The organism is Serratia fonticola (assembly GCF_001006005.1).
Taxonomy (GTDB): Bacteria; Pseudomonadota; Gammaproteobacteria; order Enterobacterales; family Enterobacteriaceae; genus Chania; species Chania fonticola.
The window spans coordinates 4,492,680-4,550,350 of record NZ_CP011254.1 but is presented as its reverse complement, the minus strand read 5'-3'; the positions used below and the strand labels follow the sequence as shown (position 1 = coordinate 4,550,350).

The window sequence follows — 57,671 nt, the reverse complement described above, 5'->3', positions numbered from 1 at the left end:
GGTATCGAGCATTTTTTTGATAACAACCCGCGCCTCCTTAACAAATAGCGCCCCCGCTGGCGTCAGTTCCACATCGCGGTGACGGCGTTCAAACAGCGGTACCGCCAGCCATTGCTCCAGTTGGCGTACCGTATAGCTCACCGCAGAAGGAACTCGGTGCAACTCCTGTGCCGCCGCGCTGAAACTGCCGGTCCGCGCTACCGCATCTACCACATCGAGTGAATATTCAGACCACATATGTTTGCCTTCAAATTTTTTAACAGCATCTTGCAAATATTACCGTTTCACAAGCAGAGATCCAGCCGTATACACTTGCCGGCGCTTCAAAACCTGCGACAACATAATTTTAACGAGAAATAGCAATGCGAAATTTTGGATTTATGTTCTACCTGGCCGGCCTGAGCATGTTGGGCTATCTGGCTACCGATATGTACCTGCCCGCCTTTGGGGCAATGCAGCAGGATCTGCAAATCTCCGCTGGGGCGATCAGCGCCAGCCTGAGTATCTTCCTGGCAGGCTTTGCCTTTGCCCAGTTGCTGTGGGGGCCGCTGTCCGACCGTATTGGCCGTAAGCCCGTGTTATTGATTGGCCTGGCGCTGTTCGCCGTCGGCTGCCTCGGTATGCTTTGGGTCGAGAACGTGGCACAACTGTGGTCACTGCGCTTTATTCAAGCCATTGGCGTGTGTTCCGCCGCCGTCACCTGGCAGGCGATCGTGGTCGATCGCTACCGCGATGGCAAAGCCAACCGCGTTTTTGCCTCCATTATGCCGCTGGTTGCCCTCTCTCCAGCGCTGGCCCCGCTGCTGGGCGCCTGGTTGCTCAACCATATGGGATGGCGGGCCATCTTCGCCGTGCTGCTGGGGATCACTGCCCTGCTGCTGATCCCCACCTTACTGCTGAAAGACCGCAGCAGACTGGTACCTTCCGCCGATAAAAAGCCCAGCCTTGGCTTTATGCAGATCTTGAAATCCCCGGTCTTCAGCGGCAACGTGATGGTTTTTGCCGCCTGTTCTGCCGGTTTCTTTGCCTGGCTGACGGGCTCCCCCTTTATCCTTGGCGATATGGGGTATAGCCCCAATGATATTGGCCTGAGTTATGTGCCACAAACGCTGGCTTTCTTATTAGGAGGTTACAGCTGCCGTAGCGCCTTAAATCGCATTTCTGGCAAAACCTTGCTGCCATGGCTGTTGGTAGCTTATGGCATCAGCATGGTAGCGCTGTATCTGATTGCCACCCTGAGCGAACCGACGCTGACCACTCTGCTGATCCCGTTCTGCTTTATGGCGTTAGTAAACGGTGCCAGCTATCCTATTTTAGTGGCCAATGCGTTGATGCCCTTCCCCAACAACAGTGGCAAAGCTGCTGCGCTGCAAAACACGCTACAATTGGGTTTATGTTTTATCGCCAGCCTGTTGGTTTCGGCATTTATCGCCCAACCGCTGTTAGCCACGGCTACCGTAATGGTTGCTACCGTATTTTTAGCGGCCTTGGGCTATCTGATCCAGCGTGGGAAAGGAACGGATGAAACTCAGGTAACACGGCAGGAGCATGCCGACTCCGTATCATAATTACCTATGTAAATAGTCACTTAATGAAAATTCTTGCCGAGCGCGATTTGCAGTTGAGTCTACGCCTCGGCAAGCCTATACTCAAAAACGACCTTTTAGAATAACAGTTATACTAAGATCTTATTGCAGCAACTGCTGCGTACGTGGATGGCATCACACTTTATTTAAGGTTGCATTTACCCGCGTCCTTTGACGCAGGGAGTCTCTTAAATTTCCTCTGTTCAAGTCGGATTTCAGACACCACGGTGAATTTTTACCGTAGGTATACGTATGTCCCTGTAGAAATTGTCTACGCTAAATTCTGCAGGATCATAAGTCAGAAGAAGGTGATGGAGAAGCTATGAGTTCATCGTGTATAGAAGATCTGAGCATCCAGGATAACCATTGGTATCGTATCGCTCATGAAATGCTTAGCATGGCCGGCATTGAAATCAATGGTTCACGCCCTTTCGATATTCAGATCAATAATCCCAATTTCTTTAAACGCGTACTGCAAGACGGCTCTCTGGGGCTGGGCGAAAGCTATATGGACGGTTGGTGGGAGTGCGAACGGCTGGACATATTTTTTCAGCGGGTTGTCGCAGCTGGCCTGGAAAAGAAACTGCCCCACCACCTGAAGGATATCTTGCGTATTGCCGCCGCCCGCCTGACCAATCTGCAATCCCAAAAACGTGCCTGGATCGTTGGCAAAGAGCATTACGATCTGGGTAACGATTTGTTTACCCAGATGCTGGATCCCTATATGCAATATTCCTGCGGCTATTGGCAACAGGCCACGACGTTGGAAGAAGCGCAAGAGGCCAAGCTACGGCTAATTTGCGAAAAACTGCACCTGCGGCCCGGTATGCGGGTATTGGATATCGGCTGTGGCTGGGGCGGTCTGTCTGCTTATGCGGCCAAGCACTACGGCGTTTCCATGGTGGGGGTCACCATCTCCGCCGAACAGCAGAAAATGGCGCAAGAGCGCTGTGCCGGGCTGGACGTGGAAATTCTGCTGCAGGATTACCGCGATCTCCACCAGCAGTTTGACCGCATCGTCTCGGTCGGCATGTTCGAACACGTTGGGCCGAAGAACTACCGAACCTATTTCGAGGTGGTGGAACGTAATTTAAAACCTGATGGCATTTTCCTGTTGCATACCATAGGGTCCAACGAGACCGATATGAACGTTGATCCGTGGATCAATAAATACATCTTCCCCAACGGCTGCCTGCCGTCGGTGAAACATATTGCCCAGGCCAGCGAAGGCCGTTTCGTCATGGAAGATTGGCATAATATCGGCGCAGATTACGATCGCACCCTGATGGCCTGGTATGAACGTTTCAAACAGAGCTGGCCACAGCTGGCATCGCGCTATTCCGAACGTTTTGAAAGGATGTTCAGTTATTACCTTAATGCCTGCGCAGGAGCGTTCCGCGCTCGCGATATTCAACTTTGGCAGGTGGTATTCAGCCCTAAAGGCGTCGAAGGCGGTCTGCGAGTTCCCCGCTAAAATCCTTTACCCCAACCCACAGGGTTGGGGTAAAGGGTTATTAACCGCAATAAACGCGAATGATTTTGTCTTCACTGTCACCCAGGAAGTTCAAGCGCTTTAGATTGAAGTCCATGGTTACCATCGAGTTATAAGGAATAGTCCGTACCTGCTGGGGAATATTAACCCCGTCCAACGCAGACAGCGGTTTACCCACATAATTCTGATACTGCGATGCACCACAGGTATCATCTTCAGCCTCGGCAGTCTGTGAGTTCGCCTGTTCTGAGGAGCTTGAACAGGCGGTCAGCGCCAACAGCGCCGCTAGCATCATCGTTTTCCCGTAAAACTTCACGTTTGGCTCCTAAGTGTGGTTATTGGTGCAGGGTTATCAGGCTTTGGGTACAGACGGCTTGGTGACAGCTAATGCAGCCTCACGATTAGCTAGCACACGCTCGACGGTATCCACCACCGCTTGAGTTTGCGGATCGATTTCTATATTGACCTTATCCCCCAGGCGCTTTTTACCCAGCGTGGTGCGCTCGAGGGTTTCCGGGATCAAATGCACGCAGAAACGGTTATTGACCACCTCGCCTATGGTCAGGCTAATGCCATCGATGCCGATGAAACCCTTATGCAGCACATATTTCATCAAATCGATATTCGGCATACGCAGCCAGATCTGGCGATTATTTTCCGAGGTATAAATCTTGGTGACTTCCGCAGTACAGATAATATGCCCGGACATCAAGTGTCCGCCGATTTCATCGTTAAACTTGGCGGCTCTTTCCAGATTGACCACATCACCCAGTTTAAGATCGCCAAGATTGGTCAACCGCAGAGTTTCTTTGATCAAATCAAAGCTGACGCGATTGCCTGCAATCTCCGTGACAGTCAGACAGCAGCCGTTGTGGGCCACCGAGGCCCCCAACTCCAGCCCTGGTAACAGCTCATCAGGCATTTCAACAACGTGGGTACGGAAGTTGGGTTTTTCATCAATGGCAACCAGCGGGGCGGTGCCTTGTACGATACCGGTAAACATGTTGGCCTCTTCTTTATGACTATGTTCAACGCGCTGTAAGCAGTTTGCCCCAGTTACGGCAGAAAACCAAACGCACAACGGCAAAAAAACAGTGCTTGCCTAGTTTATGCCCTGAGGGGCTAACAGCACTGTAGTTTCAAGACGACGAGCATAACTATTTCTTTACAACCTTTGCTTAACCCCGGCTAGCAGGTACAATCTTTTCGGCATATTCCGCAGTTTTTAGTTGTTGCTGATGCAGCGACACCCCTTCCCCATAAATAATTAGAAAGGTGTATACGTGCAGAAGTACTTTATTGAGGCGCGTAGTTTATTGGCCCTCGCAATTCCGGTCATCATCGCGCAAATATCCCAAACCGCAATGGGCGTGGTCGATACCATCATGGCTGGCTCTTATAGCGCCACAGATATGGCCGCCGTTGCCGTCGGTACCTCTATCTGGCTGCCGACCATCCTGTTCGGCCACGGTTTACTGCTGGCCTTGACCCCGGTGATCGCCCAGCTCAACGGCGCGGGCCGCCGCGATCGTATCGCGTATCAGGTGCGCCAGGGCTTTTGGTTGGCATCAGGGGTTTCATTACTCATTATCGCCGTGATTTATAACAGCCAACTGGTGATCGACATGATGCACAACATCGATCCGCTGCTGGCTGAAAAGGCCGTTGGTTTCCTGCATGCCATTATGTGGGGAGCTCCCGGCTATTTGTTCTTTCAGGTCGTCCGTGGCCAGTGTGAAGGTTTATCCAAAACCAAGCCCGGCATGGTCATAGGCTTTTTGGGGCTGTTGATCAACATCCCTATCAACTACATATTGATTTTCGGCAAGTTTGGCATGCCGGAAATGGGCGGCGTCGGTTGTGGTGTCGCCACCGCCAGCGTGTATTGGATGATGTTCCTGATGATGCGCTGGTATGCCAAACGTGCGTCCTCGCTGCGGGATATCAAGCTGGAGGAAGGCGCACATCGTGGCCCGGATTGGCAGGCGTTAAAACGCCTGATCGGCATTGGTCTGCCGGTTGCCCTGGCCTTGTTCTTTGAGGTGACGCTGTTTGCCGTGGTGGCATTATTGGTTTCACCGCTGGGCATCGTCGCGGTGGCCGGGCACCAGATTGCCCTGAACTTCAGCTCACTGATGTTTGTACTGCCGCTGTCGCTCGGCGTTGGGGCAACCATTCGCGTTGGACACCGTCTGGGCGAAGGCTCGGTAGAGGGCGCTCGGATTGCCGCCTATGCGGCGATTGCCGTAGGCATAGCAATGGCCAGTTGCTCGGCATTGTTCACCGCCGCGTTCCGCGAGTCTATCGCCCTACTGTATAACGATAACCCTGCGGTCGTGACCATGGCCTCCCATCTGATGCTGTTGGCGGCGATTTATCAGATATCCGACTCCATCCAGGTGATCGGTAGCGGTATTCTGCGGGGCTATAAAGATACCCGGGCGATCTTCTACATCACCTTTGTGGCCTATTGGGTTCTCGGGTTGCCAAGCGGCTATCTGCTGGCGCTGACGGACTACATCGTGCCAGCGATGGGGCCTAGCGGATTCTGGTTCGGCTTTATTATTGGCCTGACCTTCGCCGCCATCATGATGGTATTGCGGATGCGTTGGTTACAGCGCCAACCCCCGGCGTTGATTTTGCAGCGTTCCACCCGTTAATAGCGTTCGCCGGTTTGTCCCAGGCAAACCGGCGAGTTCCTCGCCAGCCATTGCAGAAAAAACCGCCTTACTGCACATAAGCTCAGCAATCGCGTGAAATACCGAATAAAATTGCGTTTTTCCCCTTGCCAGCGGCCAGGTTGCTCGTTAATATTCGTCCCCGCTGTCAGCCATGACAGAGAGGAAAAAGATGCGTCTGTAGCTCAGTTGGTTAGAGCACCACCTTGACATGGTGGGGGTCGATGGTTCGAGTCCATTCAGACGCACCAAATTCCTGAAAGTAGCACAGTGCGTCCGTAGCTCAGTTGGTTAGAGCACCACCTTGACATGGTGGGGGTCGATGGTTCGAGTCCATTCGGACGCACCACTTCTTGTTTCGCTTCCCAGTATTATCTCTCGCCTAACGGCAACCCAATTTAACAGTAATACCGGACAGAGCGTCAGCCCGTCGCGTATCATCAGCGCAGTATCCTGATGGAGGTAATTTTGATGTCGGTTTTTAAATCACAACTGCCGTTCGAACAACTCGACAATGGCCTCGCCCGCCGCCAAGGGTTAATGAGCGATGGGAGCACCGCCTGGGAAGTCAAGTTTGCCGCAGGCACCTTCGACCAACTGCAAAAACGCCCCTACCCCCAACACATCCGCATCCTTTCTGGTATCTTCGAGTTCACCGTCGGCAGTGACGTGCATACTCTGATGGCCCAGGAAACGTTGGCGATCCCTGCCGCTACCGTATTTGGCTGTTTCTGTCTGGATGACGGAGTCCTGTTGGAAATTCAGCAAAATGTTTGAAAGCGTGAAGGCCGTCACTTTATTTTTTTCGAAAACATAATCCGTTACAGTAATGCTATTTGCGCAACAAACCCGCTGGCAGGCGGCCAATTTGCGCCACATTTGCTGACTTTATGTACAAAACTGCCGACAGCTGCGGTTTTTTGTTTTGTTTCCAGCCGCATAGCCTTATAATGCGCAACGTCTTTCAGTTGAATGGTTTCAGCCCTTGATCTGCGAAAACGCAATTACAACAAATTCTCATCCTCGCTTTTTGCGCAGCTTACCCGCACCTGGGCATCGGCCGAATTTTTCCACCCCATTTCGACCAAGGTCACCTATCCTTAACTATGTTTTGCATTGCCAGGCACAGCCCAAATCCCTTACCGATGGCCTAGCCGCCGGTACCGTTAGTTTTATTATCCATCACAACTTGCAGAAAAAATCGTCATGAAAAAGACCAAAATTGTTTGTACTATCGGCCCGAAAACCGAGTCGGAAGAAATGCTGACCAGCCTGCTGAACGCGGGCATGAACGTAATGCGCCTTAACTTCTCCCACGGCGATTATGAAGAACACGGTAACCGCATCAAGAACATGCGTGCGGTAATTGCCAAAACCGGTAAAAACGCCGGTATCCTGCTCGATACCAAAGGCCCGGAAATCCGTACCATGAAGCTGGAAGGCGGCGTTGATGCAGCCCTGGTTGCTGGCCAGACCTTCACCTTCACCACCGACCAGAGCGTTATCGGCAACAAAGAGCGCGTTGCGGTAACTTACCCTGGCTTTGCTGCCGACCTGAAAATTGGCAACACCGTCCTGGTGGACGATGGCCTGATCGGTATGGAAGTGACTGCGGTTACCGAAAGCGAAGTGATCTGTAAAGTACTGAACAGCGGCGATCTGGGCGAAAACAAAGGCGTTAACCTGCCAGGTGTTTCCATTCAGCTGCCAGCGCTGGCCGAAAAAGACAAACGTGACCTGATCTTCGGTTGTGAGCAAGGCGTAGACTTCGTTGCGGCTTCCTTCATCCGTAAGCGTTCCGACGTGCTGGAAATCCGTGAGCACCTGAAAGCCCACGGTGGCGAAAACATTCAGATCATCTCCAAGATCGAAAACCAGGAAGGCCTGAACAACTTCGACGAGATCCTCGAAGCGTCTGACGGCATCATGGTAGCTCGTGGCGATCTGGGTGTTGAAATCCCGGTTGAAGAAGTGATCTTCGCGCAGAAGATGATGATCGAGAAGTGTAACCGCGCACGCAAAGTGGTTATCACCGCGACCCAGATGCTGGATTCAATGATCAAGAACCCGCGCCCTACCCGTGCAGAAGCCGGTGACGTTGCCAACGCCATCCTGGACGGTACCGATGCGGTGATGCTGTCTGGTGAAAGCGCCAAGGGTAAATACCCGCTGGAAGCCGTTACCATCATGGCAACCATCTGCGAACGTACCGATCGCGTGATGCCTAGCCGTATCGACACCCTGAACGACAACCGTAAACTGCGTATCACCGAAGCGGTGTGCCGCGGTGCGGTAGAAACTGCCGAAAAACTGGACGCGCCACTGATCGTGGTTGCCACCAGCGGCGGCAAATCAGCCAAATCCGTGCGTAAGTACTTCCCTAACGCCGTGATCCTGGCGCTGACGACCAACGAAGTCACTGCCCGTCAGCTGATCCTGAGCAAAGGCATCACCACTCAGATGGTCAAAGAAATCGCTTCTACCGACGACTTCTACCGCATTGGTAAAGAAGTTGCTTTGGCGAGCGGCCTGGCACAGAAAGGCGACGTCGTAGTGATGGTTTCTGGTGCTCTGGTACCAAGCGGCACCACCAATACTGCCTCGGTTCACGTGCTGTAATAATAAACGTGACAACAAGTCTATGACCCAAACGCCGCTTAGCGGCGTTTTTTTTATCTGCAATAACGCACTTTCAGAAAAACGCAACCATTAAAGCGGTTTATTTTGCCAATTTCATTTGAGAGTTGTCCCATAGAATCAGGCTGTTTTCCTTCGATTTTTTAACTATTTTGCAAAACCAGATGCAAGTTTGAGCGAACGATCAAAATAAAGGGCCTTAATACAAAAAATTTATTCTCTTTCGAAAAAAGTTTGTGTAATACTTGTAACGCTACATGGAGATTAACTCAATCTAGAGGGTGTTATAATGAATCGTACTAAACTGGTACTGGGCGCGGTAATCCTGGCTTCTACTATGCTGGCTGGTTGCTCAAGCAACGCTAAAATCGATCAACTGTCTTCTGACGTTCAGACTCTGAACGCTAAAGTTGACCAGCTGAGCAACGACGTGAACGCAATCCGTTCTGACGTTCAAGCAGCTAAAGACGACGCAGCGCGCGCTAACCAGCGTCTGGACAACCAAGCACACGCTTACAAAAAGTAAGTTTGCTTCGGTTATTGAAAACGGTGCACATTGTGCACCGTTTTTTTTTGCCTATAAATAAATAGCCCTGCACATCATCCCATCCCACCCCATACCTTAGGCACAAAAAAAAGGGCCAGGCTAAATGCCGGACCCCACTACGTTCGCACCATCAAGGTTTAGTTCACCGAGCTAATCGGTGCGCCAGTCTCGCCAGAGGTGTCAGCTCCCTCACCAGGAAGCGCTGTAGGCGGCGTAGTGACCTCAGAAGGGTCTTGCCCTACACTGACCAGCACCGGCATGCCAGAACGCCGTACGATGGCGCTGTCGAGCATTGCCTTATCGGTCTGTGGATCGGTAGCAAAGGCTTTCTGATTTTTAGAAAGCGCGATCGGCATGGTCTGCGGGTCGTCACTGGCCACTCTCGACAATGGCTGATGCACTTCTACATAGCGTTTGCCGTCTGGTTCAACGGAGACCTTCACCGGTTCATTGACGATTTGCACTCTGGTGCCTTGTGGCACCTGGTTGAACAGGGCTTCGATATCGTCCGGGCGCAGGCGGATACAACCTGAGCTCACGCGCATCCCGATACCAAAGTTGGCATTGGTGCCGTGGATCAGGTATTCACCGTGCCCCATGGCCAGACGCATGGCAAACAGCCCCATCGGATTCTCTGGCCCAGCCGGTATTACCGCAGGCAGAGTCACGCCCTGTGACTGGTAGCGCTTGCGGATGTTGGCAGTTGGCGTCCAGGTTGGATTCGGGATCTTCTGGCTGACCGAGGTCACCTTCAGTGGCGTATTCATACCGGTCTGGCCGATACCGATCGGATAGACGATCACCTTATCTTCCCCTTTCGGGTAATAGTACAAACGCAGTTCCGCCAGGTTAACCACGACCCCTTCGCGTGGGGTATCCGGCAGTAGCATCTGTGTTGGGATCGTCAGCGCCGTCCCCGGTTTAGGCAGATAGGGATCGGTACCCGGGTTGGCTTCCAGCATGCCCAATAGCCCAATCTTGTAGTCAGCCGCAATGGCTTCCAGCGAACGGCCATCATTTGGCACGTTGTAAATCGTATTCTCACCAATCAGACGGCTGCCTGGCGGCGGCAATGGGTATTCGTTCGCACTGGCGACCTGGGTGCCGGTCAGTACGGTGGCGAATAGCACGCCCATTAGAGTCAACGCACGTTTCATTCTGATCCCTATTGTTATTACGGTTCATTGCAAGGCTAGCGGTCGCTGGCCAGCAGGTAAATAAGATAAATGCTCGTTCGATATTAGCAAGATCCGATTTAAAGGCAATAAATTGCAAAAAATCAACATGTTATAACGTAATCAAACGCAGGAATTGTCAATGACTCGTAAACAGGTAAGCGGCTGAAACACTTATGATTTATAGAAAAAAGACGGGATTTGGCAGGAATTGTAAAGGCTCATTGACATAACGTGCCATCAATAAGCCTTGGGATATCCGGTCAGGCAAGCTGGGCCGCTTTACTGCGAATAGCGCGGATCATCGCCTCCAAACCTTGAGAACGAGAAGGCGTCAGATGTTGGCTCAAGGCCAGTTCACTGAAGAATGGGCGTATATCCAGATCGAGAATTTGCTGCGGCGTAAGCTGGTGATAAACAATAAACACCACCGCCAGCAGCCCCTTGACGATAGCGGCATCGCTATCACCATGAAACTCTACCTGCCCTTGCGCGTTGTTGCTCATCACGATCCAGACCTGGCTTTGACAGCCAGAAATCAGGTTAGCCGCCTGCCGCTCGCTTTCATCCAACGGTGGCAACTGGCTACCCAGTTCGATCACATACAGGTACTTCTCTTCCCAGTTCAGGCAGCGGGAAAAGTTACGCACCAATTTATCTTTGTCCGGCAAATGCGCCATGGGGCTCCCTTTAATGATTAGCCTAACAAGCTGTGGATGCGCTGCAAACCGGCGACCAGCCGATCCACTTCCTGGCGGGTATTGTACAACGCCAGCGAGGCACGGCACATACTTGGTACCTGGTAGAACTCCATCAGCGGCATGGCGCAGTGGTGCCCAGTGCGGATCGCAATGCCGTATTGATCCAGGAAACTGCCCACGTCGTAGGCATGATGTTCACCCAGGTTAAAGGCAATCACACCGGCACGCTGTGCAGGGCCATAAATCTTCAGTGTTGGCACCTGCTGCAATCCATCCAATGCGTAGCGCATTAAAGATTGCTCGTAATCGTGGATATTTTCCAGCCCCAAAGCCTCGACATAGTCGATGGCCGCCCCTAGCCCCATCATCCCCGCCGTATTAGGTGAACCGGCCTCAAAACGCCATGGTGGCGCTGCAAAGGTCGTGCCTTGCGTCAGGCTGACCCGTTGGATCATCGCGCCGCCGCCTTCCCACGGTGGCATCTGTTCCAGTAACGCCTGCTTGCCATACAGAATGCCGATACCGCTTGGCCCATACAGCTTGTGGCCGGAGAACACATAGAAATCACAGTCGAGCGCCTGAACATCGATACGCTGATGCATTACCGCTTGAGCGCCGTCCACCAGCACCTTCAGCCCAGCCGCTTTGGCCACGGGAACGATCTCACTCAGTGGGTTGACGGTTCCCAGCACGTTCGATACCTGGGTGATCGCCAACAGCTTGGTGGAGGCATCGATCAGGCCCGGCAGTTGCGCCAGATCCAAGGTGCCGTCTGGCTGCAATGGCCAGACACGCAGCGTGATGCCTCGCTCCTGCGCCAGCATTTGCCACGGCACAATGTTGGCGTGGTGCTCCATCTCGGTGATGATGATGCTATCACCCGCCGTCAGCAAATGGCGGCCAAAGCTGTTAGCCACCAGATTGATGCCTTCAGTAGTGCTTTTCACGAACACGATTTCTTCTGCAGAACCCGCATTGATAAAACGCGCCACTTGCTCACGCACGGCCTCCATCTGCTGGGTAGCTTCTGCGCTCAACGTATGGATACCGCGGTGCACTGCGGCATAACCGTGACGGTAGAAATCCAGTTCGCGGTCAATCACGCTCTGTGGCTTCTGCGCGCTCGCAGCACTATCCAGATAAGCCAACGGTTGCCCATTGACCTCCCGGCCCAGCAAGGGAAAATCGCTACGTACTCGTTCCAGGGGATAACTCATGCCGCCTCCTGGGGTAAACGATCGGCGATACGCGCCAGCACCAACTCCCGTATGATCGGATCGGCAATGCCCTCCGTCAGTTCAGCGGCAAAGGCAAAGATGATCATCTGCTGCGCCGCGTGCTTATCAATACCGCGCGATTGCAGATAGAACAGCTGCTCTTCATCGATGCGGCCCACGGTGGCACCGTGGCTGCATTTGACATCATCGGCGTAGATTTCCAACTGCGGTTTGGTATCGACCTCCGCCACCTTGCCCAACAACAGGTTGTGGTTGTTCATTTGGCCGTCGGTTTTGATCGCGTGCTGCGCGACCTTGATCATGCCGTTAAACACCGCTTTGGCCCGATCGCTGACCACCGTTTTGTGCAGTTGGCGGCTTTCGCAGTAGCCTTTGTTGTGTTCCAGATAGGTACGGGTATCGCACACCTCTTTACCCACCGGCAACACCAAACTATTGATTACCACATTGCTCCCCTCACCGTTTAGCTGCGCACTGGTGTGGTGGCGAGTCAGCCCAGCTCCCAGCAGGAAGCTATCGCTTTTAACTCGAGCGTCGCGGCCTATCATCAGGTCGTTATGGGCAAAGTGGTAACTGGCCTGGCTCTCAAACGCCAGTTTGCAATGATGCAGCTCGGCATTATCGCCCACCGTCACGGTCAGGCGCGCACCGGTGAAATGAGCCGCAGCACTGACGCTGGCATAGTGTTCGATGACCGAAGCTCGTGCACCACTCGCAATCTCCAGATGGTGCCGGTGATGCAGCGTATTCACTTCTCCGGGCTGCTCGCGACCGGTGCTGATATGCAACAGATAGAGCGGTTTAACCGGAGTTTTGCCCGCCGCCAGGCTAATCACGCTGGTTTCCTGCGCCAGGCTTTCGGTCAAATGCAGAAAGATTTCAGGTTGGATCGGTTCCGGCAACGTTAGTGCCGCATCATAGGCCACCCTGGTCAACCGGTAGTCGCCAAGATCCTCATCGCTCAGTTGTGGACATAAGCGCCCATCGACAAACACCAGGCAATACGCATCGATCTTCAACGCCAGTTTGTCGCGCTGCTCCGCGCTGAACACGTTCTCCGCAGGCTCCAGAAACTGCTGCTCCAGCAAGCCTTCCAGCGGAGTATATTTCCAGTTTTCCTGCTTGCGAGTCGGCCAGCCTTGGCGCAAAACCTGCTGCCAATGGGCTAACGCATGCGCAGAACGCTCGCCGCCGCGCGCTTCGAACAGGCTGTACAACTGCTGTAATGCCCGTGAATTACTGTTGGTCGGAAAGCCAGCCATAGCCCTGCTCCTCCAACTGTTTCACCAATGAGAAATCACCGGACTTCACGATGCGCCCCTGGGAAAGCACGTGAACGTAATCCGGTTTGATGTAATCGAGAATGCGCTGATAGTGGGTGACAATAATAAAGGCGCGCTTGCCGTCACGCAGCGAATTGACGCCGTTGGCGACGATCTTCAGGGCATCGATATCCAGCCCAGAATCCGTTTCATCCAGAATGCACAGCTCTGGCTCCAGCGCGGCCATTTGCAGGATGTCGTTGCGTTTCTTCTCGCCGCCGGAAAAACCGACGTTGACCGAACGGGTCAACAAATCCGCTGGCATATTCAGCAACTCAATCTTCTGTTCGATAAAGTCAGCGAAGTCGAAGCGATCCAGCGCCTCTTGGCCACGGTAATTACGCACCGCATTCACCGAGGTCTGCAGGAAGAAATGGTTGCTGACGCCGGGGATCTCTACCGGGTACTGGAACGCCAGGAATACGCCCTCACCGGCCCGATCCTCAGGAGCCAGTTCCAACAGATCTTTGCCTTTAAACGTCACTTCACCTGCGGTGACCTCATACTCTTCCCGGCCAGCCAACGTGGCGGAAAGCGTGCTTTTGCCGGAACCGTTGGGCCCCATAATGGCGTGCACTTCGCCCGGTTTGATGTCCAGGCTCAGCCCTTTGAGGATTTCATTTCCTTCGGCGCTGACGTGCAAATTCTTGATACTTAACATGCTGTGTCCTCTGATCGCGCTGCTGCGCTATAAATACGGGTGCTTAACCGACGCTGTGTTCCAGGCTGATAGCCAGTAACTTCTGTGCCTCTACGGCAAACTCCAGCGGCAGCTCGGAGAACACGTCTTTACAGAAACCATTGACGATCATCGAGATGGCGTTATCTTCGCTGATGCCCCGTTGCAGGCAGTAGAACAGTTGGTCGTCACCAATCTTCGAGGTGGTAGCCTCATGCTCAAGCTGGGCGCTGTTATTGCGCGTTTCCACATAGGGGAAGGTATGCGCCCCGCTATTGGGCCCGATCAGCATCGAGTCGCACTGGGTAAAGTTACGGGCGTTTTCCGCCCCGGGCAGGATCTTCACCAGCCCACGATAGGTATTTTGGCTATGCCCAGCGGAGATCCCTTTGGCAATAATGGTCGACTTGGTGTTTTTACCAATGTGGATCATCTTGGTGCCGGTATCCGCCTGTTGGTAGCCGCTGGTCAGCGCCACCGAGAAAAACTCACCGATCGAGTTGTCGCCCTGCAAGATCACGCTTGGGTATTTCCAGGTGATAGCCGAGCCGGTTTCAGACTGTGTCCAGGACATTTTGGACCCTGAGCCCTCACACAGCGCACGCTTGGTGACGAAGTTAAGAATGCCGCCCTTGCTTTCGCCGCCGCCGGAGAACCAGTTTTGCACCGTGGAATACTTCACTTCGGCGTCTTTATGCAGGATCACTTCTACTACCGCCGCATGCAGTTGATAGCTGTCGCGTACCGGCGCTGAGCAGCCTTCAATGTAGCTGACATAGCTGCCTTCATCGGCAATCAGAATGGTGCGTTCAAACTGACCGGTTTTCGCGGCGTTAATGCGGAAATAGGTGGAAAGCTCCATTGGGCAGCGTACGCCCTTCGGCACGTAGACGAAGGTGCCGTCGGAAGCCACCGCAGCGTTGAGTGCGGCAAAGAAGTTGTCGTTATGCGGCACCACTCGGCCCAGATACTTACGGACTAAGTCTGGATGGTCGTGAATGGCCTCACCGAACGAGCAGAAGATCACCCCGCTCTCCGCCAGCTTTTCACGGTAAGTGGTCGCGACAGAAACCGAGTCGAAAATGGCATCTACCGCCACTTCACTACCTTCACGCACCGGTACACCCAGTTGATTAAACGCCAGTTCAACTTCGCTGGTCAGGTAGCCGTTTTCCGTACTGGCGCCAGGCTGCTGCTCCGCCCCAGGCTGAGAACCGCAGGCGTCATCACAGCTGCCGCAGGACGGCGCTGAATAGTAGCTGTAATCCTGATAGTTCAGCTTGTCATAGTTAGCTTTCAGCCAGTGTGGCTCTTCCATTTGCAGCCAGGCACGGTAAGCCTCCAGGCGGAATTCCAGCATCCACTCGGGTTCGTTACGCTTGGCCGAGATGGCGCGTACCACCTCTTCGTTGATACCTTTGGCCAACTCATCGGTGGCCAGTTGGGTAAAGAATCCTTCCTTGTAGCGACCTTCGCTGACCCAAGCCGGTACATCTTTCGCTGTTTCTACGTTGCTTCGTGTCATGTTGATTGCATCGCTTAAACGCCAAAGCTCTCACCGCATCCGCAGGCGTTCTGAGCTTTAGGGTTATTAAATTTGAACATCTGATTCAGCCCTTCCCGAACAAAATCTACCGTGGTGCCATCGATAAACGGCATCGCTTTGAGCGGCACGAATAGCTTGGCCCCGTCACGTTCGAACAACAGATCGTCGCTGGCTGGTTCGCGGGTCAAATCCAGTACGTAGGCAAAGCCCGCACAGCCAGATTGTTTGACGCCGAGTTGCAACCCTTTCACCTGGGCATCCTGCTGCATGAGTCTGATTATCTGCTTCACCGCGCTGTCGCTCAGCGAAATGCCTTGCCAGACGTTGTCTGCCAAGGAAAAAGTACCAACATCTTCCGTATGCATATGGCCTACCTCACATTCGTGTTTTACTACAGCCGATCTGGCTTACCGCCCATGTTAGTGATAATGATTATCACTTCAACCGTTTGTTTTGCGGGGGTATTTACCAAACGCCCGGATTTACGCTCGGCAACACGATAAACTGATGGCGTATCCAGGCAAAATAGACTCGGGGATAATTTTTATCCCTCTGAATTCATAGCAATTCATCATATCTCGTACGGCTTATCCCGCTGCCCCGACAAGGTTATAGCATCGGATAAGTCGTCTGTTTTAAACATTCATAGAAAATACCTATTTCTGCATTTTGTCTGTCTGAAAAATGCCTTTCCCTGCTTTAAGTCTAGTCGCTCGCGTGTTTTTAGCCCGTGAGGGTCAAAAGACCCACAACAGAAAAAAATCTGCGGGGAGCATTGATCATCGCCACAGCTGCAAATATGATAATGATTATCATTAAGCTTTAATTGGGCGTGGACCTATGGCTATCTCGATGAATGCGTGGCTGCTGAGCAAAATTGATGAATACAAGTTCAACATCCGTGATGCCACGGTGGATTTCTATATGGCGGAAGCGGCGCTACAGCGGCCGGAATGCAACATCAATCATCTGAAGCGTTACAACGGTGTCAGCTTGGGCATGGCGAATTTATGCCTAGAAAATGGCGATGACGAGAGTTATCTGCATGCGCTGAGCAAACTGCATAACCGGCTGATCGTCGAGATCAACAACCCACAGCGTTGTCAGCTGTTCCGCGTGCAGTGCTATCATTTTGCCCGGCATACGCTAACGCTGATTTGCCAGAAATATTCGATGGAAGGCGGCTGGGACAAGGCTACCGCTTTTCAGAAGGATTTTGTGAAACGGGTACCGTTCCAGCTGTAACGTTTGCCCCGCAGGCGAAAACCTGCGGGGTAGGAGTTACTCCAATACAGCCGTGGTCAGCCGCGAGGTACAGCACAGGCGATCGCGATCGTCGAAGATCTCGATCTGCCAGACCTGATTGCGGCGGCCAGCGTGTAACGCACGACAAACCCCGCGCACCTGCCCTTTAAATACCGCGCGCAGGTGGTTGGCGTTAATCTCCAGCCCCACCACCTTTTGTTCCCCTTCGGTGCACAGATAACCCGCCATTGAACCCATCGACTCGGCCAGTACCACCGAAGCCCCGCCGTGTAACAGGCCAAACGGCTGGGTAGTGCGGTGATCGACGGGCATCACCGCCTCTAAATAGTCATCTTCCAAGCGGGTAAACTGAATGCCCACATGGGCCACCATACATCCTTCGCCGCTTTGGTTGAGTTGTTCCAGCGTTGTTTCACGTTTCCACAGCTTCACGCAATCATCTCCAGAAGTGCCTGTAATGGATGCCGCACGCCATTGCCTTCAATGCGTTTAACCTGGCTGCGGCAAGAATAACCGGTCGCCAGACAGCGTTGCCTTGGCAAACGTTGTAGCGCCTGATGCCATGATAGCTCATAAATCCCCAGCGAATTTTGCAGATTCTTGGCTTCGTGACCGTAAGTGCCCGCCATGCCACAGCAACCCACGCTGACGTTTTCCAACTTGGCGCCAAAACGGGCAAAGATGTCAGCCCACTGCTGGGTACTCGCCGGTAATGCGGTGGTTTCGGTACAGTGGCCAAACAGATACCAGGCTTCCCCGGTGGCAGGCTGTTCCGCACGTTCTGCCAGCAACTTTTGCAACCATTCATGGACCAGTTGCACCTGGAAACTCCCCCGTTCGGCCCCGAGAATTTCTTGATACTCGTCGCGGTAACATAGCACCAGCGCCGGATCGACACCCACCATCGGCATCCCCAGTTTGGCTACCCGGTTAAGGAAGTCCGCAGTCTTGCGCGCCGTTTTGGCAAAGCGCGTCAGGAAGCCTTTGATATGCTGTGCCTTGCCGTTCGGTGAGAACGGCAACAGCACCGGCTTGTAGCCCAGCTTTTCCACCAGCCGTACAAAGTCTGCCACGACCTGGGCATCGTAATAGCTGGTAAACGGATCCTGCACCACCAGCACATGCTGTTCCCGCTGGCTTTCGCTCAATGCTTCCAACTGTTCAAGCGTCATGCTGAACGCGCTATGGCCCGACAGTTGTTGGCGTAACGTTGGGCTGGAAAGCAGCGGTAAATCCACCATGCCGATGCTGTTGCGGCTCAGTTCGCGCACCCATGGCTGCTTGAAGAAGAAGTTGAACACCTTCGGCGCTTTGGCCATCAACGGGGTATAGCTCTCGACGCCAGCAACCATGTAGTCACGCATCGGGCGCAGATAGCGGGTGTGGTAAAGCTGCAGGAAGCGCGAACGGAAGCCCGGCACGTCGATCTTGATCGGGCACTGGGTCGAACAGGCTTTACAGGCCAGGCAGCCAGACATCGCTTCTTTGACCTCATGGGAGAAGTCATATTCACCCTTGCCTGCATGCCAGCTATTACGGGTTTTCTCGACCAGGGTGCGGAAGCTGAGGCGCTGCTGCGGCAACTGCTTTTCCAGCGCGACGGGGTCGACGCCCTGCTCTGCCAATAACCGTAACCATGCGCGCACCAGAGCCGCACGGCCTTTCGGCGAGTGGATCCGATTAGCGGTGATCTTCATCGACGGACACATCGGGCTGTGCACGTCAAAGTTGAAACAGAGTCCGTTGCCGTTACACTCCATCGCACCACGGAATGAGGTGCGGACATCAATCGGAATGCGACGATCCAGTGTGCCGCGTTTCACCGCATCCACTTTCATCATGACGGCATCAACGCCCAGCGGCGGGCAGATTTTGCCCGGGTTGAGGCGATTGAGCGGATCAAATGCGGCCTTGATGCGGCGCAGTTCTTCATAAAGCTCCTCGCCGAAGAACTCCGGGCTATACTCCGCTCGGAAGCCCTTCCCGTGTTCCCCCCACAGCAAGCCACCATACTTCGCGGTTAACGCCACCACCTGGTCAGAGATTTGCTTCATCAGCACTTCTTGCTGGGGATCGCACATATCCAACGCCGGGCGCACGTGCAGCACCCCTGCATCAACGTGGCCGAACATACCGTAGCTCAGGTTATGGCTATCCAACAGTTGGCGGAACTCGGTAATGTAATCGGCCAGGTGCTGCGGCGGCACGCAGGTATCTTCGGCAAACGGGATGGGCTTGGCCTGCCCTTTGGCGTTACCCAACAGCCCAACCGCCTTTTTGCGCATATTGTAGATGCGTTCAATGCCGGTCAAATCGCCGCAAATCTGATAACCGATCACGCCAGCCTGCTGCTCGGAGATCAGATCGTCCAGACGCTCGCACAGCGCTTCCATCTGGCCGTCGATCAGTTCCTTATCATCACCGGCAAACTCAACGATGTTCAACCCGAGCATCTCTTTATCCGGCACATTGGTGATCAGTTCACTGACCGAGTGCCAGACGATATCTTCGCGGGCCAGATTCAGCACCTTGGAGTCGATGGTTTCCACCGACAGCGCCTTGGCTTCCACCATAAAGGGCGCATTGCGCAGGGCCGAATCGAAAGAGTCATATTTGACGTTTACCAGGCGTCGCACCTTCGGCAGCGGTGTGATATCCAGCCGCGCTTCGGTGATAAAGGCCAAGGTCCCTTCGGCACCGGTCAGAATGCGGGTCAGATCGAAGGTTTGCAGATCGTCGCTCAACACGTGGCGCAGATCGTAGCCGGTGAGGAAGCGGTTAAGCTTGGGGAATTTCTCCAGGATTAGCGCCCGTTGCTCGCGGCAACGGTTCAGCACGGTGTGGTAGATCCGCCCCTCTGGCGTATCTTCCTGGGCAATCGTTTCCGCCAGCGGCGTCGGCATGACGCGGGTGTCGATCATTTCGCCCCCCAGCAACACCGCCCGCAGCCCCAGCACATGGTCTGAAGTTTTGCCGTACACCAGCGAACCCTGGCCAGACGCGTCGGTATTGATCATACCGCCAAGGGTAGCTCGGTTGCTGGTGGAAAGCTCCGGCGCGAAGAAATAGCCGAACGGTCGTAAATACTGGTTGAGCTGGTCTTTAATCACCCCAGCTTCTACCCGCACCCAACCCTGCTCGACGTTGATGTCCAGAATGCGGTTCATGTAACGCGACATATCAACCACTATGCCGGTGTTAAGTGCCTGTCCATTGGTGCCGGTGCCGCCACCGCGCGGGCTGAAGGTCAGTGCCTTGAAGCGCTCTTCGTCGGCCAGCCGGGCGATTAACGCCACATCGGCGGTTGAGCGAGGAAACACCACCGCATCGGGCAACAATTGGTAAATGCTGTTGTCCGTCGCCATCGTCAGCCGATCGGCATAGCTAGTGGCGGTATCGCCGTTGAATCCGCTCTGTTTTAACGCGGCCAAAAAGTCCAGCACCCGTTGAACGAGGCCGGGTGCCTGAGAAATTTGTGGGATCATTCGCTTGTTTGACTCTGTCTGCTCTTAATTGCTTAATCGGGCCCGGAACTGGCCCTCCCCTGTCTTTTATTATCACGATAACCGCAAGGGCCGTTACCCGCCCCTGCATCATCGCTATCTACCTCATAATGGCGGGTGTTTTGCCGCTTGTACATCCTGAATTTGGCATTATTTGGCCGGGGAAAATGATAGCGCAGCCGATGGCTGCGCTTTAGGAAGAGGGAAGTCTGGCGGTTATTCCGCTGCGTTTAATAATGAAAGGCTGTATCCCAAACCAAAATTCGCGGCAAAATGTGCGCCTGGCTGTGAAAGTTGCCAAAAATGCTCCATGATAAAAGGGTACCAAGGAATTAACTCATTAGGATGAAAACGCATTCATGACACAACCGCAACGCCGCTACGATTTACCGACGATAATTTTTGGTGTGCTGTTTATCGCCATTATGATCGTCGCCAGTTTTTGGGTCATTCAACCCTTTATTCTGGGATTTGCCTGGGCATCGATGGTGGTGATCGCCACCTGGCCGGTACTGATTAAGCTACAAAACCTGCTGTGGGGCCGCCGGTCGCTGGCCGTGGTGGCGATGACTATCCTGCTGCTCTTGCTGTTTGTGCTGCCTATTGCCCTGCTGATCAGCAGTTTGGTGGATAACAGCGCGCCAGTCGTGGCTTGGGTGAACTCACCGGGGCAGCTCCATGTTCCACAGTTGGAGTGGCTGCGCTCCATTCCGGTGATCGGGCACAAAGTCTATAACAGCTATCATCTGTTGGTGAACACCGGTGGTAACGCCCTGGTGGCCAAAATTCAACCTTACTTTGGCCAGACGGCCACCTGGTTTGTCACCCAGGCGGCGCATATTGGCCGTTTCCTGATCCATTGTTCGCTGATGTTATTGTTCAGTGCCCTGCTGTACGCCCGCGGTGAACAGGTTGGCATGGCGATCCGCCATTTTGCCGTGCGCCTTGCTTCCACTCGGGGCGATGCGGCCGTGTTACTGGCCGGGCAAGCGATCCGTGCCGTTGCATTGGGCGTGGTGGTGACAGCATTGGTGCAGTCGATCCTGGGCGGTATTGGGTTGGCCATTTCTGGCATTCCAGCGGCCACCTTGCTGACCGTAGTGATGTTCATCTTTTGCCTCGCCCAACTGGGGCCATTGTTGGTCTTGATCCCGGCCATCATCTGGCTGTACTGGACCGGTGACACCACCTGGGGCACCGTGCTATTGGTGTGGAGCTGCGTGGTCGGAACGCTGGATAACTTCCTGCGCCCGGCGCTAATCCGCATGGGTGCCGACTTGCCGTTGATTCTGATCTTGTCAGGCGTTATCGGTGGCCTGCTGGCCTTCGGGATGATTGGCCTGTTTATCGGCCCAGTCGTGCTGGCGGTCTCTTATCGGTTGGTTAGCGCCTGGGTGAACGAAGCTCCAGAGCCCACCGCCGATCTGGAAGAAGTCGCCAAAGATTTAGAACAGTTGTGATCCCTACATCGCCTGCTCATTCATTGGGCAGGCGATTAACCCGATTATTCCCTTTCCCCGCCGCATCGCTGCCGATAATTATTCTGCTGACTCACTTGTTGCAATATTTGATGCCATTCAAATACCTGTTCTCGCAATGAACCCGTACAATCCAGGCTATTTTATTGGGACGATTCTTAATGACACGCGCCAGATAACTGCCTAGTATAAAACTCTATCTTGCTGAAAATCATTGCTTTCCATGCATTGTCTTTCAGTCAGGTCAGCTAACAAGGTAACCCCGAATCACTGAATTGCTGTGTGTAGTCTTTGCCCGTCTTTTGATGGGCTTTTTTTTGTGCAAAATAACCCGCCGATATAAAAAAACCGCCAGGTTTAACCGGCGGTTGGCAATTAATGAAAAAATGGCAATGTTATTTAACTTGACGGGCGCAGCATGCAGCGCCCCTACAACTATCGTTGTGACAAATTAACCCAGGTCTGCACCACGGTATCAGGGTTAAGTGACAGGCTATCAATCCCCTGATCCATCAGCCACTCGGCAAAGTCCGCATGGTCTGACGGGCCTTGCCCACAGATGCCGACATATTTGCCGTGACGCTTGGCCGCCTGGATCGCCATGGAAAGCAGCGCCTTGACCGCCTCATTGCGCTCGTCAAACAGCTCAGAGACCACTCCGGAATCGCGATCCAGCCCCAGCGTGAGCTGCGTCATATCGTTGGAACCGATAGAGAAGCCATCGAAGTGCTCAAGGAACTGATCGGCCAGCAAAGCGTTGGATGGGATCTCACACATCATGATCACTTTCAGCCCGTTCTCGCCGCGCTTGAGCCCTTGGCGCCCCAACTCTGCCACCACGGCCTCCGCCTGAGCCACGGTACGCACAAACGGCACCATCACCTCAACGTTGGTCAGGCCCATCTCATTACGTACCCGCTTCATCGCGGCACATTCCATGGCGAAGCAGTCGCGGAAACTGTCTGCCACGTAACGACCCGCGCCACGGAAACCTAACATCGGGTTTTCTTCGTGCGGCTCATATTTCTCGCCGCCGACCAGGTTGGCGTATTCGTTAGATTTGAAATCGGAAAGGCGTACGATGACGCGCTTCGGCCAGAATGCAGCGCCAAGCGTAGCGATCCCTTCGGTCAAACGACCGACATAGAACTCGACCGGATCGTCATAACCCAGCATCAGCGTCTTGATTTCTGCCTGCAGCTCCGGGGTTTGCTGGTCGAACTCCAACAGGGCACGCGGGTGTACGCCGATCATGCGGTTGATAATAAACTCCAACCGGGCCAGCCCCACACCTTCATTTGGCAAGCGAGCGAAGTCGAACGCACGGTCAGGGTTTCCGACGTTCATCATAATCTTCAACGGGAGTTCGGGCAGTTCAGTGACTTCCGAGCTTTGTACGCTGAATTCCAGCATGTCGCTGTAGACAAAACCGGTGTCGCCTTCGGCGCAGGAGACGGTGACTTTCTGCCCTTCTTTCAGCAGGTCCGTTGCGTGGCCACAGCCTACAACAGCAGGGATCCCCAGTTCGCGGGCAATGATCGCCGCATGGCAGGTACGCCCGCCACGGTTGGTAACGATCGCTGCTGCCTTCTTCATGATCGGTTCCCAATCCGGGTCGGTCATGTCGGTGACCAATACGTCGCCCGGTTCGATGCGATCCATTTCGCTGATATTGTGGATGACCTTCACCGGGCCTGCCCCAATGCGATGGCCAATAGCTCGCCCTTCCACCAGCACGGTGCTGTTACCGTTCAGTTGGTAGCGTTCCATCACCTGCTCATTGGAGCGCACGGTTTCTGGCCGCGCCTGGACTATCAGCAGCTTGCCGGTGTGGCCGTCTTTGGCCCACTCGATATCCATCGGGCGGCCGTAGTGTTTTTCAATCAGCAACGCCTGATGCGCCAGTGCCTGAACTTCATCATCGGTCAAAGAGAAACGATTGCGTTGCTCTTCTGGCACATCCTCGATACGGACCTGCTTGCCATGATCCTGTGAAGGTGCGTACACCATGCGGATTTTTTTCGAGCCAAGGTTCCGGCGCACAATGGCTGGTTTGCCCTTGAGCAGCGTCGGTTTATGGACATAGAACTCATCCGGATTGACCGCACCTTGCACCACCATTTCCCCCAGGCCGAACGCCGAGGTAATAAATACCACCTGATCAAAACCGGACTCGGTATCGATGGTAAACATCACCCCAGAGGAAGCCAGGTCGGAGCGCACCATGCGCTGTACACCGGCGGAAAGCGCCACGCCACGGTGATCGTAACCCTGATGCACACGGTAGGAGATGGCCCGGTCGTTAAACAAAGAGGCGAAGACGTGTTTGATCGCCACCATCACCGCATCAATGCCCTGCACGTTGAGGAAGGTTTCCTGCTGGCCGGCAAACGAGGCGTCTGGCATATCTTCGGCGGTGGCGGAAGAACGCACGGCAAAGGAGGCTTCGCTTTCGCCCTCGGAGAGTTGTTGGTACGCCAGGGTAATTTCACGTTCAAATTCCGCGTGGAAAGGCGTATCGATCACCCATTGGCGAATTTGCGCACCGGCCTTGGACAGTTGAGCAATATCGTCAACGTCAGTCTGATCCAGCAGCTGATAAATGCGCTGGTTAACCCCACTTTGCTCAAGAAAATCGTTAAATGCCTGGGCGGTGGTGGCAAAACCGTTGGGTACGGCCACGCCCAAATCGGAGAGATTGGTGATCATTTCACCGAGGGAGGCATTTTTGCCACCGACACGGTCAACGTCGTGCATGCCAAGCTGGTTGTACCAAAGCACATTACGCAAGTCTGGGCCATTGTTAGACATCGAGACAATCCTTATTGCTATCAGTAGGGTATTGACGGATTTTTGACTCGTACCGCAAAAAACGGCACCCACCCACACTAGCACAATGATCCATAGACAATGGACAGGTGAATCGATCAAGCCAATGAAGAAAATAGCAATTAAGAGAATTCCAGCGGGCACAATTTTATTAGGGATCGTTCCCTCACTGGCTAAAAGCTTACAATTCAACAAATTATGTATTATTTAAACTTTTGCTTAAATACCCATATTTTTAGTGATTGATTTGACGAAAATAGCGCCAATTTGCGTCTGAGCAGGTAGCTAAAATAGCACTCTTCATTTTATTAAAAATGAAATTAGGTTTTATTAAATATATTTAATTGCCGCGAATGATTCCCAGCGTCACAAAATTTCTGTCCCCCTCTTTACCGTATGTGGGTATGCAGACCATGATGTTGCTATCAGTCGTTTCAGGCATTAAGGAGTTATGGGTGGAAAGAAGCGTTTTTTATATCTCGGATGGCACGGCCATTACCGCCGAAGTTTTGGGGCATGCGGTGCTGTCACAGTTTCCCGTCAAGGCCACCACTTTCACTCTGCCCTTTGTGGAAACCGAAGCGCGTGCGCGGGGCGTATGCCAGCAGATCAATGATATTTACCAGCAGACTGGCGTGCGCCCACTGGTGTTCTATTCGATTATCTCGCCGGAAGTGCGCCAGGTGATCACCCAAAGTGAAGGGTTCTGTCAGGATATCGTGCAGGCCCTGGTTGGCCCGCTACAGGGGGAATTAGCGGTGGATCCAACGCCGGTACCTAATCGCACCCACGGACTGACCGAAAACAACCTGGGCAAATATGACGCCCGGATCGCGGCTATTGAATACACCCTGGCCCATGATGACGGCATATCGCTGCGCAATCTTGATCAGGCGCAGGTGATCCTGCTCGGCGTATCCCGCTGCGGTAAAACCCCCACCAGCCTGTATCTGGCGATGCAATTTGGTATCCGCGCGGCCAACTATCCGTTTACCGCCGATGATATGGATAATTTGCAGCTACCCGCCGCGCTAAAACCGTTTCAACATAAATTATTTGGGTTGACAATTAACCCAGAGCGGTTAACGGCGATCCGCGAAGAACGCCGCGAAAACAGCCGTTACTCTTCGCCACGCCAATGCAGGATGGAAGTTGCCGAAGTGGAAGCGCTGTTTCGCAAAAACCAGATCCGCTATCTCAATACCACCAACTATTCGGTGGAGGAGATCTCCACCAAGATCCTCGATATCCTCGGAATGAGCCGGCGGATGTTCTGATAGTAGGGGCTGGCGGACAGTCGTCTATGCCCCTTTTTTGTGCTTTTTTACCGATTTTAATCATCCGATCACAATCTCTACGGTTGAATTCAGCGGTTTTTGCGTTATTGTGATCGCCATCACTTCCCGGTATTCCTGCCGTCGCGAAGAACAGTTTTAGAGATAATCATGCACAAAACAGATGAACTGCGGACCGCGCGCATCGACAGCTTGGTCACGCCTCAGGCGCTGGCAGAGAAGTTGCCGATCTCAGCATCGGTAGCCGATAACGTGACAGCGTCACGTAAACGTATTGAAAAAATCCTCACCGGCGAAGACAAGCGCCTGTTGGTGGTGATTGGCCCCTGCTCCATTCACGATCTTGATGCGGCGATGGACTATGCCACCCGCCTTAACGCACTGCGCGAGCGCTATCAGGACCGCCTGGAAATCGTGATGCGCACCTATTTTGAAAAACCGCGCACCGTGGTCGGCTGGAAAGGCTTGATTTCCGATCCCGATCTGGACGGCAGCTATCAGGTCAACCGTGGCATTGAGATGGCGCGCAAGCTGCTATTGTCAGTGAACCAACTTGGCCTGCCAACGGCGACCGAGTTCCTGGATATGGTGATCGGCCAGTATATTGCCGACCTGATCAGCTGGGGCGCGATTGGCGCTCGCACCACCGAAAGCCAGATCCACCGTGAAATGGCCTCGGCGCTCTCCTGCCCGGTCGGTTTCAAAAACGGTACCGACGGCAACACCCGCATCGCCATTGATGCCATCCGTGCCGCGCGCGCTGGTCATATGTTCCTGTCGCCAGACAAAACCGGCCAGATGACCATTTACCAGACCAGCGGCAATCCTTATGGCCATATCATCATGCGCGGCGGCAAGACGCCAAACTATCACGCGACCGATGTGGTTGCCGCCTGTGATAGCCTGCGCGAGTTCGATTTACCTGAACAACTGGTGATCGACTTCAGCCACGGCAACTGCCAGAAATTGCATCGCCGCCAGTTGGAAGTGGCGGAAAACGTCTGCCAACAGATCCGTGCGGGCTCCGTGGCCGTGGCTGGCGTGATGGCCGAAAGCTTCCTGGTGGAAGGCACGCAGAAGATCGTGGCTGGCCAATCACTAACCTACGGCCAATCCATTACCGACCCTTGCCTGAGCTGGTCGGACAGCGAGCAGTTGCTGGCTATGCTGGCCGATGCGGTAGATACCCGCTTCTGATTATTTTAGCCAGCATGCTTTTGGCCTGCTGGCTCTCATTTATCCGTTCACTCAGTATCACTTTCGTAATGGGATTGAAAACTCAATAATTCATCCACTCAATCATAAAAACCAAAAAAGGTATGAAAGAAAGAGTTACGTACAATATACCTATGTTATCTATTTCTTTTAGACGCTTCTTTCCTTTAACCCACCGTATTGCACAAGCCAATAGCATGAGAATAATGCAAAAATTTGCAGTGGAAATCTTATAGCCACTAGATACCCCTGCAAACAAAAGCATCAAAGAGGCAAGTATCATTGTACTTCTCTTAACATCTGGAAATACTCTCGAACCCACAAGAAAGTGGCAACATACTGATAATATTAGAAATCCCACACTTAACACATTCATACCATCTCCCTATGCAACAACTAACTCATACTTTCCCTATTTACGTAGATACCACAAAAATAATATTACACATTCAAAAACCCAAGCGTCAATGCCTGTAAAATAAAAGCTGAACACCTATTATTACTTAATCAATTAAACATTTTCAATATAACATGGCATTTACATGTGATGCTGACTTTAATTTAATTATTGCTTTTCAACGAGTAAGTGGGGATTTTAAACACTGCATTATCGGATTTTCATCACCTAAATCAGGTTATTGATGCCATATTCTACGAAGTATTCTTACGTCATTCAGCTATACTTGCCAAACATCCGAGCTAAACCGATCTGGAGCCCTCTTCTGTGAACCATTCACTGCTGTCCATTCCCTGTATCACCCTGCAAGGGGAACATAAAACGCTGGCCGACTTTCCGGCGCGAGCTTACCTGGTGGTCAATACCGCCAGCAAGTGTGGCTTTACCCCACAGTATGCAGGCTTGGAAAAACTGTGGCAGTATTATCGCTCACGCGGGTTGATGGTGCTGGGCTTCCCCTGCAATCAGTTTGGCGGGCAAGAGCCGGGCAACCCGCTGGAGATTGCCAACTTCTGCACCCTCAATTATGGCGTCAGCTTTCCGCTGTTCAGCAAGATCGACGTCAACGGCGCGCAGGCGCATCCCCTGTTCAGCGAGTTAAAACGCCGTGCTCCCGGTCTGTTAGGCAGCCAACGTATCAAGTGGAACTTCACCAAATTCCTGCTCACCGCCGATGGCGAGCGCATCACACGCTTTGCCCCCATCACCAAACCTGAGCGCCTGTTCAGCCGTATCGAAACCCTGTTGAAATAGCCGTTTTATCAGCAAATTGATCGCAGTCAATCTAGCTCCGGTAAGCATGACGACAAAAAGGTTCCATCGGTAAGAAAATTTCCCTTGATGTAACCTTTCGTTCACATGATAATGATTATCAATTTGATATTAATTACCATTTATCGGTTGAATTTATGGACAATCTCAATAATTGCCAACAGTCCAACAACGCTTTGGTTACCCCTGACGGCAGTGCTCCTGCCGCTTTACCGCCCTGTTTCGACAGTGCCGAGTTGCTGGGCACTGATGGGCTGGCGGTGATCATCCATCAAGGGCAACGCTATCAACTTCGCCAAACCAAAGCGGGAAAATTGATCTTAACCAAATAACGTCTTAGTTCCTTTTAACGCCAGCCACCCCGATTTTGCGATCCAGGCAGCCAGCAAATCTATTGATATGTTGAGTCATACGGAGAGTTGCCACATGCCTGCCATTTTTGCCTCCCGGCTGCGTTTATCCGCATTAAGCCTGGCCATTGCCTGCGCTTTGCCTACGGTGGTTTTTGCCCAGACCGACACCAGTGTTTCCGCTACCACCAAGGCACAAGAAAAAAACAAAGATGAGACCATGACCGTGGTCGCCACCGGTAATCAGCGCAGCAGTTTTGAAGCGCCGATGATGGTGACGGTGATCAACGGCAACAGCCCTCAGAGCCAAACCGCCACCACCGCCGGCGATATGCTGCGTCATGTGCCTGGGGTTACCGTTAACGGTACAGGTCGTAGTAACGGCCAAGACGTGTCAATGCGTGGCTATGGTAAAAACGGTGTACTAACGTTGGTTGATGGGATCCGCCAAGGTACCGATACTGGCCATATTGGAGCGACCTTCATCGATCCTGGTTTGGTAAAACGTATCGAAATCGTTCGTGGCCCGGCCGCGCTGTTGTATGGCAGCGGTGCTCTCGGCGGGGTTATCGCCTATGAAACTGTCGACGCAGCCGATCTGCTGTTGCCAGGCCACAGCACCGGTTATCGAGTGTTCGGCACAGCGGCTAGCGGCGATCATAGCCTGGGCATGGGCGCCAGCGCTTACGGTAAAACCGATGATCTCGATGGTCTGATCTCTTTCGGCACCCGCGATGTCGGCGATATCCGTCAGAGCAACGGTTTTGATGCCCCAAACAGCGAAACCATCAGCAATGTGCTAGCCAAAGGCACCTGGAACATCGACAACAATCAATCGCTAAGCGGCGATTTGCGCTATTACAACAACAGTGCACAACAACCAAAGAACCCACAAACGCCGGCGGCCTCCACCAGCAATCCGACGACCGACCGCTCTACCATACAACGCGATGCGGCCCTCAGTTATAAACTGAACCCACAGGGTCAAGACTGGGTAAATGCAGTAGCGAAAGTGTATACCTCAGAAGTCAAGATCAATGCCCGCAATGAGGGTAAAACCGATGAATTCCGCAAGCAAACTACCAATGGCGGCAAATTGGAAAACCGTACCAACCTGTTTACTGACAGTTTCGCCGCGCATTTGCTGACTTATGGTTCCGAGGCGTACGAGCAGAAGCAGCGGCCTGGCGGAGCCACCACCAGTTTCCCCGATGCAAAAATCAACTTTGCCTCTGGTTGGTTACAAGACGAGATCACCTTGCGTGACCTGCCGATCTCCATCCTTGCTGGCACCCGTTATGATAACTACCAAGGCAAAAGCCAGGGCCATGACGACGTCAACGCGGACAAATGGTCTTCTCGGGGAGCGATTACGGTATCGCCAACAGATTGGTTAATGCTGTTTGGCTCTTATGCTCAGGCGTTTCGTGCCCCCACCATGGGGGAAATGTATAACGACTCAATGCACTTCCCTGGTAACTATTGGGTACCCAATCCCAACCTGAGGCCTGAAACCAGCGGCACCACAGAGTTCGGCCTGGGCTTGCGATTCGACAACCTGGTGTTGGCAGACGATAACCTGCAGTTCAAAGCCAGCTATTTCGATACCGACGCCCGCGATTACATCAATCTGTACGTGGATATTCGTGGTCGCAAAACTTACTCACAAAATATCTCCCGCGCCAAAATTTGGGGCTGGGATGCATCAATGAGCTATCAGACCCACTGGTTCGACTGGGATCTGGCTTACAACCGCACCCGAGCCAAAGATCGCTCGAGCCAAGGTGAGCTGAATGGTAATAGTGGCCAGTGGTTGTCAACTACCATGCCGGATACCGTGACCAGTACGCTGGACATCCCAATCGCCACCACCGGACTTTCTGCCGGTTGGGTCGCAACGCTGGCGCAAAGCACCAACCATGTTAGCGAGGGAAGTAGTAAGCAAGCCGGTTATGGCGTGAACGATTTCTACCTAAGCTATAAAGGCCGTGAAAACCTGCAGGGCGTCACCACTACCGTGGTACTGGGGAACGCCTTCGATAAAGAATATTACTCACCACAGGGCATTCCGCAGGATGGTCGTAATGCCAAACTGCTGGTCAGCTATCAGTGGTAACCCATTGAACCACAGCGGGCAGACCGTTTTTGCCCGCTCCTCACCCACAATTACAGGAAGCAAAATAATGAGCGAGACTCTATACCAACGTTATGAGCAGGCGAAAATTGATCACCCAGGTAAATATGCCCGCGATCTGGCCGAGCTGTTGGGTATCAGCGAAGCCGAACTGACCCACGCCCGCGTCGGCCACGATGCTCGTCGCCTGCAAGCCGATGCCCGTACGCTGCTGACCGAACTGGAACAGGTTGGCGTCACCAAGTCCATTACTCGTAACAGCTATGCGGTACACGAGCAGGTTGGGCGTTATCAGAATCAGCATCTCAATGGCCATGCCGGGCTGATCCTCAACCCGCGCGAGCTGGATCTGCGCCTGTTCCTCAACCAATGGGCCAGCGTTTTTGCCCTGAGTGAAACCAACAAGCGTGGCGTGCGCCACAGCATTCAGTTCTTTGATCATCAAGGCGACGCGCTGCATAAGGTCTACACCACCGACGAAACCGATCTCGCTGCCTGGTTCGCCCTGGTCGAGCGCCATCAAAGTGCGGAAAACCCGATACTTGAGCTGCAACCGGCCGAGATTAAAGAGAGTAACGGCGCGCCAGATACCGCCAAAATCGATGCCGAGTGGCGGGCCATGACCGATGTCCACCAGTTCTTCCAACTGCTGAGCCGCAATAATCTGACCCGCCAACAGGCCTTCCGCGCCGTGGGCAACGATCTGGCCTACCGCGTGGACAACAGCGCGCTGACGGCGATCCTGGAAGCCGCCAAGTCTGCGCAAAACGAAATCATGATCTTCGTCGGCAATCGGGGCTGTGTGCAGATCTTTACCGGCCAGATTGAGCGCCTGATGCCGCAGGACGGCTGGGTCAACATCTTCAACCGCCACTTTACCCTGCACCTGATTGAAGGGGCGATCGCCGAAAGCTGGATCACCCGCAAACCAACTAAAGATGGCATGGTCACCAGCCTGGAGCTGTTTGCTGCCGATGGCACCCAGATCGCCCAACTTTACGGGCAGCGTACCGAAGGCCAACCGGAGCAGCTCCAGTGGCGTGAGCAGGTTGCTGCACTTGAACCGAAGGAAGTCGCCGCATGATAGCTTCTTTGCCCCGTCGCCTGGCGCTGTGCATCGCCCTGGCGTTTCCATTAGCCGCCGTGGCGGCCGAGAGGATTGTCTCAATAGGCGGTGACGTGACCGAAATTGCCTTCGCGCTGGGCGCGGGCGATGAAGTTGTGGCACGAGACAGTACCAGTTTGCACCCTGCTGCGGTGCAGAAATTGCCCGACGTCGGCTATATGCGCCAACTGAATGCCGAAGGGATCCTGGCGCTGAACCCCACCCTGATCCTGACCACCGAATTGGCAGAGCCCGCGTTGGTGCTTAAGCAATTGGAAGACAGTGGCGTGAAGGTGGTGCGTATCCCAGGGGATACCACCGTGCAGGCGGTGCCTAAAAAAATCAGCGTGATAGCCGATGCCATCCACCGCAGTAGCCAAGGCAAGCAGTTGGCCGAACGCTATCAGCAACAGTTGGCAGCGGTAGCCAATACGCCGCTGCCGGTGAAAGTGCTGTTCGTGATGAGTCACGGAGGTATCACCCCCATGGCCGCGGGCCAACAAACCGCGGCAGATGCCATTATCAGAGCGGCTGGGTTGAAAAACGCGATGCAAGGTTTCAGCCGTTACCGCCCACTATCGCAAGAGGGCGTGATTGCCAGTGAACCAGACTTGCTGCTGGTGACTACCGATGGCGTTCGCTCCATCGGTGGCCAGGAAAACCTGTGGCTGTTGCCCGGCATGGCTCTGACACCGGCGGGGAAAAACCGCCGCGTGCTGATCGTTGATGATATGGCACTGCTTGGTTTTGGTCTGGAAACACCGCAGGCGCTGGGTCTGTTGCGTAAAGCGGCGGAGCAAAAGTAATGCGATGCCGAACCTCACCCCGCCTGGCGATCGGCAGCCTGCTGATCTTGCTGACGGTCCTGGCGCTTGGGGCCGCTAACCTGGGGGCGTTGACACTGTCATTTCGCACCCTGTGGCAGGCTCCTCTCAGCGATGCCTCCTGGCATATCTGGCTGAACATTCGCCTGCCTCGCGTGCTATTGGCCGTGGTGATCGGCTGCGCGTTAGCGGTTTCCGGTGCGGTGATGCAGGGGCTGTTCCGCAACCCCTTGGCCGATCCCAGCCTGTTGGGGATCAGCAGCGGCGGCGCACTGTTCGTCGCCCTGGTGATCGTCATGCCGCTGGCCCTGCCCCCGCTCATCGCTCTGTACAGCCATATGCTGGCGGCATTTCTTGGCAGCCTGCTGGTTTCGATACTGATCTACGGCATCAGCCGCAGCGGACACGGCAGCCTGTCGCGGCTGTTGCTGGCCGGTATCGCCATCAATGCGCTGTGCATGGCGGCGATTGGCGTACTGTCGTACCTCAGTAGCGATCAGCAATTACGTCAGTTTTCACTCTGGATGATGGGCAGCCTTAGCCAGTCACAGTGGCCTACCCTGGTGGTGTCCGCTTCGCTGATCCTGCCAGCCGCATTGCTGACGCTGTTACAGGCTCGTCGTTTGAATCTGCTACAGCTGGGCGATGAAGAGGCACATTACCTTGGGGTTAATGTGCAACGCGCCAAGCTACAGTTGCTACTGTTGAGCGCCTTGCTGATTGGGGCCGCGGTAGCGATGAGCGGCGTCATCGGTTTTATTGGCCTGGTGGTTCCCCACCTGGTGCGTATGCGGCTTGGGGGCGATCACCGCTGGTTGTTGCCAGCCTCTGCCCTCGGCGGTGCCTGCCTGCTGTTGGTGAGCGATACGCTGGCACGTACGCTGGTCGCCCCGGCAGAAATGCCAGTAGGCCTGATGACCAGCCTGATCGGTGGTCCCTATTTTCTGTGGCTGGTGATGCGCCAGCGGGAGCGCACGGGTGGATGATTCATCAACGCTGACAGCACGGCAATTGCGTTACAACCTGGGGGAGCGCCGGCTGATCACCGATGTTTCCCTCAACATCGCCAGCGGTGAGATGGTGGCGATTATCGGCCCCAACGGCGCGGGTAAGTCGACCCTGCTTCGCTTACTTACCGGTTATCTGGCCGCAGACTGTGGCGAGTGCCGCCTGCAAGGTAAACCGCTTGAGCAGTGGCAACCGCAGCAGTTGGCTAAGGTTCGGGCGGTAATGCGTCAACACAGCGAGCTGGCCTTTCCGTTTACCGTAGAAGAAGTGGTTGCCATGGGACGCTCTCCGCATAGCGGGCGCGATGCCAAACGGGCGATCCAACAGGTGATGGAACAGACCGATTGCGCCAGCCTGGCCCAACGCGATTACCGCCAGCTATCCGGCGGGGAACAGCAGCGGGTGCAACTGGCCAGAGTATTGGTGCAGTTGTGGCAGCCGCAACCCGCACCATCCTGGTTATTCCTTGATGAACCTACCTCGGCGCTCGATCTGTATCATCAGCAGCATACCTTACGCCTGCTGCGCTCCCTGACGCGTCAGCAACCGTTGGCGGTCTGTTGCGTATTGCACGATCTTAATCTGGCCGCGCTGTACGCCGATCGTATTCTGTTGTTGCATCAGGGCCGCCTGGTCGCTTCCGGTACCCCGCAGCAGGTATTACAGACGGATATCCTGACACGTTGGTATCAGGCCGATCTCGGTGTCACCGCCCACCCGGAAACCGCACTGCCGCAGGTGTTTTTACGGCAGTAACGGTAAGCCATGGAGGGCTTGCTGCATTCAGCTCGAACAGGAAATTTCCAGGTGCTTGCCCCAATCCGGCGGCAAGGCCGCCAGATCGTCATACTGAGCATCATCGGCAAAAGGTTGCAGCAACGCCTGGTGCAAACGTGCCAGCTTGCTGACATCGTCCTGCTCTGCCGCTTCGATGGCCTGCTGCGCCAGATAATTACGCAAAATCAGTTTAGGATTAGCCAGCTTCATCGCTTGCTGGCGCTCGGCATCACTCACCTGTTCAAACTGTAAGCGCTGGCGATATTTTTGATACCAGCCGTCGAACGCATCGCGATCGATAAATTCGTCGCGCATTGGCGTTTGCGCCTGCTGCTGCTCAACGTCGCTCAATAAACGGAAGGTCCGGGTGTAGTCACGCCCCTCTTGCGCCATCAGGCTCAATAAGCCGGTCAGCAGATCGTTATCCTGTTTCGACTGGGTAAACAAGCCCAGTTTGGCACGCATTTGCTCGCCATAAGCCTGCATCAGCGCCGGTTCATAGGCGGCCAGTGCCTGCTGTAACTGCTCGGCACTCAGTAAACCGGATAGCGTTTGCGCCAATCGATGCAGGTTCCATAACCCCACGGCTGGCTGGTTATCGAACGCATAACGGCCCTGATGATCGGAGTGATTGCAGATATAATCGGGCCGGTAGTCATCAAGGAAACCATAAGGGCCATAATCCATCGTCAGGCCGAGGATCGACATATTGTCGGTATTCATCACGCCGTGGGCAAATCCCACGCACTGCCAATGGGCAATCATACGTGCGGTGCGTTCCACCACGTCGGTAAACCACAGCAGATAGCGATCTTGTTCATCAATCCATTGCGACCAGTGGCGCGCAATAACGAAGTCCGCCAGTTGCCTGACCTGTTCCGACTGTTTGCGGTAATAGAAATGTTCGAAATGGCCAAAGCGGACATGGCTTTCCGCCACCCGCAGCAGCATTGCCCCGCGCTCCGGTTGTTCACGGAAGACAGGATGTTCGCTGGTGACTATCGTCAGGGCCCGCGTCGTCGGGATCCCCAAATGGTATAGCGCCTCGGAGGCCAGGAATTCACGGATCACCGAGCGTAGCACCGCCCGCCCATCACCCATGCGGGAATACGGCGTCAACCCAGCGCCTTTCAGATGCCAGTCCATACTGCGGCCGTCCGCGAGCCGCTGTTCGCCCAGCAGGATCCCCCGGCCATCTCCCAATTGCCCCGCCCAGGAACCAAACTGATGGCCGCTGTAAACCTGCGCCAAAGGCTGCATGCCGGGTAACAGGGTTTCACCTGCCCAAATTGGCGTTTTCTCTGGGGTAAACCAGCTTGCGTCCAGCCCCAGTTCCTGAGCCAGCGGCTGGCTGTAATACAGCAGACGGGCTGCTTTAAGCGGCGTCGGTGGCAGTGCGGTATAAAAACCGGGCAGCTGTTGGTAATAAGCGTTTTCAAATTGCGGCATAGGCCCTCCGTAACGTTTAGTGTAGAGCCTGAAGGTGCGGATTAACACGGAGGATTTACAAGGGATTCGCCCCTGGCTGATAACCTGAAGGGGCGTGGTACACTAAAAAGCGGCGGTGAGCCTTATTAGCTTGGTTATTTAACGCCGGCGGCGTGAGTCTTTTAATGACCTACTACGCGCATGGCTAAAGTGCTTTATCAATGATAGAGCGACAATAATTATCAGTACTGGGATCACGGTAAAAATCATCCAGTCCACTATTTACCCCGGTGTGTAAGAAAAAATCAGCTATTATTATCGAACTCTTCAGCAATCCTGCGTAGAGAACGCAGATTATCCACACTGATGGCAGGCCATAAAAACCCCTGTAGCCCTAAAACACCGGTGTTGGTCAGTTTATTGAAATACTCATGTTTCTCAATGCCGCAAACAATAACTCCCTTACAAAGTTGATTGATATTCTTAAGCAGTGAATCGATAACCAGGTCATATCCCTGTTGGGTAACCAATTGCCAATAAAAGCGTTTGTCGATCTTCACAAAATCAAATAAACCATCGTACAACGCGGTCAACGTCGCTTTGCCAGAACCGAAACCATCGAGCCACAGCGAAAAATAGTCACTTAACGAGCGTATTTTCACATTGTCTTTCCCAGCGGAAAGGTTGGGGAAAATCTCATTGATTTCAAAAGCAATAAACGGCAGCTGCTGCACTCGTTGACGACGTGTTTCACTGCCAAGCAGCCAATCGACAACCGTTTCTTCGATATTAATGGTCAATGTCACCCCGTTGGCAACAAACCATGACGCGTGCTTTTCAGCCAGCGTGAGTTGATCGGTGAATAACTCAATCCTTTGTTCTGGGGTTAATAACCGCAGGCCGATCTCCGTAGGCATCGCCAGGTTGTCGCCCGAGCCAGTAAAACGGGTGAGAAGTTCCACCGCCAGTAATCTTCCCGTCATGGCGTAAATCGGCAGGAAGACGTACTGACTAATAAAATCAACGTCAGATTGAATATTCATTTTAATGCCAGAGGCTTAATGGCGTGCAAACCATCGTATAACAATAAGTTATACCGATCAATCCCTGGGAGATAGTTCAGAAATAGTAATGTGATTAACCCGGCGTTGCCAAGTAATTGATAGTTTTAGCGATGTTTTTTGTACAGGCAGTCAGGTGCGTGAATTTAATTTGCGGCATGTATCGTTACAAATTAAAAGCTTTACGCAATAGGTGAATTATTTTTTATGTTTAACGATCAGGTGATACGGCGACCACCTGATTTTATTAATAAAATTCCCAATTTATTTACCACACAGCACTACTTAATGGTTTCCAACAGCCAACGCCGCAACTCACTAAGCTCGCTCTCCTGCTGCGGATATTGCGCTACCAGCTGTGCACAACAGTCTGCCAACGCCTCGCTGCGATAGGCACAGCCCACCAGCTTTTCGGCCAAAGTCTGTAATGGCGCAGGGTTAAGGCTGTCGGTGAAGATCTGCGCGCGTACAATCGCGCCCTTCTCCACGTCAAAGAAGATATCCACCCCACCCCAGGTAAAGCGCTCATTCAGCAAGTGGCTAAACGCTGGCGCTTTGCCAAAATTCCATTCCCAACTGCTCTGCTTGGCAAATTGCTGGGCAAAATCGGGCAGGTCTGGGAAGACATCCGGGGAGATCACTTCCGGCTGTGCCGTTTCACCATAATGAGCGAAGAAAGCCTGAATGACGGCGTCACAAACCTGCTGATGGTCGATTTCAGGCACAAACTCGGCCAGGTTGGCGACCCTGGAACGCACGGAGGTAATGCCTTTCGCCTGCAATTTTTTCGGATCGGGATTGAGATAATCCGCCAGGCGATTGAGATCGGCATTCAACAGCAGCGTACCGTGATGAAAACCACGATCCTGAGTTTCGCGGTAGGCTGAGCCGGAGATCTTGCGCACTCCGTCGGCCGTTTCGACCACCAAATCGTTACGCCCGGAAGCCGAAGCATCAACACCCAGCTGTTTCAGCGCCGCCAGAATAATGCCGGTAGAAACGGTTTTATCGTAACCAGGTTTACCGGCCATAAAGGTAAAGCAGGTATTGCCCAGGTCGTGAAACACCGCCCCGCCGCCGCTGCTGCGCCGTGCCAGACGAATGCCATCCTGCTCCATCCGCCGGGTATTGCACTCTTTCCACGGGTTCTGCGACTGGCCGATCACTACGGTTTCGGCATTACGCCACAGGAAGAGGATTTTTTGCGAGGTCATTTCGCGGAAGATGCACTCTTCTACCGCCAGATTAAACCAGGGATCGTAGGAATCGGAAATCAATAAACGTAAGGAATTCATGGCAGTCACCTCATCATGCAGTGCTGCCATAATACACCAGATAGGGGGTTTGGGGCGTTAAATCCGGCGCGCCTGCCAGTACACCTTGCGCCAATAGACGTTGTTGAGTGAGGAACGCGTCACACCTTTGCTGGTAGAGGCATGAATAAACTCGTCGTTGGTATCGTAGATCCCCACATGCAGGCCATTCTCTCCGCTGCCGGTTTTAAAGAACACCAGATCGCCCGGCATCAGCTCGTCACGCGAGACTTTGGTCCCCAGCCCGGTTTGCTGCGCCGTGGATCGCGGTAATTGCATATCAAAACGATCGCTGAAGGTGCGATAGACAAAGCCGGAACAGTCGACACCGCCGCGATCCAGCCCGCCATAGCGATACGGGGTGCCATACCATTGACGCAGCTGCTCGTTCAATTGCGCTACCACCACGATGGAATCGGACAAACGGCCACTCGGCGGCGGCGCATGGCTGCTGCAACCGGCGAGAATTAAACTGGCTAATAGAAACCACACACGCATCGCATTTTACCTTTCACTTGAACACCGAAGCAGATCAACCGCCTGCGATATTTCACCACGCCCCCCCAGGTAAGGAGAATGCTGTTTGGCATTAATTTATCGCTCAAGTTAATAAAAAGGCAAGTTTTGTCCATGAGATATTCGAATCGACAACGTTTTTTTCCGCTATTAACGGTTTTTTGCCGCCCGATGGCTGTTAATCAACCACACGCCGAACAGAATAAACAGCGTCCCCAGCGTTTTGAGCAAGGTGGCAGATTCATTAAACCAGGGCAGGATCACCGCCGCCAGGTAAACCAGCGCATAACTGACGCTCAGTAGCGGATAAGCCCGGTTCAGCGGCAGATAATGTAGCGCGAAGAACCAGCATAGCATTGATAATGCATAGCCGAAGATGCCAACGGCCACCGCTATCAAGGCCATTCCGTACTGGTTGAGTAACGGCCAGGTGACATCGGCAAAGGACAACAGCGGGATTTGTCCCATGCCCCATTTCATCAGCAACTGGGCCAACGTCACTAACAGAACGCTGCCCGCCCCCCAAAGATAACCTTTCATGATTGCAGACTCATCAGCAGGATCCCCAGCATGATCGACGCCACGCCGCACCAGTGACGCACCGTAGTCGGCTCGTTAAACAACCAGCGTGCCGCCAGCGTCACCAGGACAAAATTGAGGCTCAGCATCGGATAGGCCAGGCTGAGCGGCAGGCGCTGCAACACATTTAGCCACACCAGCATGCCCAGCCCCATTAGCAGCACCGCCAGCGCCAACCAGCGCAGCGTTAAAGCCCGCCGCCGATCGCCAGCCTGTTGCCAGGTAAGGGCAGCCTGTTTCTGACACAGCTGCCCCGCACAGGTGAACAGGCTAACCAGGATCACCAATAAATACGCCATCATGGTTGCTGCTTATACCATACCAATGCCATGCGATGCATCTCGACCACGCTGTCTGGCGGTGGCAAATCTGTCGGTACGTGCTCACCACGGGAGAGTTGCATTACCAGTGACACATCCCCCTGCTTACGAGCCTGAGCCAACCAGCCAGCAAAATCCTCTTCGCCGATATAGTGACCGCGCACATCAGGATACGCCAAACCATAAGAGAGCTCGCCTTTTTCACCGTACATCAGCACATCGCTGCGTTTCAGTTCCCAGGCCAGGCCAGCGGCGATACCCACGCGATCGGCCAATACAAACTGGCTCTGGCTGAGCGTGGCGATATTGTCACGAATGAAGTTTTGCGGCTGCTTGGAGTCGATCACCTGCTGTGGAATAGCGTAGCCGATCAACAGACAAAGCAGCAGCGGGCAGGCGGCCGCCCAGGTCCAGCGTTTTGCGTTATCGCGAGCGGAAACCACGGCAAACAGCAGCCAACCACCAAAGGCAATCAGGCCGAGCACGATTTTCGGCCACTCATCGGCGTTAAACAGATGCACTTTATGCAACACACCGGAGCCGATCAGCAACAACGCGATAATGCCAATCAGACCAAACAGGCCATTCAGTAGAGCATTCACCTTGAAGACCCGAGTACGTAACTGCCCTGCGCAATCCTCGGCGTAAGCCGCCATCAGCAGTGCCAACGGCGCCATACATGGCAGAATATAGGTAGGCAGCTTGCCTTTGGCGATGCTGAAGAAGATCAACGGCATCACCACCCAGCTCAACAGGAAAAACAGCTCCGGGCGCTGCATACGCTCGCGCCATCCCTTGAGCAGGGAACCTGGCAATAACCCCAACCACGGCAGTACCGCAGCGATCAGGATCGGGATGTAATACCAGAAGGGGGCCTTATGCTGGGCATTATCTTCGGCAAAGCGCTGAATATGCTCCACCCAGAAGAAGTAGTTCCAATAGTCCGGCTCGCGTTGGGCCACCGCCAGCGCCCACGGCAGGCTGAGCAGTACCGCCACCACGATAGCCACTGGCCCGTAGCAGAACAGATCTTTAACTTTACGCTGCTGAATAACAATGGGGATAACGGCAATCACCGGCACCGCCAGCGCCAGAAAGCCTTTGGTCATAAAACCCATGCCACAGGCCAGCCCGAGCAACACATAGCCCCCCAGCTTACCTTTGGCGGTGGTGGCTTTCAGCGTCAGGTAATAGCTGACCATGGCTGCCGTCAGCCACAGCGAGATCATCGGATCGAGCACGCTGTAAGTGCCGATACTGAATACCAGTACCATCGACAGGAAGATCAGCACTGCCAGGCTGGCACGACGCGCATTTTTCCACATCAGCCAGGCCAGGGAAAAGACCAGCAAGGCGGTCATACCGGTGCTGAATATCGAACCAAAGCGCACGGCAAAGTTGCTATCGCCGAACAACCACTGGCTAATGTTGTTAAACCAGTAACCGGCGACCGGCTTTTCAAAATAGCGCAGGCCGAGCAGGTTAGGCACTACCCAATCTCCGCGCGCCAGCATTTCACGGCTGATTTCGGCGTAGCGGGTTTCATCCGGCTGCCACAGCAACCGCCCATTCACCGGCAGCAGATACACCAGGGCAAAAAAAATGGACAATACGATGGCCCAGGATCCTTTCAACGCTTTCATGAAACCTTTTCTCCCCCAACTTCGGTTTGATAACCCAACCAGCCTTCTCGGCCAGGAAATGGTGCGCGTATAATGCGGCCTAGCGGCAGTGATGACACGTCTTGGGGCAGCAACGCGCTCAGCGGGCAGAACTCGATGCCTTGCTGTTTTGCACGCTGTAACAACTGTTCGAACATGGCCGACTGCGACATACCTTCCACCTCGGTATGTATGGTGTACACCGGCACACCACCATCGTTTTCTATCGCTCGCAGAATATAATCATTGAAATCGGCCATGCTGGTTTCACGGCCAATCACCTCATCAAAGGTGGGGAGCGTCACGGGGATTTGCACCGTGCCCGGCTGGCCGTTCTCTAATAGCGGACGGAACGGATGGGTGCCACGGCAATCACTGTTATACTCGAAACCAAAACCTTGCTTCACCTCCACCACGCGCTGATCGGCACGCCACCCCGCCACCGCCGAAAATCGGACCGGTTGTCCGATCGCATTGGCCAGTGCATCAACGCCCAACTGAACCTGACGCGTCAACTCGGGTTTGGACCACTGCCCCACCTTGGCCTGCCACCCTTGATGATCCCAGGCATGCAACCCTACTTCGTGGCCCATTTCCAACGTGCGCTTCATCAACGGCCCCAAAGGTCGGGAAATATTCCGCCCAGGCCACGCGGTCCCTGCCAGCAGGATATCCCAGCCGTACAGAGACGCCGCCTTGGAACGCAGCATTTTCAGCAGGAATTGGGGACGAAGCAGGCGCCACAAGTGGCGCCCCATGTTGTCCGGCCCGACGCTGAAGAAGAAGCTGGCCTGAATATCGTATTTGGCAAACAGTTCCAGCAGGCGCGGCACCCCTTCACGGGTACCGCTAAAGGTGTCTACATCAACTCGCAGGCCGACCTTCTTCATGCACCATCACCTTCCTTTACCGTAGTACGCAGGAAGTAGTCCAGCGTCTCGGCAACGGTTTGCTGCATGGCGATCGTCGGCTGCCAGCCCAGCAGGCGGCGCGCGTTCTTGATGCTTGGTGTACGGTGCTCAACGTCCTGATATCCTTTGCCGTAGTAGCTGCTGCTTTCCACGTCCTTGAAACCGGCAAACGGCGGGAAATTGCCGCGCAGCGGATGCTCATTGAAGCTGGCCAGCAGCATTTCCGCCAGCTCACGAATACTTGCTTCGTTGGTCGGGTTGCCGATGTTGACGATCTGACCATCGCATTGACCGTCGCGGTTTTCAATAATGCGGTACAGCGCTTCAATACCATCGTTGATATCGGTAAAGCAACGTTTCTGCGCCCCACCGTCCACCAGCTTGATCGGTGAGCCTTCAACCAGGTTCAGGATCAACTGGGTGATCGCGCGCGATGAGCCGATACGCGCCGCATCCAGGTTGTCCAGACGTGGCCCCATCCAGTTAAACGGACGGAACAGCGTGAACTTCAGGCCTTCTTTAGCCCCATAAGCCCAGATAACCCGGTCCAACAGCTGTTTGGAGACCGAATAGATCCAGCGCTGTTTGTTGATTGGCCCGACGATCAGACGCGAAGTGTCCTCATCAAACTCTTTATCGTCACACATGCCGTAAACTTCGGAGGTGGACGGGAAGATGATGCGTTTGTTGTATTTCACGCAGTCGCGAACGATTTTCAGGTTTTCTTCGAAATCCAGCTCGAACACGCGCAGCGGATTGCGGGTGTATTCGATCGGTGTGGCGATCGCCACCAGCGGCAATACCACGTCGCACTTCTTGATGTGATATTCGATCCACTCCGAATGAATGCTGATATCCCCTTCCACAAAGTGGAAGCGCGGGTTATCCAGGAAACGGCTGATGGCATCAGAGCCGATATCCAGGCCATAGATATCGTAACGATCTTCGCGCAGCAGGCGTTCGGTGAGATGGTTACCGATAAAGCCGTTAACGCCCAGGATCAACACGCGGGTCCGGCGCTTCATCACCGAGCTTGGCTTGGCAGCCAGACGTACGTCGCTCACCATGCCCATTTCCGCGGCCAGACGGTTACCTTGCACATACAAACCAGACTCGCTTTGGCCAGCTACGATTTCCAGCGCCCCTTCACCACAGGCAATCACCAGTGGAGTGGTGCTCAGCACCGTGCCAGGCTGCTTATCATGTGCGGTATCCAGCACGCGTGCGCGCCAAACGATCACCTTGCGCTGGCCCAGATAGCTGAAGGCGCCCGGATAAGGTTCGGTGACGGCACGCACCAGGTTGTTGATTTCATGAGCAGACTTGTGCCACTGGATCTCACCGTCGGCAGCAGTACGGCGGCCAAAATAGCTGGCATCCGCTTCGTTTTGCTCAGTTAAGCTAGCCGTGCCGTCTTTCAGTTTCGGCAGTTGTTCTTTCAATACCACCTGCGCCGCTTCCAACACCTTTTTGTGCAGCGTCAGTGCGGTGTCCTGCTGGGAAATCGCCACTTTATGCTGACCGACGATATCGCCGGCATCCGGGCGTTTAACCATCTTGTGCAGCGTAGCGCCGGTTTCGGTTTCGCCGTTCACCAGCGCCCAATTGATCGGTGCGCGACCACGGTAGCGTGGCAACAGTGAACCATGCAGGTTAAAACCACCTTTTGGAGCCAGAGACAGGATCTCATCGCTCAACATATTGCGGTAGTAGAAAGAGAAAATAATATCCGGTTGCAGCTCACGGATACGCTCCACCCACAGCGGATGATTGACATCTTCCGGTGCATACACCGGCAGCTCCAGTTCAGCGCCCTGGCGAGCAACGGAAGAGAAGAAGTTGTTTTCACCTGGATCATCGGTATGGGTAAATACGGCCTGTACGTCATAGCCCGCTTCTGTCAGCGCTTTCAAACCCGCGCAGCCGATATCATGGTATGCAAATACAATAGCTTTCATCATTCTTCTTCCTGAGTATTTTGGGTTGGTTTAGCACCGACCACTTTCTGGACAAAATAGCGGGGACGAGCGCGGACGTCGTTATAAATCCGGCCGATGTACTCCCCTAACAATCCCATACCGACAAACTGAGCACCGATAAAGGTGAATAACACCGCAAACAGCGTGAACACTCCGCCTGCCGCCCATTCCGGCCCCAGGACCAAGCGCAGCACGATCAACAACACCGCCAGCACGAAGCCTGACAGTGCAATCACGCTGCCTACCACGCTGAGCAGACGCAGCGGCGTGGTGGTCAGGCAGGTGATCAGGTCATACATCAGGTTGATCAGCTTCATCAGGCTATATTTGGAGTCACCGAACTCGCGCTCAGCGTGACGCACCTCGATCTCCGTGGTACGTCGAGCAAAGGTGTTGGCCAGGATCGGAATAAAGGTACTGCGCTCATGGCAGTGCAGCATCGCCTCAATGATATGGCGGCGGTAGGCACGCAGCATGCATCCATAGTCGCCCATGGATTTACCGGTCGCGCGCTGGATCATCATATTGATCATGCGGGAGGCCGTCTTGCGGAACCAGGAGTCCTGACGGTTGGCACGCACGGTACCCACCACGTCATAACCCTCTTCCGCGACGCTAACCAGACGAGGGATCTCCTCCGGCGGGTTTTGCAGATCGGCATCCAGGGTGATCACCAGATCGCCGCTGACCTGATTGAAACCCGCCATGATGGCGGAATGCTGGCCGTAGTTACGGTTCAGCAGCACGGCAATAATGCAACTGCCTGGTTGTTCCGCCGCAGCGGTCAGCATGGCGGCAGAGTTGTCGCTGCTACCATCGTCAATCAGAATAATTTCATAAGGTTGCAATAGTTGTTTACAGGCGGCGGTGGTGCGCTCCAACAAGGCAGGTAAACTCTCCTGCTCGTTGAACACCGGGATCACCACCGAAACTTTGCTAATAGGTTCAGCGCGAGACACGGGAAGACTCCAATACGGAAGATAAGGCATTGACCACGCGATCGACATCGGCTTCGGTCATATCCGGGAACAGCGGTAAAGTGCACAGGCGTGCCGAATTCCATTCGGTATTAGGCAGTGACAGCTGTGAGTAACGTTCGCGGTAGAATTTTTGTGTATGGGCGGCGCGGAAATGCAGACCGGTACCAACCCCAACTTCTTTCAGCCGTTCCATCAGTTGATCGCGCCCAATGCCGCAACGTTGTTCATCAACACGCACCATAAACAGATGCCAGGCGTGATCGTGCGGATAATCTGGCAACCCCAACGGCTGGAAAGGCGAGTCTTGCAGCGCGGCCAGGTAACGTTCCGCCAGCACCTTGCGCCGGGCGTTCAACTCTGGCAAACGCGCCAGTTGCACCACGGCGATCGCCGCATGAATATCTGACAGGTTGTATTTGTAGCCAGGTTCAACCACCTCTGCCTGCGGCTTACGCCCCTGCAGTTGGCGGTCAAAAGCGTCAACGCCCAGGCCGTGGAACTTCAGGCAGCGGACGCGATCGGCCAGTTGATCGTCATCGGTCGCGATCAGACCACCTTCCGCACAGGTCAGGTTCTTAATGGCATGGAAAGAGAAAATCGCGGTACCCCGTGCACCCACCCATTCACCATTGAAACGGCTGCCCACGGCGTGAGCCGCATCTTCAATCAGGGGAATATTATGGCGTTGAGCCACTGCGCGCAGCTCATCCATCGGTAATGGTGCGCCCGCATAGTGAACGGGAATGATCGCTTTGGTACGTGCGGTGGTGGCCGCCTCAACATCGGCTGCGCTGACCATTAGCGTGTCACGGTCAACATCGATCATCACTGGCGTAGCGCCAAGCAATTCGATCATATTGAGAGTGGAAACCCAGGTTTGAGAGGGGGTAATGACTTCATCCCCTGGCCCAATATCCAGAGCCATCAGCGTGATGTGCATCCCCGCCGTTGCAGAGCAGACGGCAATCGCATGCTTGCAGCCGAAGGTTCGGCAAAACTCGCTTTCCAACTGCTGGTTTTGCGGCCCGGTGGTGATCCAGCCGGATCGCAACACCTTTTCTACCGCAGCAATTTCTTCATCCCCAATGGCCGGGCGTGAAAAAGGCAGAAATTGATCCATAATTAAACCCCAAACGTCTCGATTTTCATTAAGCCACTGTATGACTTTTACATTTAACGAAAAGTAAACGTCACAAAGAATGATCCTTGGTGGATTAATTGCCAATGTACGTGGGCAAGCTTAACTAAACCTTAAGGGATAAATTATTACCAGGAAACTTTCTGTAATACCTTCTCATTAAGAGAAGAATAATTTTATATATAATCAAAGAGTTATATTGTTGTGAATTTTTACTTAATTCTTTTTCAATCCGATGAGCTAGCAGGCCATCGTGGGATTTCCATCTTATTTTGTGAGATTACCGGCAGGATTTGTGCCATTATTGGATAATTATCTCGAGAACGTTTACTTTTCGTTTAGCTACATTTTATCGGTTAAATAACGTGTAAACACCGCTAGGCCGTTTTGGTCATAATCCAGCGCTGTTCTCCCACCGCCTGCAAATGAAAATCCACGTCATAAACCTTGGATAATAACCCCGGCTCCATTACCTCGTGGGTATCCCCCTCGGCGACCAACCGCCCGGCTTGCAGCAACCAGACCCGATCGGCCTGTTGCAAGGTATGATTGAGATCGTGAGCACAGACCAGAGCGCTGCGGCCACTTTGGCAAAATTCGCGCAGCAGGCGATCGAGCGCCACCTTTTGCGCCACATCCAGGCTGTTGGTCGGTTCATCGAGCAGCAGTAATTGGCTTAGCGGGTTAACCGTTGGCCAAACTTGTAACAACACAGCGGCCAGCCGCACCCGTTGCCATTCCCCCCCGGAGAGTTGAGTCAACATGCGGGATAATTTATCCGCCAGCTTTAGGCTACGTGCCAAATACAGGATGGCTTTTTCCAGCTCGCTTTCTTCCGCCCCGGCGGGCTGATGTAAGGCGAGATATTGAAATACCGGCATTAGCGCAACCGGAGGCTGCTGCTGACACAGATAAGCCCGGTGCCTTGCCAGTTCGTTCCCCGTATACGCTTCCAGCAAACGCCCAGACAGACGAACTTCGCCAAGCCCTGGCAACATTCCCGCCAATCTGGCCAACAACGTGCTCTTACCTGCGCCGTTAGGGCCGATCAGGTGCACCTGCAACCCAGCGGCGATCTGCCCAGAAAACGGCACCAATCGCCCTTCTACCCCTACCTCACTGAGTTGCAGCATGGTTCTGTTCGCTCCTTTACTTGGCCAAAGCCTGTTTGATGGCCTCGGACACCTGTGGATCTTCTGGCGTCATATCAGGCGAGAAGCGTTGGATCACCTGACCATCACGGCCAATCAAGAATTTCTCAAAGTTCCACAGGATATCACCGGTGTGCTTCGGCGCACGGCCTTTGCTGCTCATCCGCTCCAGGAAACCACTGCCTTCTGGTGCGACGGCCTGTGGCTGTGCGGCAATCAGTTCCCGATACAGCGGATGACGGCCCTCACCATTGACTTCAATTTTGGCAAACATCGGGAACTGGACGCCAAAGGTGCCACGGCAAAACGCCAGGATCTCTTCATTGCTGCCCGGCTCCTGGCCAAGAAACTCATTGGAGGGGAAACCCAATACCGCAAAACCCTGCTCACGCCAGGTTTCATAAAGCTTTTCCAGACCTTCGTATTGCTTGGTCAGGCCGCATTCCGACGCTACGTTGACCACCAGCAGCACCTTGCCAGCATAGGCGTTCAGCGTGGTAGATTGGTTCTCAATGGTTTGCAGGGGAATGGCATAAATGGGGTTGCTCATCAGATGTTTTCCTTTGGTTTTATTTGCAGGTGAGACAGAAAAACGCCGCCGGACATTACCGGCAGCCGGTTTACCTTACGCTTTTTGTCCGCGCCAGTAACCAGATAAAAAGAGGCGCTCCCAGCGTTGCAGTGACCACGCCGATGGGTAATTCCGCCGAAAACAGCGCAATTCGCGCCACCACGTCCGCCACTAACAATACGCCCGCGCCTGCCAAGGCGCAGCCAGGCAGCAGGTAACGTTGGTTGGTCAAACCACTGAGGCGCAAAATATGCGGGATCACCAGGCCGATAAAACCAATCACGCCCGCCAAGGCCACGCTGGTGCCCACCAGCCAGCCGATGGCCAGCACCAGCAGATTACGCCATACGTGCAGGGAAAGGCCCAACTGCCGGGCCTGCATTTCGCCAAGCGCCATCAAGTTCAGCACCTTGCCTTGCGCGCATAACCACAGCAGCGCCGGCAACAGGGCTAACAACAGCCATTTCTGCCGCCAATCCACCCCGCCGAAACCGCCCATCATCCAGTACATTAGCTGCCGCAGGTCGAGGCTCGAACTGAAATAGACGGCCCAAGTCATAATCGCGCTGCACACAATCCCCAGCGCTACCCCCACCAGCAGCAAGCGTGCGTTGCTCAACCGGCGACGGCGGGCAAAAATCAGCAACAGGAAGGTCATCACCAGGGCGCCTGCGATGGCGTTCATGCTCATCAGCGCCACCGGCAGCAGGCCGTTACCGAACAGCACCGTCAGCACCAGCGCCACTCCGGCACCGTTGGATACGCCAAGCAGTCCAGGCTCCGCCAGCGGGTTCTCAAACAGAGCCTGCATCGCCGCACCGGCCACCGCCAGGCTTGCCCCCACCAGCATCACCGCCAGCGCTCGTGGCAGGCGCAATTGCCAGACAAACAGCTGTGCAGGCTCACTCAACCACTGCGCAGGCCAGATCCACAGATCCCCGGCGCTCAGACTGAAGGCAAATGCCAGCACGACGCCCAGCGTCAGCCAGGTCAAATAGCGTTTATCGCGGCGGTGTTGATGCTGTTGTAACAAAGTGAAGGTCTGACTGCTCGGCATAACTACACAACTTCCCTACTGGCCGATAGCGGCCTGAAAATAACGTCTTGCAGCAAATAGTAGGAGGTTCGGGCGCTTAGGGGAAGGACTGAGTCATCGAATGGTTGGGAAAACAGCGGCTGGCACTGCCGGTCATCGGTGCGATGATGGTAATAGACGGGAACAGCATACAGCGCTGGCCCAGTGAGGTTGGTGCGCGCCCAAAAGAAAAAGGCCGCTTGCGCGGCCTTTTTGGCGTTGTGTAACCTACTCTTTCGGGCTGGCGTTCTCCACCCGGCTTTTCAGTTTCTGTCCCGGACGGAAAGTGACCACGCGGCGCGCCGTAATCGGAATGTCCTCACCGGTTTTCGGGTTGCGTCCCGGACGTTGGTTCTTGTCTCGCAAATCAAAATTGCCAAAACCAGACAGCTTGACCTGTTCTCCATTCTCCAGAGCTCGACGGACCTCTTCAAAGAACAGTTCTACCAGGTCTTTGGCATCCCGTTTGCTAAGCCCTAGCTTCTCAAACAGGTGTTCTGACATTTCAGCTTTAGTAAGCGCCATAGGTTCAATCCCTCAAGGATGCTTGGAATCGCTGTTTTAGAGCCTCTACACATTTTGCAACGGTAGCGGCAATCTCCTCTTCTTCCAGTGTACGGGCGGTATCCTGCAACACCAGACTGATAGCCAGGCTCTTATAACCCTCAGCTACGCCCTTGCCACGGTACACATCAAACAAGTTTACGCCAACTACCTGATTTGCGCCAACTTTCTTACACTCTGCCAAAATATCTTCTGCGGCGACGTTTTCAGCCACTACAACGGCGATATCGCGACGGTTTGCAGGGAAGCGAGAAACCTCACGGGCCTGAGGCACGGCGCGGCTTGCGAGCTTGTTCCACTCCAATTCAAATACCACAGTACGGCCGTTAAGATCCAGTTTACGTTCAAGTTCTGGGTGAACCACACCGATGAAACCGACACGCTCGCCGTGTAAATAAATGGCCGCACTTTGCCCAGGATGCAGGGCGGGATTGGACTCTGCCTTGAACTGAATTTCGGATAATTTACCGGTCAGCTCCAATACCGATTCCAGATCCCCTTTCAAATCATAGAAGTCCACCGGCTTTCTTGCCAGATCCCAATGCTCATCATGGGTATGCCCGGCAATCACGCCAGCCAGCATGACATCCTGGCGGATACCCAGATTTGCCGCAGTATCAGGGACAAAGCGCAGCCCACTCTCAAACAGGCGCACCCGAGTTTGCTGGCGATTCTGGTTGTATACCACCGCCGAGAGCAGGCCGGTCCACAGGGACAGACGCATGGCGGACATCTCTACCGAGATAGGGCTTGGCAGGATCAGGGCCTCTTCACCTGGGTGCAGCAACGCCTGCACTTTCGGGTCAACAAAACTGTAAGTAATTGCTTCCTGATAGCCATGATCGACCAACATGGTCTTCACGCGCTTCAGGGTCAGATCGGACTCACGGTGTTTTGTCATCACCAGATCGGCGCGCACTGGCACATCCGGGATGTTGTTGTAGCCATAGACACGGGCCACTTCTTCTACCAAATCCTCTTCGATTTCCATATCGAAACGCCAGCTTGGCGCCACCGCCAGCCAGTTGTCGCCCTGTTCGGTAACCTGGCAACCCAGGCGACGCAGAATATCGCTCACCTGCTCGCTTGGCACTACGTGGCCAATCAGACGGTCCAGCTTTTCACGACGCAGTGCAATGGTGGCACGCTTCGGTAAGGTGCTCTCATCGCTAACGTCAATGATTGGGCCAGCCTGACCACCGCAGATGTCGATGAGCAAGCGTGTAGCACGTTCCATCGCTTTATGTTGCAGTGCCGGGTCTACGCCACGCTCGTAACGATGTGAAGCATCGGTATGCAGGCCATGACGGCGAGCACGGCCAGTAATCGACAGCGGGCTGAAGAAAGCGCACTCCAGCAGCACATCCTGGGTTTCGTCATTCACGCCAGAGTGTTCACCGCCAAAAATGCCGCCCATGGCCAGCGCTTTTTGCTGATCGGCAATCACCAGGGTGTCTGCCTTGAGTTTAGCTTCGTTACCATCCAGCAGGCGCAGGGTTTCACCTTCGCGGGCCATACGCACCACGATACCGCCCTCAATACGATTGAGGTCGAAGGCATGCATTGGCTGACCCAGTTCCATCAGCACGTAGTTAGTCACATCAACCACGGCATCAATCGAGCGAATACCTGCGCGGCGCAGCTTCTCACGCATCCACAACGGTGAAGGTGCCTTCACGTTGATGCCTTTCACTACGCGGCCAAGGTAACGTGGGCAGGCCTGAGGGGCTTCTACACGGATTGGCAGGGTGTCGGAGATAGTGGCAGCAACCGGGCTCATATCCGGCTCGGTCAGCGGCAGTTGGTTCAGCACGGCAACGTCGCGCGCGACGCCAATGATGCCCAGGCAATCGGCACGGTTCGGCGTGACGCTGATTTCGATCGCGCTATCGTTCAATTGCAGATAGTCACGGATATCGGTGCCGATCGGTGCATCTTGCGGCAACTCAATGATGCCGTCATGATCGTCTGAAATCGCCAGCTCTGAGAACGAACACAGCATGCCTTCAGAAGGCTCGCCACGCAGCTTGGCGGCTTTGATTTTGAAGTCGCCCGGCAGCACGGCACCGACGGTAGCAACGGCTACTTTCAGGCCAGCACGGCAGTTTGGCGCGCCACAAACGATGTCTAACAGGCGTTCACCGCCCACGTCGACTTTGGTTACACGCAGTTTGTCGGCGTTCGGGTGCTGACCGCACTCCACCACGTGGCCCACGACTACTCCGTTGAACACGCCAGCCACCGGCTCAACGCCGTCTACTTCCAGGCCAGCCATGGTGATTTGATCGGATAATGCTTCGCTGCTGATGGCCGGGTTTACCCACTCGCGCAACCAGAGTTCACTGAATTTCATGTGATATTCCCGCCTTACTTAAACTGTTTGAGGAAACGCAGATCGTTTTCGAAGAACGCACGCAGGTCGGTGACGCCGTAACGCAGCATCGTCAGGCGCTCCATACCCATACCGAAGGCAAAGCCAGAATAGATTTCAGGATCAATGCCCACGTTGCGCAGTACGTTCGGGTGCACCATGCCGCAACCCAAGACTTCCAGCCACTTGCCGTTTTTGCCCATTACATCCACTTCGGCAGAAGGTTCGGTGAACGGGAAATAGGAAGGACGGAAACGAACCTGCAGGTCTTCTTCAAAGAAGTTGTTCAGGAAATCGTGCAGCGTCCCTTTCAGGTTGGTGAAGCTGATATCCTTGTCGACGATCAGCCCTTCCATCTGGTGGAACATCGGGGTATGCGTCTGATCGTAGTCGTTACGATACACGCGGCCCGGTGCGATGATGCGGATCGGTGGCTGCTGGTTCTTCATGGTGCGGATCTGCACGCCAGAAGTTTGGGTACGCAGCAGGCGCGTCGCGTCAAACCAGAAGGTATCGTGGTCGGCGCGCGCCGGGTGATGCCCAGGGATATTCAGCGCGTCGAAGTTATGGTAATCGTCTTCGATTTCCGGGCCGGTCTCAACCGAGAAGCCCAGTTCGCCAAAGAAGGTTTCGATACGATCGATGGTGCGAGTGACCGGGTGCAGGCCACCGTTCTCCAGGCGACGCCCCGGCAGCGAGACGTCGATGGTCTCCGCCGCCAGGCGGGCGTTCAGCACCGCAGACTCCAACGCGTTCTTACGCGCGTTCAGCGCATCCTGAACTTCCTGTTTTGCCTGGTTGATCACCGCCCCGGCTGCCGGGCGATCTTCCGCTGGCACTTCACGCAGGGACTGCATCTGTAAGGTAAAATGACCTTTCTTGCCAAAATATTCGACGCGTACCAAATCCAACGCGGCAACATCTTGGGCATCTTCTACGGCTGCCTTGGCGTTGGCAACCAGCTCTGCGAGATGTGACATTGCTTTCCTCTTCCTCTGGCCTTGTGGCCCTAAGTAATTGTTATCTATTATTCCAACACGCCTTTGGTTGATCTTCAAAGAATTTCAAGCCGTAGCCAAGCAAGTGCCGCGGGCCCGAAAGGCGCAGAAGGTGGCCAAAAACAAAAAAGCCTCCACTTGGGAGGCTTGGGCGCTACTTTCCGTTTCTTTTCTTACGCGCAAAGCCTCCTGAAGTCAGGCGCTAAAGTAAAAAAAGAAGCGGAAAATAACAGCGTGCATGTTGGTGATACCTTGTCGATAGAGTGGCAACCAGTGTTAAAGCGCCAGCCAAAAAAGTCAATATCTGTATTGGGAACAAACAGTAAAAGAGGGAGCAAGCTCCCTCTTTTCAACTAGCTTACGCCAGTGCTGCTTTCGCTTTTTCAACCAGTGCGCCAAAGGCCACTTTGTCGAATACTGCGATGTCAGCCAGGATCTTACGGTCAATTTCAATAGAAGCTTTTTTCAAGCCGTTAATGAATTTGCTGTAAGACAAGCCGTTCTGACGAGCAGCTGCGTTGATACGTGCAATCCACAGCTGACGGAACTGACGCTTACGTTGACGACGGTCACGGTAAGCATACTGACCTGCTTTGATTACTGCCTGGAAGGCAACACGATAAACGCGCGAACGGGCACCGTAGTAACCTTTCGCTTGTTTCAGTATTTTCTTGTGACGTGCGCGTGCAATTACACCACGTTTTACGCGAGCCATATGCTCTCTCCTAAAGTCTTATTCTAGATTCAAAAAATGTGGCTTATGCGTACGGCAGGCACGCGATAACCAGGACCAGATCGTTTTTAGACACCATGCCTTTCGGACGCAGATGACGTTTACGCTTGGTTGCTTTTTTGGTCAGAATATGACGCAGGTTAGCATGTTTGCGCTTAAAACCACCGCTGCCGGTCTTTTTGAAGCGCTTGGCTGCACCACGTACAGTTTTAATCTTTGGCATGTTAATTAAATCCACTTCGCATTGTTAAACAACGAATCAGTGAGGCGAATAAAACCCACGCACGCTTGCACGGCGTGGGTTCGATTACTTGGAAGCCTTACTGTTTCTTCTTGGGTGCGAGCACCATAATCATCTGACGGCCTTCGATCCTTGTTGGGAAGGATTCGACCACTGCCAGATCAATATCTTCACACAGGTCTTTACGGACGCGGTTAAGCACTTCCATACCGATCTGCTGGTGCGCCATTTCACGCCCACGGAAACGCAGGGTGATCTTGGCTTTATCGCCGTCTTCCAGAAAGCGAATCAGGTTGCGTAGTTTGACCTGATAGTCGCCATCATCGGTGCCAGGACGGAATTTGATTTCCTTAACCTGGATAACTTTTTGCTTCTTCTTCTGTTCTTTTGTCGACTTGCTCTTCTCGTAGAGGAATTTGCCGTAATCCATGATCCGGCAAACTGGCGGTTCGGCATTTGGGCTGATCTCTACTAAATCAACACCCGCTTCCTCAGCTTTTTCAAGAGCTTCATTCAGACTGACAATACCAATCTGCTCGCCATCGACGCCGGTTAGGCGAACTTCTTGCGCGCGAATTTCTTTGTTAATGCGATTTGGACGCGCCGGTTGAACTCGTTTTCCGCCTTTAATACTTTATTCCTCCAGTTGATGAAGACTTCGGCTGCGTATCTCATGTAGCAGCTTGTCTACGACTTCTTGTACGTCCAGGCTCCCCAGGTCTTTGCCACGGCGGGTACGAACGGCAACTTTGCCTGATTCGACCTCTTTATCACCGCACACCAACATGTATGGAACCCGTCGTAAAGTATGTTCGCGAATTTTAAAGCCAATCTTCTCGTTTCTCAAGTCCGCTTTTGCCCGAATGCCTGCATCTTGCAGTTTTTTGGTCAATTGCTGGACGTAATCAGACTGGCTGTCGGTGATATTCATCACCACTACCTGCACTGGAGCAATCCAGGTTGGGTAGAAACCGGCATATTCTTCGGTAAGGATACCGATGAAGCGCTCCATGGAGCCAAGAATAGCACGGTGTATCATTACCGGGACCACGCGTTCGTTGTTTTCGCCAACATACGACGCGCCTAAACGGCCCGGTAAGAAGAAATCGAGTTGCACGGTACCACATTGCCATGCGCGATCCAAACAATCATGCAAGGTAAATTCAATTTTTGGTCCGTAGAAAGCGCCCTCACCCGGCTGATATTCAAACGGAATCCCGTTTTCAGTCAGCGCAGCGGCCAGATCGTTTTCGGCTCGAGTCCACATTTCGTCAGTCCCAATGCGCTTCTCTGGACGGGTGGACAGTTTCACCACGATCTTTTCGAAGCCAAAGACACCGTACATATCGTAGACCATTTTGATGCAGTCGTTCACTTCGGAACGCACCTGATCTTCGGTACAGAAGATATGGGCATCGTCCTGGGTGAAGCCACGCACACGCATCAGGCCATGCAGCGAACCTGATGGCTCGTTACGGTGGCAGCTACCGAACTCGCCCATACGCAGCGGCAGATCACGGTAAGACTTCAGGCCCTGGTTGAAGATCTGCACGTGGCCCGGGCAGTTCATCGGCTTGATGCAATATTCACGGTTCTCTGAAGAAGTGGTGAACATGGCGTCTTTGTAGTTTTCCCAGTGGCCGGTTTTTTCCCACAGCACACGGTCCATCATGAACGGCCCTTTCACTTCCTGATACTGGTGCTCTTTGAGCTTCATGCGCACAAAGGCTTCCAGTTCGCGGAAGATGGTCCAGCCGTCGTTATGCCAGAACACCATGCCAGGGGCTTCTTCCTGCATATGATACAGGTCGAGCTGCTTGCCGATCTTGCGATGGTCACGCTTGGCCGCTTCTTCCAGGCGTTGCAGGTAGGCGTTCAGCTGCTTCTTGTCTGCCCAGGCAGTGCCGTAGATACGTTGCAGCATTTTGTTTTTGCTGTCGCCACGCCAGTAGGCACCGGAGGTTTTCTGCAGTTTGAAATGGTGGCAGAAACGCATATTCGGCACATGCGGGCCACGGCACATATCCACGTATTCTTCGTGATGATACAGGCCTGGGCGATCGTCATGGCTGATATTTTCATCCAGAATCGCCACCTTGTAGCTTTCGCCACGGGCTGCGAAGGTGTCGCGGGCTTCCTGCCAGCTCACTGTTTTCTTGATGACGTCATAATCTTTGTCGGCCAATTCATGCATCCGCTTCTCCAGCAGATCCAGATCTTCCTGCGTTAGGGTATGGTCGAGGTCAACATCATAGTAAAAACCGTTGTCGATCACCGGACCAATGGCCATTTTGGTGTCTGGCCACAGCTGTTTGATCGCATGACCCAGCAGGTGCGCACAGGAGTGGCGCATGATTTCCAGGCCTTCGGCATCTTTGATGGTAATGATGGCCAGCTGTGCATCGGCTTCGATGGCATCGTTGGCATCGACCAGTTCACCGTTAACGCGGCCGGCGATACAGGCTTTGGCAAGGCCAGGGCCAATATCACGGGCAACATCCATCGGGGAAACGGCATGGTCGTATTGACGCTGACTTCCGTCAGGAAGAGTAATAACAGGCATTCATAATTCCTTATCTACAGTGGTGACCCACACGACAGATCACATGCAGTACAGATATTTTGGTTAGTGTTGAGTCAGTTATGCGTCATATCTCGCCCACAATTGCCAGATTGACGCACAACTTGGTCCGTTAGTAACACGCGAACCTCCAGTGGCTGTTCACAGCCTTGCGAATAGTAACATTAAAACTGTGGAGGATAAATAAAGCGCAGTTTACCCTGCTGCATAATTGATCGCACTTGACTTACCACGATAACTCAGCCAAATTACCCGGGTAAAACAATTTAACCCGGGTATAAAACACATGAAAACTATCAGTACGCCAAGCTGCACCGCCTTCTTGCAGCATCAACGAGTGGCTGCCGGGTCTTATGCCGATGTCGCTCAGGCGCTTGCTGCGATGGATCTTACTGCCGGTGGGTTGTTAGTGTTTGATGATGCCACCGGTTCCCAGGTGGATTACCCTTGGCCAGCAGGATACGTTTGCCCTCAGCCTGGTGGCGATGTCGCTGAGCTTGACAGCGAACCGGCAGCTCAGCCCTCGGTTGGTCGGCCCAAGCTCGGCGTAGTAGCCCGCGAAGTGACCCTCCTGCCCCGTCATTGGGAATGGCTGGCACAACAGCGTGGTGGAGCCTCTGCGGCACTACGTCGCCTGGTTGATGAAGCCCGGCGTACTACGATCGAGCAAGACAATGAGCGCCGTATCAAAGAGAACAGCTACCGCTTTATGAGCGCCATCGCCGGTGCTTTGCCAGGCTATGAAGAGGCCACACGCGCGCTGTTTGGCCACGATGGTAAACTGTTTGCCGAGCGAATTGCGCACTGGCCTGCCGATATTCAGGTGCATCTGGCCTGGATGACTCGGGATGCATTCCCCCAGTGATTGCGGTGCCCCTACCTATGAG

General features: G+C 53.9%; 53 protein-coding genes, 2 tRNA genes and 1 other annotated feature (1 of these 56 only partly in view). Of the genes, 20 read left to right on the top strand and 35 right to left on the bottom strand.

Features of this window, described 5'->3' with window-relative positions; genetic code table 11:
* Window positions 1-237 carry the 5' end (the start) of a DNA-binding transcriptional activator PunR gene (gene punR / locus WN53_RS20160; protein ID WP_046808204.1) on the bottom strand. The gene continues 741 nt to the left of window position 1, outside the view, so the window shows 237 of its 978 coding nt (coding positions 1-237); it begins with the start codon at window positions 235-237; its stop codon lies off the left edge, out of view.
* A gap of 125 nt (window positions 238-362) precedes the next feature.
* Here punR and punC point away from each other — a divergent pair, with 125 nt between their 5' ends.
* Both punC and cfa read left to right on the top strand, forming a co-directional pair.
* A complete protein-coding gene (gene punC / locus WN53_RS20155) occupies window positions 363-1,568 on the top strand; it encodes a purine nucleoside transporter PunC (protein WP_046808203.1) in 1,206 nt (401 codons plus the stop codon).
* 340 nt (window positions 1,569-1,908) lie between these two features.
* Window positions 1,909-3,060 (top strand): cyclopropane fatty acyl phospholipid synthase, encoded by a 1,152-nt coding sequence (gene cfa / locus WN53_RS20150; RefSeq protein WP_046808202.1) that lies wholly within the window; start codon window positions 1,909-1,911, stop codon window positions 3,058-3,060.
* 40 nt (window positions 3,061-3,100) lie between these two features.
* On the opposite strand, the gene WN53_RS20145 is transcribed toward cfa, so the two are convergent.
* Both WN53_RS20145 and WN53_RS20140 read right to left on the bottom strand, forming a co-directional pair.
* Window positions 3,101-3,394 (bottom strand): I78 family peptidase inhibitor, encoded by a 294-nt coding sequence (locus WN53_RS20145; RefSeq protein ID WP_024486162.1) that lies wholly within the window; start codon window positions 3,392-3,394, stop codon window positions 3,101-3,103.
* A 36-nt stretch (window positions 3,395-3,430) separates the two neighbouring features.
* Window positions 3,431-4,081: a riboflavin synthase gene (locus tag WN53_RS20140; protein ID WP_024486163.1), complete on the bottom strand. Its 651-nt coding sequence runs from the start codon at window positions 4,079-4,081 to the stop codon at window positions 3,431-3,433.
* Between the two features lie 280 nt (window positions 4,082-4,361).
* On the opposite strand from WN53_RS20140, the gene WN53_RS20135 reads away from it, so the two are divergent.
* The 6 genes from WN53_RS20135 (at window position 4,362) to WN53_RS20110 (ending at window position 8,919) form a co-directional block, all read left to right on the top strand.
* Complete coding sequence (locus WN53_RS20135) at window positions 4,362-5,738, top strand: MATE family efflux transporter (protein WP_024486164.1); 1,377 nt, start codon at window positions 4,362-4,364, stop codon at window positions 5,736-5,738.
* Window positions 5,739-5,930: 192 nt separating this feature from the next.
* Window positions 5,931-6,007: transfer RNA gene (locus WN53_RS20130), tRNA-Val, on the top strand.
* A gap of 21 nt (window positions 6,008-6,028) precedes the next feature.
* Window positions 6,029-6,105: transfer RNA gene (locus WN53_RS20125), tRNA-Val, on the top strand.
* A 122-nt stretch (window positions 6,106-6,227) separates the two neighbouring features.
* Window positions 6,228-6,533 carry a cupin domain-containing protein gene (locus tag WN53_RS20120; RefSeq protein WP_024486165.1) on the top strand — a complete coding sequence of 102 codons (306 nt, stop codon included), beginning with the start codon at window positions 6,228-6,230 and terminating at the stop codon, window positions 6,531-6,533.
* 429 nt (window positions 6,534-6,962) lie between these two features.
* Entirely contained in the window at window positions 6,963-8,375 is a 1,413-nt protein-coding gene (gene pykF / locus WN53_RS20115; RefSeq protein WP_024486166.1) for a pyruvate kinase PykF, read from the top strand.
* Between the two features lie 307 nt (window positions 8,376-8,682).
* Window positions 8,683-8,919 (top strand): major outer membrane lipoprotein, encoded by a 237-nt coding sequence (locus WN53_RS20110; protein ID WP_005165631.1) that lies wholly within the window; start codon window positions 8,683-8,685, stop codon window positions 8,917-8,919.
* A gap of 158 nt (window positions 8,920-9,077) precedes the next feature.
* Here the strand turns inward: WN53_RS20110 and WN53_RS20105 are convergent, their stop codons facing one another.
* From WN53_RS20105 to sufA, 7 genes are all read right to left on the bottom strand, one after another.
* Window positions 9,078-10,097 (bottom strand): L,D-transpeptidase family protein, encoded by a 1,020-nt coding sequence (locus WN53_RS20105; RefSeq protein WP_024486167.1) that lies wholly within the window; start codon window positions 10,095-10,097, stop codon window positions 9,078-9,080.
* Between the two features lie 281 nt (window positions 10,098-10,378).
* Entirely contained in the window at window positions 10,379-10,795 is a 417-nt protein-coding gene (gene sufE, locus WN53_RS20100; RefSeq protein WP_024486168.1) for a cysteine desulfuration protein SufE, read from the bottom strand.
* A gap of 17 nt (window positions 10,796-10,812) precedes the next feature.
* On the bottom strand, window positions 10,813-12,033 hold the full coding sequence (sufS, locus tag WN53_RS20095; RefSeq protein WP_024486169.1) for a cysteine desulfurase SufS: 1,221 nt from the start codon (window positions 12,031-12,033) through the stop codon (window positions 10,813-10,815).
* Entirely contained in the window at window positions 12,030-13,316 is a 1,287-nt protein-coding gene (sufD, locus tag WN53_RS20090) for a Fe-S cluster assembly protein SufD (protein ID WP_024486170.1), read from the bottom strand. The genes sufS and sufD overlap by 4 nt, the downstream gene beginning before the upstream one ends.
* Complete coding sequence (gene sufC / locus WN53_RS20085; RefSeq protein WP_021804565.1) at window positions 13,291-14,037, bottom strand: Fe-S cluster assembly ATPase SufC; 747 nt, start codon at window positions 14,035-14,037, stop codon at window positions 13,291-13,293. The genes sufD and sufC overlap by 26 nt, the downstream gene beginning before the upstream one ends.
* A gap of 43 nt (window positions 14,038-14,080) precedes the next feature.
* Entirely contained in the window at window positions 14,081-15,580 is a 1,500-nt protein-coding gene (gene sufB / locus WN53_RS20080) for a Fe-S cluster assembly protein SufB (protein WP_024486171.1), read from the bottom strand.
* A 14-nt stretch (window positions 15,581-15,594) separates the two neighbouring features.
* Window positions 15,595-15,966, bottom strand: coding sequence for a Fe-S cluster assembly scaffold SufA (sufA, locus tag WN53_RS20075; RefSeq protein ID WP_021178114.1), 372 nt, complete (start codon window positions 15,964-15,966; stop codon window positions 15,595-15,597).
* A gap of 475 nt (window positions 15,967-16,441) precedes the next feature.
* On the opposite strand from sufA, the gene WN53_RS20070 reads away from it, so the two are divergent.
* Window positions 16,442-16,846 (top strand): hypothetical protein, encoded by a 405-nt coding sequence (locus tag WN53_RS20070; RefSeq protein ID WP_024486172.1) that lies wholly within the window; start codon window positions 16,442-16,444, stop codon window positions 16,844-16,846.
* Between the two features lie 36 nt (window positions 16,847-16,882).
* Here WN53_RS20070 and menI read toward each other — a convergent pair whose 3' ends face one another.
* Both menI and ydiJ read right to left on the bottom strand, forming a co-directional pair.
* On the bottom strand, window positions 16,883-17,299 hold the full coding sequence (gene menI / locus WN53_RS20065; RefSeq protein ID WP_021178115.1) for a 1,4-dihydroxy-2-naphthoyl-CoA hydrolase: 417 nt from the start codon (window positions 17,297-17,299) through the stop codon (window positions 16,883-16,885).
* Window positions 17,296-20,352 carry a D-2-hydroxyglutarate dehydrogenase YdiJ gene (ydiJ, locus tag WN53_RS20060; RefSeq protein ID WP_024486173.1) on the bottom strand — a complete coding sequence of 1,019 codons (3,057 nt, stop codon included), beginning with the start codon at window positions 20,350-20,352 and terminating at the stop codon, window positions 17,296-17,298. The genes menI and ydiJ overlap by 4 nt, the downstream gene beginning before the upstream one ends.
* Window positions 20,353-20,729: 377 nt before the next feature.
* Between ydiJ and ydiK the strand changes: the two genes are divergently transcribed.
* Complete coding sequence (gene ydiK / locus WN53_RS20055) at window positions 20,730-21,830, top strand: AI-2E family transporter YdiK (RefSeq protein ID WP_024486174.1); 1,101 nt, start codon at window positions 20,730-20,732, stop codon at window positions 21,828-21,830.
* 453 nt (window positions 21,831-22,283) lie between these two features.
* Here the strand turns inward: ydiK and ppsA are convergent, their stop codons facing one another.
* Window positions 22,284-24,659, bottom strand: coding sequence for a phosphoenolpyruvate synthase (gene ppsA / locus WN53_RS20050; RefSeq protein WP_024486175.1), 2,376 nt, complete (start codon window positions 24,657-24,659; stop codon window positions 22,284-22,286).
* Between the two features lie 473 nt (window positions 24,660-25,132).
* Here ppsA and ppsR point away from each other — a divergent pair, with 473 nt between their 5' ends.
* The 9 genes from ppsR (at window position 25,133) to WN53_RS20000 (ending at window position 34,592) form a co-directional block, all read left to right on the top strand.
* Window positions 25,133-25,954 (top strand): posphoenolpyruvate synthetase regulatory kinase/phosphorylase PpsR, encoded by an 822-nt coding sequence (gene ppsR, locus WN53_RS20045; protein ID WP_021804571.1) that lies wholly within the window; start codon window positions 25,133-25,135, stop codon window positions 25,952-25,954.
* A 168-nt stretch (window positions 25,955-26,122) separates the two neighbouring features.
* Window positions 26,123-27,169 (top strand): 3-deoxy-7-phosphoheptulonate synthase, encoded by a 1,047-nt coding sequence (locus WN53_RS20040; RefSeq protein ID WP_024486981.1) that lies wholly within the window; start codon window positions 26,123-26,125, stop codon window positions 27,167-27,169.
* 742 nt (window positions 27,170-27,911) lie between these two features.
* Window positions 27,912-28,397, top strand: coding sequence for a glutathione peroxidase (locus WN53_RS20030; protein WP_021804573.1), 486 nt, complete (start codon window positions 27,912-27,914; stop codon window positions 28,395-28,397).
* Window positions 28,398-28,552: 155 nt separating this feature from the next.
* Entirely contained in the window at window positions 28,553-28,747 is a 195-nt protein-coding gene (gene hemP, locus WN53_RS20025) for a hemin uptake protein HemP (protein ID WP_021804574.1), read from the top strand.
* 94 nt (window positions 28,748-28,841) lie between these two features.
* Window positions 28,842-30,881 carry a TonB-dependent hemoglobin/transferrin/lactoferrin family receptor gene (locus WN53_RS20020; RefSeq protein WP_046808201.1) on the top strand — a complete coding sequence of 680 codons (2,040 nt, stop codon included), beginning with the start codon at window positions 28,842-28,844 and terminating at the stop codon, window positions 30,879-30,881.
* A 67-nt stretch (window positions 30,882-30,948) separates the two neighbouring features.
* Window positions 30,949-31,983: a hemin-degrading factor gene (locus WN53_RS20015; protein WP_024486912.1), complete on the top strand. Its 1,035-nt coding sequence runs from the start codon at window positions 30,949-30,951 to the stop codon at window positions 31,981-31,983.
* Window positions 31,980-32,810 carry a heme/hemin ABC transporter substrate-binding protein gene (locus WN53_RS20010; protein WP_024486913.1) on the top strand — a complete coding sequence of 277 codons (831 nt, stop codon included), beginning with the start codon at window positions 31,980-31,982 and terminating at the stop codon, window positions 32,808-32,810. Before WN53_RS20015 ends, WN53_RS20010 begins: the two co-directional genes overlap by 4 nt.
* Window positions 32,810-33,814, top strand: a complete 1,005-nt coding sequence (locus WN53_RS20005) for a FecCD family ABC transporter permease (protein WP_046808200.1) — start codon at window positions 32,810-32,812, stop codon at window positions 33,812-33,814. The genes WN53_RS20010 and WN53_RS20005 overlap by 1 nt, the downstream gene beginning before the upstream one ends.
* Complete coding sequence (locus tag WN53_RS20000) at window positions 33,807-34,592, top strand: heme ABC transporter ATP-binding protein (RefSeq protein WP_024486708.1); 786 nt, start codon at window positions 33,807-33,809, stop codon at window positions 34,590-34,592. Before WN53_RS20005 ends, WN53_RS20000 begins: the two co-directional genes overlap by 8 nt.
* A gap of 27 nt (window positions 34,593-34,619) precedes the next feature.
* On the opposite strand, the gene WN53_RS19995 is transcribed toward WN53_RS20000, so the two are convergent.
* The 22 genes from WN53_RS19995 to thrS all read right to left on the bottom strand — a co-directional run bounded on the left by WN53_RS19995 (window position 34,620) and on the right by thrS (window position 56,766).
* Window positions 34,620-36,062 carry a protein adenylyltransferase SelO gene (locus tag WN53_RS19995; protein WP_024486709.1) on the bottom strand — a complete coding sequence of 481 codons (1,443 nt, stop codon included), beginning with the start codon at window positions 36,060-36,062 and terminating at the stop codon, window positions 34,620-34,622.
* Window positions 36,063-36,346: 284 nt separating this feature from the next.
* Window positions 36,347-37,084: an EAL domain-containing protein gene (locus WN53_RS19990; RefSeq protein WP_024486710.1), complete on the bottom strand. Its 738-nt coding sequence runs from the start codon at window positions 37,082-37,084 to the stop codon at window positions 36,347-36,349.
* A gap of 299 nt (window positions 37,085-37,383) precedes the next feature.
* A complete protein-coding gene (gene lplA, locus WN53_RS19985; protein WP_024486711.1) occupies window positions 37,384-38,397 on the bottom strand; it encodes a lipoate--protein ligase in 1,014 nt (337 codons plus the stop codon).
* 57 nt (window positions 38,398-38,454) lie between these two features.
* The gene (locus tag WN53_RS19980; protein WP_021178133.1) at window positions 38,455-38,913 is read right to left on the bottom strand and encodes an NlpC/P60 family protein; all 459 of its coding nucleotides are present in this window, start codon (window positions 38,911-38,913) and stop codon (window positions 38,455-38,457) included.
* Between the two features lie 168 nt (window positions 38,914-39,081).
* Entirely contained in the window at window positions 39,082-39,471 is a 390-nt protein-coding gene (gene arnF, locus WN53_RS19975; protein ID WP_024486712.1) for a 4-amino-4-deoxy-L-arabinose-phosphoundecaprenol flippase subunit ArnF, read from the bottom strand.
* A complete protein-coding gene (gene arnE / locus WN53_RS19970; RefSeq protein WP_024486713.1) occupies window positions 39,468-39,812 on the bottom strand; it encodes a 4-amino-4-deoxy-L-arabinose-phosphoundecaprenol flippase subunit ArnE in 345 nt (114 codons plus the stop codon). Before arnE ends, arnF begins: the two co-directional genes overlap by 4 nt.
* Entirely contained in the window at window positions 39,809-41,473 is a 1,665-nt protein-coding gene (arnT, locus tag WN53_RS19965) for a lipid IV(A) 4-amino-4-deoxy-L-arabinosyltransferase (RefSeq protein WP_046808199.1), read from the bottom strand. The genes arnE and arnT overlap by 4 nt, the downstream gene beginning before the upstream one ends.
* Window positions 41,470-42,381 carry a 4-deoxy-4-formamido-L-arabinose-phosphoundecaprenol deformylase gene (gene arnD / locus WN53_RS19960; RefSeq protein WP_046808198.1) on the bottom strand — a complete coding sequence of 304 codons (912 nt, stop codon included), beginning with the start codon at window positions 42,379-42,381 and terminating at the stop codon, window positions 41,470-41,472. Before arnD ends, arnT begins: the two co-directional genes overlap by 4 nt.
* Entirely contained in the window at window positions 42,378-44,360 is a 1,983-nt protein-coding gene (arnA, locus tag WN53_RS19955) for a bifunctional UDP-4-amino-4-deoxy-L-arabinose formyltransferase/UDP-glucuronic acid oxidase ArnA (protein WP_024487031.1), read from the bottom strand. Before arnA ends, arnD begins: the two co-directional genes overlap by 4 nt.
* Window positions 44,360-45,340, bottom strand: coding sequence for an undecaprenyl-phosphate 4-deoxy-4-formamido-L-arabinose transferase (gene arnC / locus WN53_RS19950; RefSeq protein ID WP_046808197.1), 981 nt, complete (start codon window positions 45,338-45,340; stop codon window positions 44,360-44,362). Before arnC ends, arnA begins: the two co-directional genes overlap by 1 nt.
* On the bottom strand, window positions 45,327-46,481 hold the full coding sequence (arnB, locus tag WN53_RS19945) for a UDP-4-amino-4-deoxy-L-arabinose aminotransferase (protein WP_046808196.1): 1,155 nt from the start codon (window positions 46,479-46,481) through the stop codon (window positions 45,327-45,329). The genes arnC and arnB overlap by 14 nt, the downstream gene beginning before the upstream one ends.
* A 395-nt stretch (window positions 46,482-46,876) precedes the next feature.
* Window positions 46,877-47,632 (bottom strand): vitamin B12 ABC transporter ATP-binding protein BtuD, encoded by a 756-nt coding sequence (gene btuD / locus WN53_RS19940; protein WP_024485860.1) that lies wholly within the window; start codon window positions 47,630-47,632, stop codon window positions 46,877-46,879.
* Window positions 47,633-47,648: 16 nt separating this feature from the next.
* Window positions 47,649-48,200: a glutathione peroxidase gene (locus WN53_RS19935; RefSeq protein WP_024485859.1), complete on the bottom strand. Its 552-nt coding sequence runs from the start codon at window positions 48,198-48,200 to the stop codon at window positions 47,649-47,651.
* A 70-nt stretch (window positions 48,201-48,270) separates the two neighbouring features.
* Window positions 48,271-49,278, bottom strand: coding sequence for a vitamin B12 ABC transporter permease BtuC (gene btuC, locus WN53_RS19930; protein WP_024485858.1), 1,008 nt, complete (start codon window positions 49,276-49,278; stop codon window positions 48,271-48,273).
* A gap of 246 nt (window positions 49,279-49,524) precedes the next feature.
* Window positions 49,525-49,821: an integration host factor subunit alpha gene (gene ihfA, locus WN53_RS19925; protein WP_004943604.1), complete on the bottom strand. Its 297-nt coding sequence runs from the start codon at window positions 49,819-49,821 to the stop codon at window positions 49,525-49,527.
* A gap of 4 nt (window positions 49,822-49,825) precedes the next feature.
* Window positions 49,826-52,213 (bottom strand): phenylalanine--tRNA ligase subunit beta, encoded by a 2,388-nt coding sequence (pheT, locus tag WN53_RS19920; protein ID WP_024485857.1) that lies wholly within the window; start codon window positions 52,211-52,213, stop codon window positions 49,826-49,828.
* A 14-nt stretch (window positions 52,214-52,227) separates the two neighbouring features.
* On the bottom strand, window positions 52,228-53,211 hold the full coding sequence (pheS, locus tag WN53_RS19915) for a phenylalanine--tRNA ligase subunit alpha (protein ID WP_021804595.1): 984 nt from the start codon (window positions 53,209-53,211) through the stop codon (window positions 52,228-52,230).
* 139 nt (window positions 53,212-53,350) lie between these two features.
* Window positions 53,351-53,475 (bottom strand) — a sequence feature (Phe leader region).
* Window positions 53,425-53,469, bottom strand: a complete 45-nt coding sequence (pheM, locus tag WN53_RS28710) for a pheST operon leader peptide PheM (protein ID WP_121608962.1) — start codon at window positions 53,467-53,469, stop codon at window positions 53,425-53,427. Its footprint overlaps the feature before it by 45 nt.
* Before the next feature lie 112 nt (window positions 53,476-53,587).
* Window positions 53,588-53,944: a 50S ribosomal protein L20 gene (gene rplT / locus WN53_RS19910; RefSeq protein ID WP_004963673.1), complete on the bottom strand. Its 357-nt coding sequence runs from the start codon at window positions 53,942-53,944 to the stop codon at window positions 53,588-53,590.
* Between the two features lie 43 nt (window positions 53,945-53,987).
* Window positions 53,988-54,185, bottom strand: a complete 198-nt coding sequence (gene rpmI / locus WN53_RS19905) for a 50S ribosomal protein L35 (RefSeq protein ID WP_024485856.1) — start codon at window positions 54,183-54,185, stop codon at window positions 53,988-53,990.
* Window positions 54,186-54,282: 97 nt separating this feature from the next.
* Entirely contained in the window at window positions 54,283-54,834 is a 552-nt protein-coding gene (gene infC / locus WN53_RS27650) for a translation initiation factor IF-3 (protein WP_071683678.1), read from the bottom strand.
* Between the two features lie 3 nt (window positions 54,835-54,837).
* Window positions 54,838-56,766, bottom strand: a complete 1,929-nt coding sequence (gene thrS / locus WN53_RS19895; RefSeq protein ID WP_021178149.1) for a threonine--tRNA ligase — start codon at window positions 56,764-56,766, stop codon at window positions 54,838-54,840.
* 304 nt (window positions 56,767-57,070) lie between these two features.
* On the opposite strand from thrS, the gene WN53_RS19890 reads away from it, so the two are divergent.
* Window positions 57,071-57,649, top strand: a complete 579-nt coding sequence (locus WN53_RS19890; RefSeq protein ID WP_174469080.1) for a DUF2239 family protein — start codon at window positions 57,071-57,073, stop codon at window positions 57,647-57,649.
* Window positions 57,650-57,671 lie beyond the last annotated feature (22 nt).

Bases quoted from the DNA above. Each gene is read 5' to 3' on its own strand.
- punC (WP_046808203.1), top strand. From the start codon at position 363: ATGCGAAATTTTGGATTTATGTTCTACCTGGCCGGCCTGAGCATGTTG.
- cfa (WP_046808202.1), top strand. From the start codon at position 1,909: ATGAGTTCATCGTGTATAGAAGATCTGAGCATCCAGGATAACCATTGG.
- WN53_RS20140 (WP_024486163.1), bottom strand. From the start codon at position 4,081: ATGTTTACCGGTATCGTACAAGGCACCGCCCCGCTGGTTGCCATTGAT.
- WN53_RS20120 (WP_024486165.1), top strand. From the start codon at position 6,228: ATGTCGGTTTTTAAATCACAACTGCCGTTCGAACAACTCGACAATGGC.
- pykF (WP_024486166.1), top strand. From the start codon at position 6,963: ATGAAAAAGACCAAAATTGTTTGTACTATCGGCCCGAAAACCGAGTCG.
- WN53_RS20110 (WP_005165631.1), top strand. From the start codon at position 8,683: ATGAATCGTACTAAACTGGTACTGGGCGCGGTAATCCTGGCTTCTACT.
- WN53_RS20105 (WP_024486167.1), bottom strand. From the start codon at position 10,097: ATGAAACGTGCGTTGACTCTAATGGGCGTGCTATTCGCCACCGTACTG.
- sufE (WP_024486168.1), bottom strand. From the start codon at position 10,795: ATGGCGCATTTGCCGGACAAAGATAAATTGGTGCGTAACTTTTCCCGC.
- sufS (WP_024486169.1), bottom strand. From the start codon at position 12,033: ATGAGTTATCCCCTGGAACGAGTACGTAGCGATTTTCCCTTGCTGGGC.
- sufD (WP_024486170.1), bottom strand. From the start codon at position 13,316: ATGGCTGGCTTTCCGACCAACAGTAATTCACGGGCATTACAGCAGTTG.
- sufC (WP_021804565.1), bottom strand. From the start codon at position 14,037: ATGTTAAGTATCAAGAATTTGCACGTCAGCGCCGAAGGAAATGAAATC.
- sufB (WP_024486171.1), bottom strand. From the start codon at position 15,580: ATGACACGAAGCAACGTAGAAACAGCGAAAGATGTACCGGCTTGGGTC.
- sufA (WP_021178114.1), bottom strand. From the start codon at position 15,966: ATGCATACGGAAGATGTTGGTACTTTTTCCTTGGCAGACAACGTCTGG.
- WN53_RS20070 (WP_024486172.1), top strand. From the start codon at position 16,442: ATGGCTATCTCGATGAATGCGTGGCTGCTGAGCAAAATTGATGAATAC.
- ydiJ (WP_024486173.1), bottom strand. From the start codon at position 20,352: ATGATCCCACAAATTTCTCAGGCACCCGGCCTCGTTCAACGGGTGCTG.
- ydiK (WP_024486174.1), top strand. From the start codon at position 20,730: ATGACACAACCGCAACGCCGCTACGATTTACCGACGATAATTTTTGGT.
- ppsA (WP_024486175.1), bottom strand. From the start codon at position 24,659: ATGTCTAACAATGGCCCAGACTTGCGTAATGTGCTTTGGTACAACCAG.
- WN53_RS20040 (WP_024486981.1), top strand. From the start codon at position 26,123: ATGCACAAAACAGATGAACTGCGGACCGCGCGCATCGACAGCTTGGTC.
- hemP (WP_021804574.1), top strand. From the start codon at position 28,553: ATGGACAATCTCAATAATTGCCAACAGTCCAACAACGCTTTGGTTACC.
- WN53_RS20020 (WP_046808201.1), top strand. From the start codon at position 28,842: ATGCCTGCCATTTTTGCCTCCCGGCTGCGTTTATCCGCATTAAGCCTG.
- WN53_RS20015 (WP_024486912.1), top strand. From the start codon at position 30,949: ATGAGCGAGACTCTATACCAACGTTATGAGCAGGCGAAAATTGATCAC.
- WN53_RS20010 (WP_024486913.1), top strand. From the start codon at position 31,980: ATGATAGCTTCTTTGCCCCGTCGCCTGGCGCTGTGCATCGCCCTGGCG.
- WN53_RS20005 (WP_046808200.1), top strand. From the start codon at position 32,810: ATGCGATGCCGAACCTCACCCCGCCTGGCGATCGGCAGCCTGCTGATC.
- WN53_RS19995 (WP_024486709.1), bottom strand. From the start codon at position 36,062: ATGCCGCAATTTGAAAACGCTTATTACCAACAGCTGCCCGGTTTTTAT.
- WN53_RS19990 (WP_024486710.1), bottom strand. From the start codon at position 37,084: ATGAATATTCAATCTGACGTTGATTTTATTAGTCAGTACGTCTTCCTG.
- lplA (WP_024486711.1), bottom strand. From the start codon at position 38,397: ATGAATTCCTTACGTTTATTGATTTCCGATTCCTACGATCCCTGGTTT.
- WN53_RS19980 (WP_021178133.1), bottom strand. From the start codon at position 38,913: ATGCGTGTGTGGTTTCTATTAGCCAGTTTAATTCTCGCCGGTTGCAGC.
- arnF (WP_024486712.1), bottom strand. From the start codon at position 39,471: ATGAAAGGTTATCTTTGGGGGGCGGGCAGCGTTCTGTTAGTGACGTTG.
- arnE (WP_024486713.1), bottom strand. From the start codon at position 39,812: ATGATGGCGTATTTATTGGTGATCCTGGTTAGCCTGTTCACCTGTGCG.
- arnT (WP_046808199.1), bottom strand. From the start codon at position 41,473: ATGAAAGCGTTGAAAGGATCCTGGGCCATCGTATTGTCCATTTTTTTT.
- arnD (WP_046808198.1), bottom strand. From the start codon at position 42,381: ATGAAGAAGGTCGGCCTGCGAGTTGATGTAGACACCTTTAGCGGTACC.
- arnA (WP_024487031.1), bottom strand. From the start codon at position 44,360: ATGAAAGCTATTGTATTTGCATACCATGATATCGGCTGCGCGGGTTTG.
- arnB (WP_046808196.1), bottom strand. From the start codon at position 46,481: ATGGATCAATTTCTGCCTTTTTCACGCCCGGCCATTGGGGATGAAGAA.
- btuD (WP_024485860.1), bottom strand. From the start codon at position 47,632: ATGCTGCAACTCAGTGAGGTAGGGGTAGAAGGGCGATTGGTGCCGTTT.
- WN53_RS19935 (WP_024485859.1), bottom strand. From the start codon at position 48,200: ATGAGCAACCCCATTTATGCCATTCCCCTGCAAACCATTGAGAACCAA.
- btuC (WP_024485858.1), bottom strand. From the start codon at position 49,278: ATGCCGAGCAGTCAGACCTTCACTTTGTTACAACAGCATCAACACCGC.
- ihfA (WP_004943604.1), bottom strand. From the start codon at position 49,821: ATGGCGCTTACTAAAGCTGAAATGTCAGAACACCTGTTTGAGAAGCTA.
- pheT (WP_024485857.1), bottom strand. From the start codon at position 52,213: ATGAAATTCAGTGAACTCTGGTTGCGCGAGTGGGTAAACCCGGCCATC.
- pheS (WP_021804595.1), bottom strand. From the start codon at position 53,211: ATGTCACATCTCGCAGAGCTGGTTGCCAACGCCAAGGCAGCCGTAGAA.
- rplT (WP_004963673.1), bottom strand. From the start codon at position 53,944: ATGGCTCGCGTAAAACGTGGTGTAATTGCACGCGCACGTCACAAGAAA.
- rpmI (WP_024485856.1), bottom strand. From the start codon at position 54,185: ATGCCAAAGATTAAAACTGTACGTGGTGCAGCCAAGCGCTTCAAAAAG.
- thrS (WP_021178149.1), bottom strand. From the start codon at position 56,766: ATGCCTGTTATTACTCTTCCTGACGGAAGTCAGCGTCAATACGACCAT.
- WN53_RS19890 (WP_174469080.1), top strand. From the start codon at position 57,071: ATGAAAACTATCAGTACGCCAAGCTGCACCGCCTTCTTGCAGCATCAA.